The sequence below is a fragment of the Nocardia jinanensis genome, assembly GCF_014645735.1.
Taxonomy (GTDB): Bacteria; Actinomycetota; Actinomycetes; order Mycobacteriales; family Mycobacteriaceae; genus Nocardia; species Nocardia jinanensis.
Genome location: NZ_BMMH01000014.1, coordinates 56,635 through 114,305, shown reverse-complemented (window position 1 = coordinate 114,305; position 57,671 = coordinate 56,635). Strand labels below are relative to the sequence as shown.

At 67.7% G+C, this 57,671-nt stretch carries 52 protein-coding genes, 1 tRNA gene and 1 pseudogene (2 of these 54 only partly in view); 30 read left to right on the top strand and 24 right to left on the bottom strand.

Going from position 1 to position 57,671, the window contains the following annotated elements; translation table 11 throughout:
- Together IEY68_RS26835 and IEY68_RS26830 are read left to right on the top strand one after the other, a co-directional pair.
- Positions 1-426, top strand: the 3' end of a protein-coding gene (locus tag IEY68_RS26835; RefSeq protein ID WP_058855193.1) for a helix-turn-helix domain-containing protein. The gene continues 873 nt to the left of window position 1, outside the view; 426 of the gene's 1,299 nt are visible here — the last part of the coding sequence; its start codon lies off the left edge, out of view; the stop codon is at positions 424-426.
- 63 nt (positions 427-489) lie between these two features.
- Complete coding sequence (locus tag IEY68_RS26830; protein ID WP_058855192.1) at positions 490-1,029, top strand: NUDIX domain-containing protein; 540 nt, start codon at positions 490-492, stop codon at positions 1,027-1,029.
- 151 nt (positions 1,030-1,180) lie between these two features.
- Here the strand turns inward: IEY68_RS26830 and acpS are convergent, their stop codons facing one another.
- A complete protein-coding gene (acpS, locus tag IEY68_RS26825; RefSeq protein WP_058855191.1) occupies positions 1,181-1,618 on the bottom strand; it encodes a holo-ACP synthase AcpS in 438 nt (145 codons plus the stop codon).
- Between the two features lie 11 nt (positions 1,619-1,629).
- On the bottom strand, positions 1,630-10,968 hold the full coding sequence (locus IEY68_RS26820; RefSeq protein WP_189094509.1) for a type I polyketide synthase: 9,339 nt from the start codon (positions 10,966-10,968) through the stop codon (positions 1,630-1,632).
- A 388-nt stretch (positions 10,969-11,356) separates the two neighbouring features.
- On the opposite strand from IEY68_RS26820, the gene IEY68_RS26815 reads away from it, so the two are divergent.
- The 9 genes from IEY68_RS26815 to IEY68_RS26775 all read left to right on the top strand — a co-directional run bounded on the left by IEY68_RS26815 (position 11,357) and on the right by IEY68_RS26775 (position 20,873).
- Positions 11,357-11,441 (top strand) — tRNA-Leu (locus IEY68_RS26815).
- Positions 11,442-11,725: 284 nt separating this feature from the next.
- A complete protein-coding gene (locus IEY68_RS26810) occupies positions 11,726-12,598 on the top strand; it encodes an aldo/keto reductase (RefSeq protein WP_058855190.1) in 873 nt (290 codons plus the stop codon).
- A gap of 385 nt (positions 12,599-12,983) precedes the next feature.
- Positions 12,984-13,427: a putative copper homeostasis (lipo)protein LpqS gene (lpqS, locus tag IEY68_RS26805; protein WP_058855189.1), complete on the top strand. Its 444-nt coding sequence runs from the start codon at positions 12,984-12,986 to the stop codon at positions 13,425-13,427.
- A 111-nt stretch (positions 13,428-13,538) separates the two neighbouring features.
- A complete protein-coding gene (locus IEY68_RS26800) occupies positions 13,539-14,669 on the top strand; it encodes a PLP-dependent cysteine synthase family protein (protein ID WP_058855188.1) in 1,131 nt (376 codons plus the stop codon).
- Positions 14,666-15,985, top strand: coding sequence for an MFS transporter (locus tag IEY68_RS26795; RefSeq protein WP_082681387.1), 1,320 nt, complete (start codon positions 14,666-14,668; stop codon positions 15,983-15,985). Before IEY68_RS26800 ends, IEY68_RS26795 begins: the two co-directional genes overlap by 4 nt.
- Before the next feature lie 338 nt (positions 15,986-16,323).
- Entirely contained in the window at positions 16,324-16,749 is a 426-nt protein-coding gene (locus tag IEY68_RS26790) for a hypothetical protein (RefSeq protein ID WP_058855187.1), read from the top strand.
- A 245-nt stretch (positions 16,750-16,994) separates the two neighbouring features.
- A complete protein-coding gene (abc-f, locus tag IEY68_RS26785) occupies positions 16,995-18,635 on the top strand; it encodes a ribosomal protection-like ABC-F family protein (RefSeq protein WP_058855186.1) in 1,641 nt (546 codons plus the stop codon).
- A 142-nt stretch (positions 18,636-18,777) separates the two neighbouring features.
- Positions 18,778-20,244: a hypothetical protein gene (locus tag IEY68_RS26780; protein WP_058855185.1), complete on the top strand. Its 1,467-nt coding sequence runs from the start codon at positions 18,778-18,780 to the stop codon at positions 20,242-20,244.
- A gap of 38 nt (positions 20,245-20,282) precedes the next feature.
- On the top strand, positions 20,283-20,873 hold the full coding sequence (locus IEY68_RS26775; RefSeq protein ID WP_058855184.1) for a TetR/AcrR family transcriptional regulator: 591 nt from the start codon (positions 20,283-20,285) through the stop codon (positions 20,871-20,873).
- Positions 20,874-20,879: 6 nt separating this feature from the next.
- Here the strand turns inward: IEY68_RS26775 and yidC are convergent, their stop codons facing one another.
- The 4 genes from yidC to IEY68_RS26755 all read right to left on the bottom strand — a co-directional run bounded on the left by yidC (position 20,880) and on the right by IEY68_RS26755 (position 23,733).
- On the bottom strand, positions 20,880-21,821 hold the full coding sequence (gene yidC / locus IEY68_RS26770; RefSeq protein WP_082681386.1) for a membrane protein insertase YidC: 942 nt from the start codon (positions 21,819-21,821) through the stop codon (positions 20,880-20,882).
- A 117-nt stretch (positions 21,822-21,938) separates the two neighbouring features.
- A complete protein-coding gene (locus IEY68_RS26765; RefSeq protein WP_058855229.1) occupies positions 21,939-22,262 on the bottom strand; it encodes a DUF6412 domain-containing protein in 324 nt (107 codons plus the stop codon).
- Between the two features lie 54 nt (positions 22,263-22,316).
- A complete protein-coding gene (locus IEY68_RS26760) occupies positions 22,317-23,153 on the bottom strand; it encodes a Vgb family protein (protein WP_062999199.1) in 837 nt (278 codons plus the stop codon).
- A 100-nt stretch (positions 23,154-23,253) separates the two neighbouring features.
- A complete protein-coding gene (locus IEY68_RS26755; protein WP_058855183.1) occupies positions 23,254-23,733 on the bottom strand; it encodes a Dps family protein in 480 nt (159 codons plus the stop codon).
- Positions 23,734-23,912: 179 nt separating this feature from the next.
- On the opposite strand from IEY68_RS26755, the gene IEY68_RS26750 reads away from it, so the two are divergent.
- Positions 23,913-24,503, top strand: a complete 591-nt coding sequence (locus IEY68_RS26750; protein ID WP_058855182.1) for a type 1 glutamine amidotransferase domain-containing protein — start codon at positions 23,913-23,915, stop codon at positions 24,501-24,503.
- 38 nt (positions 24,504-24,541) lie between these two features.
- Here the strand turns inward: IEY68_RS26750 and IEY68_RS26745 are convergent, their stop codons facing one another.
- The 3 genes from IEY68_RS26745 to IEY68_RS26735 all read right to left on the bottom strand — a co-directional run bounded on the left by IEY68_RS26745 (position 24,542) and on the right by IEY68_RS26735 (position 28,759).
- Complete coding sequence (locus tag IEY68_RS26745; protein ID WP_058855181.1) at positions 24,542-25,756, bottom strand: SfnB family sulfur acquisition oxidoreductase; 1,215 nt, start codon at positions 25,754-25,756, stop codon at positions 24,542-24,544.
- Positions 25,753-26,868, bottom strand: a complete 1,116-nt coding sequence (gene sfnG, locus IEY68_RS26740) for a dimethylsulfone monooxygenase SfnG (RefSeq protein ID WP_058855180.1) — start codon at positions 26,866-26,868, stop codon at positions 25,753-25,755. Before sfnG ends, IEY68_RS26745 begins: the two co-directional genes overlap by 4 nt.
- Positions 26,869-27,382: 514 nt before the next feature.
- Positions 27,383-28,759 carry a styrene monooxygenase/indole monooxygenase family protein gene (locus IEY68_RS26735; RefSeq protein WP_058855179.1) on the bottom strand — a complete coding sequence of 459 codons (1,377 nt, stop codon included), beginning with the start codon at positions 28,757-28,759 and terminating at the stop codon, positions 27,383-27,385.
- Positions 28,760-28,908: 149 nt separating this feature from the next.
- On the opposite strand from IEY68_RS26735, the gene msrC reads away from it, so the two are divergent.
- Positions 28,909-29,400: a free L-methionine (R)-S-oxide reductase MsrC gene (gene msrC, locus IEY68_RS26730; protein ID WP_058855178.1), complete on the top strand. Its 492-nt coding sequence runs from the start codon at positions 28,909-28,911 to the stop codon at positions 29,398-29,400.
- A gap of 38 nt (positions 29,401-29,438) precedes the next feature.
- Here the strand turns inward: msrC and IEY68_RS26725 are convergent, their stop codons facing one another.
- Together IEY68_RS26725 and IEY68_RS26720 are read right to left on the bottom strand one after the other, a co-directional pair.
- On the bottom strand, positions 29,439-29,795 hold the full coding sequence (locus IEY68_RS26725) for a helix-turn-helix domain-containing protein (RefSeq protein WP_058855177.1): 357 nt from the start codon (positions 29,793-29,795) through the stop codon (positions 29,439-29,441).
- Positions 29,795-30,304, bottom strand: a complete 510-nt coding sequence (locus IEY68_RS26720) for a VOC family protein (protein ID WP_229719026.1) — start codon at positions 30,302-30,304, stop codon at positions 29,795-29,797. The genes IEY68_RS26725 and IEY68_RS26720 overlap by 1 nt, the downstream gene beginning before the upstream one ends.
- Positions 30,305-30,374: 70 nt before the next feature.
- Here IEY68_RS26720 and IEY68_RS36855 point away from each other — a divergent pair, with 70 nt between their 5' ends.
- Positions 30,375-30,509: a hypothetical protein gene (locus IEY68_RS36855; RefSeq protein WP_267886576.1), complete on the top strand. Its 135-nt coding sequence runs from the start codon at positions 30,375-30,377 to the stop codon at positions 30,507-30,509.
- 4 nt (positions 30,510-30,513) lie between these two features.
- Here the strand turns inward: IEY68_RS36855 and IEY68_RS26715 are convergent, their stop codons facing one another.
- Positions 30,514-31,944 carry an LLM class flavin-dependent oxidoreductase gene (locus IEY68_RS26715; RefSeq protein WP_058855176.1) on the bottom strand — a complete coding sequence of 477 codons (1,431 nt, stop codon included), beginning with the start codon at positions 31,942-31,944 and terminating at the stop codon, positions 30,514-30,516.
- Positions 31,944-33,161, bottom strand: coding sequence for an acyl-CoA dehydrogenase family protein (locus tag IEY68_RS26710; RefSeq protein ID WP_058855227.1), 1,218 nt, complete (start codon positions 33,159-33,161; stop codon positions 31,944-31,946). The genes IEY68_RS26715 and IEY68_RS26710 overlap by 1 nt, the downstream gene beginning before the upstream one ends.
- A 193-nt stretch (positions 33,162-33,354) precedes the next feature.
- On the opposite strand from IEY68_RS26710, the gene IEY68_RS26705 reads away from it, so the two are divergent.
- The 3 genes from IEY68_RS26705 (at position 33,355) to IEY68_RS36465 (ending at position 34,984) form a co-directional block, all read left to right on the top strand.
- Positions 33,355-34,500: an LLM class flavin-dependent oxidoreductase gene (locus IEY68_RS26705; RefSeq protein WP_058855175.1), complete on the top strand. Its 1,146-nt coding sequence runs from the start codon at positions 33,355-33,357 to the stop codon at positions 34,498-34,500.
- Positions 34,501-34,610: 110 nt separating this feature from the next.
- A complete protein-coding gene (locus IEY68_RS36470) occupies positions 34,611-34,775 on the top strand; it encodes a hypothetical protein (protein WP_229719024.1) in 165 nt (54 codons plus the stop codon).
- Positions 34,772-34,984, top strand: a complete 213-nt coding sequence (locus IEY68_RS36465; RefSeq protein WP_058855174.1) for a hypothetical protein — start codon at positions 34,772-34,774, stop codon at positions 34,982-34,984. Before IEY68_RS36470 ends, IEY68_RS36465 begins: the two co-directional genes overlap by 4 nt.
- Positions 34,985-35,264: 280 nt before the next feature.
- On the opposite strand, the gene IEY68_RS26695 is transcribed toward IEY68_RS36465, so the two are convergent.
- Positions 35,265-35,858 carry a TetR/AcrR family transcriptional regulator gene (locus IEY68_RS26695; RefSeq protein WP_189094508.1) on the bottom strand — a complete coding sequence of 198 codons (594 nt, stop codon included), beginning with the start codon at positions 35,856-35,858 and terminating at the stop codon, positions 35,265-35,267.
- Positions 35,859-36,221: 363 nt separating this feature from the next.
- Between IEY68_RS26695 and IEY68_RS26690 the strand changes: the two genes are divergently transcribed.
- Positions 36,222-37,802 (top strand): FAD-dependent monooxygenase, encoded by a 1,581-nt coding sequence (locus tag IEY68_RS26690; RefSeq protein WP_082681384.1) that lies wholly within the window; start codon positions 36,222-36,224, stop codon positions 37,800-37,802.
- Positions 37,803-38,076: 274 nt separating this feature from the next.
- The gene (locus tag IEY68_RS26685) at positions 38,077-38,457 is read left to right on the top strand and encodes a DoxX family protein (RefSeq protein ID WP_058855172.1); all 381 of its coding nucleotides are present in this window, start codon (positions 38,077-38,079) and stop codon (positions 38,455-38,457) included.
- A 384-nt stretch (positions 38,458-38,841) separates the two neighbouring features.
- Here the strand turns inward: IEY68_RS26685 and bla are convergent, their stop codons facing one another.
- Entirely contained in the window at positions 38,842-39,735 is an 894-nt protein-coding gene (gene bla / locus IEY68_RS26680; protein ID WP_063916357.1) for a class A beta-lactamase, read from the bottom strand.
- A 708-nt stretch (positions 39,736-40,443) separates the two neighbouring features.
- Here bla and IEY68_RS26675 point away from each other — a divergent pair.
- Together IEY68_RS26675 and IEY68_RS26670 are read left to right on the top strand one after the other, a co-directional pair.
- Positions 40,444-40,890: pseudogene (locus tag IEY68_RS26675) on the top strand (cytochrome P450 family protein); the annotation flags it as partial.
- 232 nt (positions 40,891-41,122) lie between these two features.
- On the top strand, positions 41,123-42,382 hold the full coding sequence (locus IEY68_RS26670) for a glutaminase (protein WP_058855224.1): 1,260 nt from the start codon (positions 41,123-41,125) through the stop codon (positions 42,380-42,382).
- A 36-nt stretch (positions 42,383-42,418) separates the two neighbouring features.
- Here IEY68_RS26670 and IEY68_RS26665 read toward each other — a convergent pair whose 3' ends face one another.
- The gene (locus IEY68_RS26665) at positions 42,419-42,742 is read right to left on the bottom strand and encodes a DUF4288 domain-containing protein (protein ID WP_058855170.1); all 324 of its coding nucleotides are present in this window, start codon (positions 42,740-42,742) and stop codon (positions 42,419-42,421) included.
- A 151-nt stretch (positions 42,743-42,893) separates the two neighbouring features.
- Between IEY68_RS26665 and IEY68_RS26660 the strand changes: the two genes are divergently transcribed.
- The 8 genes from IEY68_RS26660 (at position 42,894) to IEY68_RS26625 (ending at position 50,672) form a co-directional block, all read left to right on the top strand.
- A complete protein-coding gene (locus tag IEY68_RS26660; RefSeq protein WP_229719022.1) occupies positions 42,894-43,580 on the top strand; it encodes a GntR family transcriptional regulator in 687 nt (228 codons plus the stop codon).
- A 233-nt stretch (positions 43,581-43,813) separates the two neighbouring features.
- A complete protein-coding gene (locus tag IEY68_RS26655; RefSeq protein ID WP_058855168.1) occupies positions 43,814-45,145 on the top strand; it encodes a nucleobase:cation symporter-2 family protein in 1,332 nt (443 codons plus the stop codon).
- Positions 45,142-46,200, top strand: coding sequence for a cyanuric acid amidohydrolase (gene atzD, locus IEY68_RS26650; protein ID WP_058855167.1), 1,059 nt, complete (start codon positions 45,142-45,144; stop codon positions 46,198-46,200). The genes IEY68_RS26655 and atzD overlap by 4 nt, the downstream gene beginning before the upstream one ends.
- Positions 46,197-47,510, top strand: coding sequence for a cytosine permease (locus IEY68_RS26645; RefSeq protein WP_082681382.1), 1,314 nt, complete (start codon positions 46,197-46,199; stop codon positions 47,508-47,510). Before atzD ends, IEY68_RS26645 begins: the two co-directional genes overlap by 4 nt.
- A complete protein-coding gene (gene biuH / locus IEY68_RS26640; RefSeq protein WP_058855166.1) occupies positions 47,507-48,208 on the top strand; it encodes a biuret amidohydrolase in 702 nt (233 codons plus the stop codon). The genes IEY68_RS26645 and biuH overlap by 4 nt, the downstream gene beginning before the upstream one ends.
- Positions 48,205-48,861, top strand: a complete 657-nt coding sequence (locus tag IEY68_RS26635; protein WP_058855165.1) for an alpha/beta fold hydrolase — start codon at positions 48,205-48,207, stop codon at positions 48,859-48,861. Before biuH ends, IEY68_RS26635 begins: the two co-directional genes overlap by 4 nt.
- 483 nt (positions 48,862-49,344) lie before the next feature.
- On the top strand, positions 49,345-49,851 hold the full coding sequence (locus tag IEY68_RS26630) for a hypothetical protein (protein ID WP_156426210.1): 507 nt from the start codon (positions 49,345-49,347) through the stop codon (positions 49,849-49,851).
- Entirely contained in the window at positions 49,848-50,672 is an 825-nt protein-coding gene (locus IEY68_RS26625; RefSeq protein WP_267886575.1) for an alpha/beta fold hydrolase, read from the top strand. The genes IEY68_RS26630 and IEY68_RS26625 overlap by 4 nt, the downstream gene beginning before the upstream one ends.
- 27 nt (positions 50,673-50,699) lie before the next feature.
- On the opposite strand, the gene IEY68_RS26620 is transcribed toward IEY68_RS26625, so the two are convergent.
- Genes IEY68_RS26620 through IEY68_RS26610 form a run of 3 tightly spaced genes read right to left on the bottom strand, consistent with a single transcriptional unit; the run spans position 50,700 to position 52,385 of the window.
- Positions 50,700-51,557, bottom strand: a complete 858-nt coding sequence (locus tag IEY68_RS26620; protein WP_058855162.1) for a helix-turn-helix domain-containing protein — start codon at positions 51,555-51,557, stop codon at positions 50,700-50,702.
- Complete coding sequence (locus IEY68_RS26615) at positions 51,554-52,075, bottom strand: DUF6879 family protein (protein WP_229719021.1); 522 nt, start codon at positions 52,073-52,075, stop codon at positions 51,554-51,556. Before IEY68_RS26615 ends, IEY68_RS26620 begins: the two co-directional genes overlap by 4 nt.
- Entirely contained in the window at positions 52,056-52,385 is a 330-nt protein-coding gene (locus IEY68_RS26610) for a hypothetical protein (protein ID WP_058855161.1), read from the bottom strand. The genes IEY68_RS26615 and IEY68_RS26610 overlap by 20 nt, the downstream gene beginning before the upstream one ends.
- Before the next feature lie 212 nt (positions 52,386-52,597).
- On the opposite strand from IEY68_RS26610, the gene IEY68_RS26605 reads away from it, so the two are divergent.
- Positions 52,598-52,915, top strand: coding sequence for a hypothetical protein (locus tag IEY68_RS26605; RefSeq protein ID WP_156426209.1), 318 nt, complete (start codon positions 52,598-52,600; stop codon positions 52,913-52,915).
- Between the two features lie 72 nt (positions 52,916-52,987).
- Here the strand turns inward: IEY68_RS26605 and IEY68_RS26600 are convergent, their stop codons facing one another.
- The 5 genes from IEY68_RS26600 to IEY68_RS26580 all read right to left on the bottom strand — a co-directional run.
- Complete coding sequence (locus IEY68_RS26600) at positions 52,988-54,124, bottom strand: hypothetical protein (protein ID WP_062999201.1); 1,137 nt, start codon at positions 54,122-54,124, stop codon at positions 52,988-52,990.
- Between the two features lie 42 nt (positions 54,125-54,166).
- A complete protein-coding gene (locus tag IEY68_RS26595; protein WP_058855158.1) occupies positions 54,167-55,033 on the bottom strand; it encodes an ABC transporter permease in 867 nt (288 codons plus the stop codon).
- Positions 55,030-55,836, bottom strand: coding sequence for an ABC transporter ATP-binding protein (locus IEY68_RS26590; RefSeq protein ID WP_082681381.1), 807 nt, complete (start codon positions 55,834-55,836; stop codon positions 55,030-55,032). The genes IEY68_RS26595 and IEY68_RS26590 overlap by 4 nt, the downstream gene beginning before the upstream one ends.
- Positions 55,837-55,904: 68 nt before the next feature.
- Positions 55,905-57,101 (bottom strand): amidohydrolase, encoded by a 1,197-nt coding sequence (locus IEY68_RS26585; protein WP_082681380.1) that lies wholly within the window; start codon positions 57,099-57,101, stop codon positions 55,905-55,907.
- Between the two features lie 16 nt (positions 57,102-57,117).
- Positions 57,118-57,671 carry the 3' portion of a sulfite exporter TauE/SafE family protein gene (locus IEY68_RS26580; protein WP_058855157.1) on the bottom strand. It continues 190 nt past the right edge of the window, so the window shows 554 of its 744 coding nt (coding positions 191-744); its start codon lies beyond the right edge, outside the window — the gene reads right to left on this strand; it ends in the stop codon at positions 57,118-57,120.

Sequence of the window (57,671 nt, the reverse complement as noted above, 5' to 3'; positions counted from 1 at the left end):
CCATTGTCCCCGTGGGTCAGTGGATTCGATCATGGCAGCCTCGCCACCGAAGCCGCCCGATGTACCAGGCAACTCGGAGAGCTGACCCGCGCCGCTGTATACGCACAGCGCGCTATCGACCTCCGCCCACCCGAGCGGGCCCGCTCGCGAGCCTTGGCCCGACTGACGCTGGCGATGATCCTGGCCGAACAGGGCCAGCCGGAACAGGCATGCACTATCGCGACCGAGGTCATTGCCGACACCACCGACCTGGCTTCCCATATCGTCGTCCGCCATCTCAACGATCTACGAGGCCACCTCCAGCCTTACCGCACCAACCCGACCGTCAGCGCCTTCCTCGAATATCTGCGGGAAACCGTCCACGCCCGAACCTGGATCCCCGCCATGGTCGTCACCGAACGCGCGGATCGACTTGTGGGAGTGTGAAGACGAACTCAGCCGCGACATCCCAAACGATCGTTGAGCACCATCGACCAAGAAGGTGATGTCATGAATGCTGTGGAACAACCCCTGTACGAACGTGACCCCGACGCCTATGCAGCACACATCGCCGAGGGCAACGCCACCCTCCCACGCAAACTTGTCAGCGCCGACGTTCTCCTGTTCGACCAGCACGGACGGATCCTGCTCGTCGATCCGATTTACAAGCCTGGATGGGACCTGCCCGGCGGCAACGTCGGGGCCAACGAGCCGCCGGATATCGGAGCGCAACGCGAAGTACGGGAAGAGCTCGGGCTCGAGCTCTCCACAGATCAACTGGACCTGCTGTGTGTGGACTGGGTCTCGCCACACAGCAAGTGGGACGACTGGCTGAAGTTCATCTTCGGCGGACCCCAACTGACGGACGCCCAGGTCTCGGGGCTCCGAATCGGCGACGAAGAACTCACCGCATTCGAGTTCTGCTCGCCCGACCAGGCCCAGCAGCGGCTCAGTACCGCGCTGTGGCCACGGGTCAAGGCTGCGCTCCTCGCTCGGCAAACCAGTCGAGCCGTGTATCTACACGACGGCCGATCCGCACCGACCGAGTAGGCGATGATCTGACGATCGCAGCGACCCGCTGATCCTCGGACAGCGGACTCGTCTTCCTCACAGAACTGCTCCCCGAAAGTCGGAACTGAATGTCTCGGTCCAACTTCTGGGGAGCAGTTCAAATCGCGCTCCGGGCGCTTCCTTTTCTCACTCAGCTCTCCGGTGACCGTCCCTCGATCAGGTCGGCCAGTTCGCCCGGGTCTTCCAGTACCACCATCGCGGCCGCTGTATCGCCGTCGTGGGTGAGCGACAGATGCACCCGCACCCGCGGCAGGAACTCCGCGGCCAGGCCGTGCAGTTTGATGCTCGGCCGGCCCCAGGCGTCGTTGACGACCTCGATCAGCGGGTACGGGTTGTCCCCGATCTGCGGTCGGCGGGCGAAGCGCGACGATGCCCAGGCTTTGAGCACCGCCTCCTTCGCCGCCCACCGCGCCGCGTAACTACGAGCCGGATCGGTGGCCTTGCTCTGGCAGTACCGCCGCTCACCGGCGGTGAAACTCTCCCTGAGCATGGTCGTTCCGGCACGGTCCAGCTGTTCGGCGAACTCGGAGATGGTCACCAGGTCCAAGCCGATTCCGAGGATGGTCACAGTCGCGCAGCCTACGGTGTGCCGGCGTCGTCGGCATCGGAACCGCCACCGGCGAACTGTCCGGTCTCACAACCGGCTCCACCGACCTGGTAGACCCCGCCGGCACCGAGCCGGGCATCTTCGGACAGCAGCATATCGGCCTCGAGACCGCGTACCCGCGCCGCCGGAGTGCCGTCGCCGCCGAAGCGCCGGTCGGCCGGACGCTCGTAGAGCGCCGCGCCACCGCACATCGCCTCGACTATCCGCTGCCGGCCCGCGAGCAACCGCTCCTGCGCCCGGCGCTGGTACTCCGCACGCCGATCCGGTTCGATCGCCTGGACGAACGCCTCGGGATGCACGATCGCGAGCAGGCCGGAGACATGGCCGAAGCCGAGAGAGGTGACCAGACCGGCCTTGAGCGGGAACCGGTCGCCGAAGCGCAGCGCCTCGCGCACCCAGACCAGATGCGGGTACTCCGCCATCTTCTCGTCCACGCAGTCCAGGCTCCGGTTCGGCGGCACCACACCGTTTTCCAGCACCTGGCACAGGCCGATCAGCTGGAACGCGGCGGCACCACCCTTGGCATGCCCGGTGAGGCTCTTCTGCGAGACCACGAACAGCGGTGCGCCCGCCGACCGGCCGATGGCCGCGGCCAGTCGCTCGTGCAGTTCGGACTCGTTCGGATCGTTGGCCGCGGTGGAGGTGTCGTGCTTGGAGATCACCGCGATATCGTCCGCGCCGACACCGAGCTTGCGCAGTTCCGCGGCGAACCGGGATTCCCGGCCGCCCCGGCCCGCACCGAGGGCACCCAGGCCGGGGGCCGGGATGGAGGTGTGCACGCCGTCGGCGAAGGACTGCGCGTAGGCGACCACACCGAGCACCGGCAGACCCAGTTCCAGCGCCACGTCACCACGAGCCAGCAGCACGGTGCCACCGCCCTGCGATTCCACGAATCCGCCGCGACGGCGGTCGTTGGCCCGGGAGAAGTAGCGGTCGCCGATGCCCTTGGCGCTCATGGCCGCCGAATCCGCGGTGGCCGACATATCGCCGAAGCCGACGATGCCCTCGATACCCAGATCGTCGAAGCCACCGGCCACGACCACCTCGGCCTTACCGAGCTTGATCTTGTCGACGCCTTCTTCCACCGACACCGCGGCGGTGGCGCAGGCCGCGACCGGATGCACCATGGCGCCGTAGCTGCCGACGTAGGACTGCACGACATGGGCCAGCGCCACATTCGGCAGCGCTTCCTGCAGGATGTCGTTGGGCCGCGGTTCGCCGAGCAGATTGTCGACGTAGAGCGACCGCATCGACGACATCCCGCCCATACCGGTGCCCTGGGTGTTGGCCACCAGGCTCGGATGCACCCAGCTCATCAGCTCCGAAGGGCTGAAACCGGATCCGACGAACGCGTCCACGGTGCAGGCGATGTTCCACAGCGCGACCCGGTCGATCGAGGACGCCATATCCGCGGAGATACCCCAGACGGTGGGATCCCAGCCGGTCGGGATCTGACCACCGACCGTCCGCGACAGCGCCGCCCGGCGCGGCACCCGGATCTCGGTGCCGGCTTTACGGGTCACGGTCCAGTCGCCGGAATCGGCGACCGGGGTGATGACCGTGTGCTCCGGGCCCGCCGCGTAGAAGGCACGCGCCTCGGCTTCGCCGCCGACCGTGAACGACAGATCCTGGTCCAGGAACACCGAGGTCATCAGCGGGCTGGTGTTGTCGACCATGGCACCGTCGTCGGCGTAGCGGCGGATACCGCACCGCTCGACCACAGCGTCGTGGTATCGCTCGGCCAGTTCGTGTTCCGGTACCAGGTCACCGGATTCGGTGTCGTACCAGCCCGGCTTGGGATCGTTCTCCCAGGTCACCATGCCGGTGGTCCAGGCCAGTTCCAGCACGCCGCCGGCCGACAGTTCGTCGGAGACCTCCATCTCGAACCGGGTCCGCGCGGACCCGTACGGTCCGAGCTCACCGGCGCCGACGATCACGACCATATCGGTGAGATCGGCGGTCACCGCGCCCCATTCGGGTACAGGCAGTGCCGAGGTCAGGGCCGGTGGGGCGGGCAGCGCGGAGATCCGCGGCGCGCCCGACTCATCGGCCACCTCGGCTTCCGCGGCTTCCGCGGCCTCCTGGGTCTGCTTCGCCAGGGCGGCCAGATCCAGGTCGGCATCGGCCAGTCCGCCGGTGAGGTCGATCTGCGCCGGAGTGGTAGCAGTGGCCTCGCGGGCCTGCTCGGTCGCCCATTTCAGCAGTTCATCGGCGATCTCGTCGGTGGACCAGGTCTGCACACCGGCCTGTTCGACGGCGTCGACCATGGGATCGTTGTGGCCCATGAGCCCGGTGCCCCGGACCCAGCCGATCAGCGCGTGCACCAGGGTGACCCGGCTCGACCACGACTTCTCGGCCCGCCATTTGGCGACCACCGCGTCCAGCGCGGCCTTGGCCTCACCGTAGGCGCCGTCACCGCCGAACAGACCGCGGTTGGGCGAACCCGGCAGCACCACATGCAGTTTCGCGTCGACATCGTGGTCTGCGCCCAGGGTGGACAGGCCACCGATCAGCCGCTCGACCGACCACAGCAGCACCCGCATCTCCATCTCCGCGCGGGCACCCGCGTCGGAGAGGTAACCGGAGACCCGCGGCGCCGCGAACGGCAGCAGCAGGGTGGGGGTCAGCGCGTCCTTGGTCTTGATCTTGGCACCACCGGCATTGTCCACCTGCTCGGTACCGACCCAGTCGATCAGGGCGTCGATATCGGTGTAGGAGGCCATATTCGCCGGCACCACCCACAGCGCGGCACCGTGCCGGGCGTTCGCGCGGTAGAGGTCGCGGTAGAAGCCGAGCCGGGTGTCGTCCAGGCGTGAGGTGGTGACCACCACGGTCGCGCCGCCGCCGAGCAGCCGCCCGGCGAGCGCGGCGGCGATGGAACCCTTGCTCGCGCCGGTGATCACCGCGATCTCCGCGGACCATTCCCCGGCTTCGGCGCTGTCGCGCGCGGCCTCGGCGATCCGCTCGTAGTGACCGGCGAGCACCGAACGCGCTTCGTGCACCGCCCGCTGCCGCCACCAGTCGGCCTGCGCGGCGACCGCTGCACCGGCACCGGCGAAACCGGTGACCGGCAGCTGTGCGCTCACGGCGTCCTCGCCCAGCCACAGCCGGGCCAGATCCTCACGCGCGGTGGCCCACCGGTCGTCGATGAGCACCGCCTTGCGCGCGTCGAACGCCGGTGCGACCAGCCGCGGCCAGTCCGAGCCCAGCTCCGCGGACACCAGATCGACGAGACCGTCCTCGGTGGCCTCCGGGGCGGAGCTCTGCTCGCTCAATCCGAGCTGTTCCAGCACCAGGCGAGCAGCCGAAGCCAGCACACCGTCCTTACCGGTGATCTGCTCGGTGAACTCGCCGAGCGCCGCGGCGTCCACGGTGCCGCCGCCGGACCCACCGGCCGAGGGCAGCGATACCGCCACCCCGCGCCGTGCCGCCACCGCCTGTACGGCGGCGTCGATCGCGGCATCCACGGACGCACCGTCGGTGAGCGCACCGGAGACGAGACCGCCCAGGTCGCCGCCGCGCACGCTGGTGCCCTCGCGGGTACCGAGCGAGACCTCGGCGGTGATGTGGCTGGCCCAGCCCTCACCCAGTTCCCAGACCTTCTTCACGCGTTCGGCGATCGCGGCCGGCCGCTTCCCGGACGGTCCGAACACCTTGCGGAGATGGTCGTTGATCGCATCGCTGAGCACCGAACCGAACGGCTTGTAGGTCCGGGCGAGACGTTCCACGGTCGCCGAGAGGGCGCCCATATCGGCGTCCGCCGCTCCGTCGATCGCACCCAGCGACAGTTCCGAGCCGAGGTCGACCAGCAGCTGGTTACGCCGCGAGGACACCCCGTCGCAGAGACCCTCGATCGTGTCCACCGGACCGATCTGGTCGATCCGGAGTTTGGTCCACAGCGCGATCAGCACCCGGGTCGCGTCGGCCGCGGTGAAGGTGAGGTCATCGGGCCGCGGCCCGCCGGTCGCGACGGGAGCCGGAGCCGCGGATGCGGCGGCCGGAGCGGCCGCGGGCGCCGCGGCGACCTCCTCCTCGGGTTCGTCCACCGGAGCCGGATCGGTATCGGTGGAGTACACCACCGCCGCCTCGCGCTCGATATTGAGCACTTCCACCGTGGCGGTGGCGAAATCGGGCAACTTCAGGGTCTGGCTCGCCAGGTTCGCCACGGTCGGGGTGGCACCCAGACCGACCTCCACGAAACGTTCCACATCCAGATCGCCGAACAGCAGATCCTGGGTTTCGATCCAGCGCACCGGGCTGGCGAACTGCCAGGCCAGCAGTTCGATCAACACCACACGGCACAGTTCGCTCGGGCGCTGCGCCCAGGAGTCGAAATCGGCGAGTACGGCGGCCAGCGGTTCGGAGGGAACCAGATCGGCGATCTCGGCGACGAATTCGCGCTCCAGCGAGAACAGTCTCGGCACGAGGTTCGGGATATAGCGCCCGACCAGGACCTCCGGCTGCAGTTCCTCGGGCAGCAACTGCTCGAGTTTGCCCCGGAACTCCGGAACGCCCTTGCGCAGCACGGTCGAATGGAACGGGACATCGATACCCGGTACCAGAATGAAGGCCCGCTTACCGCCGAATTCCGCCCGGCGGCGCTCGATCTCGTCCTCCAGCGCTTCCAGACCGGCGACGGTGCCCGCGATGGCGTACTGCGAACCCCGCAGGTTCAGGTTCACCACTTCCAGGAATTCACCGGTCTGCGCGCCGACGCCGGAGACGAAACCGATCACCTCGTCGTCGGGCAGCCCGATCTGCGAGGGACGGATCGCGGCCATCCGGTAGTCGCTGCGGCCCTGCGCATCACGCGGGACCAGCTCGTGCATGGCCGAACCACGCTGGAAGACCACCTCGAGGACGGCCTCGAGCGGAAGTACCCCGGCCACGGCGGCCAGCGCGTTGTATTCACCGACCGAATGCCCGGCCAGCAGTGAACCCTCCACGAACGCACCGGCTTCGCGGAGCTCCGCGACCTGCGCGACACCGAGGGTCGCCATAGCGACCTGGGTGAACTGGGTCAGGTGCAGGACGCCGTCCGGGTGCCGGTGTTCGACCCCGCGCGCCTTCAGATAGGTCGGGTTGTCGCGCACCACGGCCAGGATGGAGAAGCCCAGGGCTTCCCGGGTGTGCTTATCGGCCCGATCCCAGATGGCCTTGGCCGCCTTGGACCGCGATCGCGCGTCCAGGCCCATACCCTTGCGCTGAATGCCCTGGCCCGGGAAGGCGTAGACAGTCTTCGGCGCGGCGGTACGACCGGTCGCGGTCATCACCAGATCACCACCGGCGCGGCAGGAGACCTCGATGATCTCGTCGCCCGCGTCGACAGCGACCCGTTCCACCCGCACATCGATATCGGCACCCGGCCGCACCATCCCGAGGAACCGGGTGGTCCACGCGGTCAGGGTGCGCGCCGGCACCGACGCCTGCGGGTCCACCGCCGACACCGCGTGCTGCGCGGCGGCCGACAGCCACATCCCGTGCACGATCGGACTGCCCAGGCCGGCGAGCTTCGCCGCGGCATCGCTGGTGTGGATGGGGTTGTGGTCACCGGAGACCGAGGCGAACGCGGCCATGCTCCGGGGGGCGACCATGGTGACGTCCCGGCGCCGGCGGCGCGGTGTCTCGGTGGCGTCCTCGCTCACGGTCCCCGCGGCCCGCGGCGGATCGGTCAACTCACCCGCGCCGGTGCGGCCGCGGATGGCGAACCGTTCGGCCAGCCGGGCCAGCGGCACCACGTCCAAGCCCTTGTCGCGCATCTCACCGACCGTGACCTCCACCTCGACCACCCGGCCGAGATCGGTATCGACCACGGAACCGGAAACGGCGCGCACCACGAGAATGCTGGTCTCGTCGGGGAGTTCGCGCAGCAGCTCGATCCGGTGGTCGAGATGCACCAGATCCAGCATGCCCTCGATCACGCTGGTGTCGGACTCCGTGCGCGCCGCGCCGAGTACCGCGAACACCGCGGGCCAGCAGGCGCCCACCAGCACATCCGGCACGGTACGGCCCAGGGTGCTCAGATTCGCGGGCAGCCCGGCACCGGTGACGCCGCCGTGATCGGCGACCAGATCCGGCGTCCAGGCCAGATTGAGGTGCGCGACAGCGCCCTTCACCTCGGGCAGCGCCTGTCCGGCGGCCACGCCCAGCAGTGCGGACATCGCCACATCGGCATCGGCTTCGGTCACTACCGGCGCGCCGCCGTTGTACACCGTCACCGGCACCGTGATGCGGATACGCACCGCCTGTCCCGCATACAGCGGCACGGTGAGTTCCACGTAGTTGTTCTCGGGCTCGGGCCCGTCGGTCTCGACGAGGGTGGCTCCGGTCGGCGGGTGCACCGCACCCTTCTCGTCCACCGTCCACTCGTGCAGGTCACCGAGACGGTGCACCGGGTTCACGGTGGCCCGGCCCGACCAGTTCACATCGGGCGCGGCCAGCACCACATCGATCGGGCCGCTGGTCACCGCGGCGACCCGGCGGGCGTCGACGGCCGTGGGCGTCACACCGTCGCGGACCAATTTGTAGGCGGTGTCCTGCTCGAAGCGGTCCAGCAGTTCGCCCACCGGCTCGTCCACCCGGGTGATCCCGGCGACCGCGACGGTGCCCGGGATGACGCAGACCTGGTCGGCGGAGTACCGCGGATCGTGGGCCTGCCACAGCGAATCCGAACGCCACCAGCGGCGCACGTCCTGATCCACCACCGGCACGAAGTTGACCGGCTTACCCGGGGTTTTGCACAGGGTGACGAAGAACGGCACATCCGCGGGGTGCAGCACCGTCTGCGCCGCCGAGGGGTAGCGCTCGCTCAGAGCGGCGAGTGCGGCGGCCGGATCTTCCAGATCCTCGTCGCGGAACAGCGATTCGATCTCACCGCGATCGGCCGGCGCGAGCCGGGCCTCGGCGCGGCGCAGCATCTCGGCGAACCGGTCCCGCCAGCTGATGTCCAGCCACACCGTCTGGGTGGCCGCGGCGATCGCGTCGCCGAGATCGGTACCGCAGTCGAAATCCTGGCGGCGTTCGTGTCCGACCGCGAGGTCCACATAGCGTTCGAGCCAGGCGAGGTAGGTCATGGTCGCGGCATCGCCGAAGTAGGGCTTGGCGGTCGCGTTCAGCGCGGCGATGATCTCGGTGCGGCGCTGGGCCACCGCGTCGGCGTCCCCGGCCACTTCGTCGAGCAGGCGACCGGTCCGCGAGGCGGCATTGTCGATCTCGTGGATATCGGCGCCCAGCTGGCTGCGGCCCGAGGCCATTCCGCCGTTCGCGGTACCCGCGCCCACCCAGTCCGGGGTGCCGGGGGTGTCGACCAGCAGCTGTTTCACCTCGGGTGCGGTCGTGGCCTCCAGCGTGGCCATGGCCGCGGTACCCACCAGCACACCGTCGAGCGGCATGGCCGGGTAACCGTGCGGCGCCGACCAGGCGCCGGTCAGGTATTCGGTGGCCCGCTCCGGGGTCCCGATCCCGCCACCGACGCAGACCACGACATTTCCGTGGGTGCGCAGTTCGGCATAGGTTTCGAGCAGGAGATCGTCCAGGTCCTCCCAGGAGTGGTGCCCGCCGGCCCTACCACCCTCGATGTGCACGATCACCGGGTAGTCGGGCACCTCGTCGGCGATCCGGAGCACCGCGCGGATCTGCGCGACCGTGCCCGGTTTGAACGCGACGTGGCTGATCCCCGCCTCGGTCAGTTCCTCGATCAGCGCGACGGCTTCCTCGAGCTCCGGGATACCGGCGGTGACGATCACACCGTCGAACGGAGCGCCCGCCGCGCGTGCTCGCTGAACCAGCCGCTTACCCCCCAGCTGCAGTTTCCACAGGTACGGGTCCAGGAACAGCGAATTGAACTGCACCTGCCGTCCCGGGTGCAGCAGTTCCTGCAGATCCGCCACGCGGTCGGCGAAGATCTGCTCGGTCACCTGGCCACCACCGGCCAATTCCGCCCAGTGGCCGGCATTGGCCGCGGCCGCGACGATCTTCGCGTCCACCGTGGTCGGGGTCATCCCCGCCAGCAGAACGGGCGAGCGCCCGGTGAGCTTGGTGAACGCGGTCTCCACCACGATCCGGCCGTTGGGCAGCCGCACCGGGCGCGGCGCGAACGCGGTCCACGGCCGCGCGACCTCCGGGGTGGCGCCAGGGGTCAGCAGATGGCGCTGACCGGCCCGGGTGGCCGCCGCAACGATGCCGACACCGGTGCCCTTCAGCGAATTACCGCTGACTCGGGAGAGCAGGTCGCCGGGGCCGAGGTCCAGAATCCATTCGGCACCGGTGGTCACCACGTCATCGACGGTCGCGACCCAGTCGACGGGCTCGACCAGGATGTCGCGTGCCAGCTGCCCGGCGAGTTCGGTATCGAGCCCGCACTGCCCGGCCCAGCCGGAGACCAGTTCGACGGTATCGGTGAGCGCCGGGTGGTGGAACGCGACGTCGACCTCGAGATCCTCGAAGACCGGCGCGAACACCGCCCCGCCGCGCTGTTTGGCCGAACGCTCCCGGTCCTGCTCGGCGTGCAGCTGCGCACAGCGCTGCTGCACGCGGCGCAGCTGGTCGGGAGTTCCGGACAGGACCATCCGGCGCCGGCCGTTGCGGATCGACAGCACCGCGGCCACCATCGGGTCCACGCCCGCCGAGACCTCGGCGAGCACGGCGCGCAGTTCCTCGGGATCGACGTTGGACACCGCGACCATCGACGACCGATCCCCGATCGGCATCAGCCCGCGTCGCCGCGCGACCAGTCCGGCAGCGGCGCCGACCAGCTGGGCGATCGCGAGAATCTCCGCGTCCTGCTCTCCGGCCGCCCGCACCGCGGCAGCCGCCAGCAGCCCCTGCGAATGGCCGACCACCGCGACCGGTGCGATCTCGGCCGGGTCCAGTCCCTGCAATCGCAGCGCGCGCAAGGCCGCCAGCTGGGTCAGCAGCACACCCGGCATCGATACTGCCGCCGAACGCAGCACCCGCTCCGGCGGCGCGTCCGAGGTTTCGGTCTCGTCGTCGGCGAGATCGTCCTCCAGCATCCAGGCGACGGGGTCGAATCCCACCGGACGCACCGTCAGCAGCTGATCCGCGACGGGTTCCAGCAGTGTGGCCGCCTGGTTCACGAGGGTGGTGAGTTCGGGCTCCAGGGCGGCGTCACGGCCGATCTCGGCCAGTTCGCCCAGCCAGCTGGCGCCTTGTCCGCCGAACGCGAGCGCGTACGGGGTTCCTTCCCGCAGCCGATCCAGCAACGGCGTGCGATTCGTCTCGGTCACGTTCCTGCCTGCGGCCACATCCACCTGGTGTCCGGCTCCGGACGCAGTGCTCTCGTTGATCGTCAAGACGCTTCGACTTTCTCTCGTGGCGACATGTCTTCGGAGACTTCCCCGGCTCCCAGTCCGCCCGCGGGCGGTCCACACCCGTCGGCCTGCTCCCAGCGAGAATGGCACAAAATCATGAGGGAATCCTCACGTTTCCCTGCCCGTGCGCCGCCTACCGGCGGGTATTCATGCACTCATGTACCAGAATCCGAAGAAACGTGAACCTCCCTCATGTTTGAACCCGCTGGTGAGGGGCGATCCTTACCTCCGCGAAACGTGAGCACTCCTCATATTGGTGGTTATCGAATCGTTATAACCGCAGGTGGGGTTACCGGCGAGTACGAAACACCCGCCCGCGTCTTCGCGATCCGGCGGGCGACCGGTAGAGTTTGGACGGTCGTACCACCAAGCGCGAGTGGCGAAATTGGCAGACGCGCCAGATTTAGGTTCTGGTGTCCACGGACGTGGGGGTTCAAGTCCCCCCTCGCGCACCACAAGGTGAACGCACCGCTCCGGCGAAAATGTGTTCGAGTGCCACTCGAACACGGCCTGGAGGATCTGCGTTCGCCCTTGCCCACCCTTCGTCTCTGCATTGTTGACCTGCGGCGACGTGCTGAGCGCACCCTACTCCCCGCGCGGGCGGCAGGGGTTGTTTTCACCACAACCGGCATCAGCGCCCCGCTGATCACGCCGCAGTAGAGTTGTTCGAGGACGGGCCTTTTCGGCCCACCGATGCGCGGCCCCCGTCCGGACCCCGACTCGAAGGGACGCATCCCACATGACCGATTCCACCCGCCCCGCCGACGCTTCCGGCACCTTCCGCCTCGGCGGCGACCTCGAGATCAACCGCCTCGGCTACGGCACGATGCAGCTGACCGGCCCCGGAGTCTGGGGCGAGCCGGCGAACCGCGACGAAGCCGTCCGGGTTCTCCGGCGCGCCGTCGAGCTCGGCGTGAACTTCTTCGATACCGCCGACAGCTACGGCCCCGCCGTAGCCGAACCCCTCCTGCGCGAGGCCCTGCACCCCTACAGCGACGGGATCGTCATCGCCACGAAGGCCGGGCTCACCCGCCAGGGCCCCGACCGCTGGACGCCCGTAGGCCGGCCCGCCTACCTGCGCCAGCAGGCCGAGATGAGCCTGCGCCACCTGGGCGTCGAGCGCATCGACCTCTTCCAACTCCATCGCATCGACCCCGACACCCCACTGGAAGACCAGATCGGCGAGCTGAAGAAGCTTCAGGACGAAGGCAAGGTCCGCCATATCGGCCTCAGCGAAGTCAGCGTGGCCCAGGCCGAAGCAGCCCGGCAGATCGCCCCGATCGCCTCCGTGCAGAATCTCTACAACCTCACCGACCGCTCCTCGGAAGAGCTCCTCGACTGGTCGGCCGACCAGGGCATCGGGTTCATCCCCTGGTTCCCGCTGGCCACCGGAAAGCTCTCCGGTGAGGGCAGCCCGCTCACCGAACTGGCGAAGCAACACGACGCCACCCCCGCGCAGCTCGCCCTCGCCTGGCTCCTCGCGCGCTCTCCCGTCCTGCTCCCCATCCCGGGAACGTCCAGCGTCGCGCACCTCGAGGACAACCTGGCCGGCGCGACGATCGAACTGACCGATGAGGAGTTCGATGTACTGACGAAGGCCGGCGCCGCATAGCGCGACCTCCCGGCCGGCATCTCACGGCCGACCGGCCCCCGGCACCTCGGGCCCCCGAGCGCGAACCGGCGCACCTGGAACCGCAGTCGTCCGGACCGATGCCACAATCGGCCGCAGGCCGTGGGTGGCGCCCGTGCCGTGCGAGGACTCGCCCCGCTGGATTCCCTGGGCCAGGAACATCCGCCCGTGCGGCACCGGGCACAATTCTCGACCGGCGGAAGTCACGTTCTCACAGCGGTCCGCCTTCCGGAAGCACTGCCACGGGACACATCCGGTGACCCACCTGCCACGACACCCACGCGATGCGAGTACCCAACGGGGGTAGAGTAGTGGCGACCGGCGTGGGGCCGGTCGCGGACGCGGCACTCGGGAACGGAGGTGGCGAATGACGGACACCGCGCACGCCCGGACCGCACCCGCCACCCCACCACGGCGGCGGCGCCGGTCCCGCACCGCGACGGTCGTGGTGGTACTGGCCGCGCTGGCCCTGCTGGCACCGCTGCTGCACTGTGACCTCGTCCCCGCGGCCACCGCGCACGCCCGAGCGCACGCGGCCGTCACCACGGCGGCCGGTCACCACGACCGTACCGGCGATCCGGCCGGGAGCCATTGCACGGCCCACGCCGTGCACTGCGTTTCCCAGGTTGTGCTACCCGCGCGGGTTCCCGACCCGTTCACTGTCGTCGTGCCGGTGGCACTCACCCTCGCCACCGCCGCTGGTCTTTCTCTCGCACCCGTCGCCGGCTGCTGGATCCGGGGACCCCCGGCCGCAGCGCTCGCCGCCGGTGGCCGCGAGATCCTCACCCGCTTCTGTATCGCCCGGCGCTGATCGGCCGGCGTCAGGCCGGTTCCCCTGGGACCGGCCGGAGTCCGCTGCCGTTCACCCACCTCCGGGTCCTGTGTGGCGTACCACGCGTACCCGATACAGAAAGCGACAGTCATGAACAACGTGGTACTGCCCGAACGGGTGGAGCCGACCGCCGCCGGAATCGTGCCGATGCCCGGCGCCGCCCTGACACCCCCGGCGCTGGTGGGCAATACGCCGGTGCTGTGGGTGGGCGCCCCGCTGGCACCGGCCGGGCGGGGATTCTGGGCCAAACTCGAAGGCAGCAATCCCGGGGGGATGAAAGACCGGCCCGCACTGCACATGGTGCGACGCGCGCGCGAACGCGGCGATCTCGCGCCGGGCACGCGGATCGTGGAATCCACCAGCGGCACCCTGGGTCTGGGTCTGGCACTGGCCGGAGTGGCCTACCACCACCCGGTCACGCTGGTCACCGACCCCGGTCTGGAGCCGATCGTGGAACAGTTGCTGACGGCATACGGCGCCACGGTCGATACGGTATCCGCGCCACATCCGGCGGGGGGATGGCAGCAGGCCCGCCGCGACCGCGTCGCGAGCCTGCTGTCCGACGATCCGTCCGCGTGGTGCCCCGATCAGTACAACAATCCCGACAACGTGGCCGCCTACGAGTCGCTGGGCATGGAGCTGATCGAACAACTGGGCGGCGTGGACGTGCTCGTCTGCGCCGTGGGCACCGGCGGACATTCCGCGGGCGTGGCACGGGTACTGCGCCGATTCGATCCCGCCTTGAAACTCATCGGCGTGGACACCGTGTCCTCCACCATCTTCGGCCAACCCGCCCGACCGCGGCTCATGCGCGGACTCGGGTCGAGCATCTATCCCGCCAACGTCGATTACGCGGCGTTCGACGAGGTCCACTGGATCGCCCCGGCCGAGGCGGTGTGGGCCTGCCGGACCCTGGCCACCACCCACCACGCCACCGGCGGCTGGAGCGTGGGCGCGGTGGCTCTGGTCGCGGGCTGGGCGGCCGGGCAGTTCGACTCGGACACCCAGGTCGCCGCGATCTTCCCCGACGGCCCACAGCGCTATTTCGACACAGTTTTCAGCGACGAGTACTGCCGCGCACACGATCTGCTCACCGCGGCCCCGCCTGCCGGGCCGGCCACGGTGTCGAGCCCGTTCGAGGCCGAGTTCCGGTCGTGGACCCGGTGCGCGACGGTGGTGGATCCGCGCGCGATCATCGCGATCGAAGGAGTTCGCCGATGAGCGCGATCGCCACCTTCCGCAGCTTCGACGCCCCGGCTCGGCTCCTGATGGTCAACCAGTTCGGAATCAACCTCGGTTTCTACATGCTCATGCCGTTCCTGGCCGGATACCTGGCCGGCCCGCTCGGGTTCGCCGCGTGGGCGGTGGGACTGGTGCTGGGTGTGCGCAACTTCTCCCAGCAGGGCATGTTCCTGATCGGCGGCACCCTGGCCGACCGGCTCGGTTACAAACCCCTGATCGTGGCCGGATGCCTGTTGCGCACGGGCGGTTTCGCGTTGCTGGTGTTCGCCACCGACCTGCCCGCACTGTTGATCGCTTCTGCTGCCACGGGATTCGCCGGTGCACTGTTCAATCCTGCGGTCCGTGCCTACCTCGCGGCTGAATCCGGCTCCCGGCGGGTGGAGGCCTTCGCGGTGTTCAACATCTTCTATCAGGCCGGAATCCTCGCGGGCCCGCTCGTCGGGGTGGCACTGCTGGCACTCGATTTCCGGGTGGTGGCGGCCGTGGCGGCGCTGGTGTTCGCCGTGCTGACGGTGGCCCAATTACTGGCGCTGCCCGCCCGGCGCGAACGCCCGGATCACGACCGCGTCCCGGTGCGGACGGCGTGGGCCGGGGTGCTGCGCAACCGGCGGTTCGTGGCGTTCTCGGTGGCGATGATCGGTTCCTATGTGCTGTCCTTCCAGATGTATCTGGCCCTTCCGCTGCAAGCGGAGACGATCACCCGGGACCGTGCCCAGCTACTCGTCTCCGCCCTGTTCGTGATCTCCGCGGTGATCGCGGTGGCCGGGCAACTGCGCATCACCGCCTGGTTCCGCGCACGCTGGGGTACCGGACGCGCCCTGGTCACCGGTCTGACGATTCTGGCGGTCGCGTTCCTGCCACTCGCGCTGGTGCCCGTACCCGCGCGGTTCGGCACCTGGGCGGCGGTGGCCGCCCTGCTGGTCTCGGGGGCACTGCTGGCCGTCGGCACGGCCGCGGTGTTCCCGTTCGAGATGGACACGGTGGTCACACTCGCCGGAGACCGCCTGGTGGGCACCTATTACGGCTTCTACAACAGTGTGGTCGGTATCGGCATCCTGATCGGCAATCTCGCCACCGGCGCCGTTTTCGGTGCTGCCCGGGCAGCGGAAGCCGAATGGGCGGTCTGGACCGGGCTGGCCCTGATCGGATTCGTCTCGGCGTTCGCATTGGCGCGCCTCGACCGAGCGGGGACCGGACACACCGGCGCGGCGGACCCCACCGCGGCCGCGGATGATGTGGCGATATCGGCCCGACCCCGCTCCCGGGTTTCCGGGACCACCCGTCACGTCGGCTGAGCATCCCGCCAGGCTTCGATCCCGCCGGGGGTTCCGTATTCATCGGCGCCGGGCCCATGTGCCCTAATCGAGATCTCGGCACAGGCACCGGGTGCACCACCGGTGCCCCCGGCAAGCCGATCACGGCGAAGCGGCTGTCACGGGCGGCGGCGAGCAGTCGCTACCGCACGGTGCGGTTACCCGAGTGCGGCGCCGGTTACGGTTGCGGCACGATCCCGACTCCGGCGCGTATCCGCACCGCCAGCCCGGCCTGGTCCAGCCGTTGCCTCCCACCTGCGGTGATAGCTACGATCGATCAGCTCGAACGGGTGGGGGACTCGACAGAACGGAATCGAACCATGAGGCCACAAGCGCGCACCTGTCGCGTCGGCCCCCGACTTCTCGGCGCGACCGTCGGGGCCGCCGCCCTCTTCTTCGCCGCCGCTCCCGCGGCCGCACTCCCCTGGACCCAGGTGACGCCGGTCGCCGCCGGGCCGAATCCGCAGGTGGAGCTGGACAGCTATTGCGAGGAGCCCGGCGAGGTCGGGCATCTCGCCGACGGCACCACCGTCTACTGCTCGGCAGTGCAGGGCTCCGACACCTTCGCGTGGTCGTACTACAGCGAACCCGTGGCGATGGATCCCAATCGCGATTACGCCTGTGACGAGGCCAGCTGCGAGTACGAGGACGGGTCCACGGTCCCCGACGAACATCGGTGCGGGATCCAGTGCGGCGAACCGCCTCTCGCCGGCGAAGTCGAACCCCACCTCACTCCCGGCTTCTGAGAATCCACCCTGCGGCCGGTCGGCCGAACCCGGTCCGCCGCCGGCCGGGCTGCTATCGTGAGCAGGGAATCTTCGTCCACAGAGAGATCGACCATGGTTGGTGAACTCGATATCTCCGGAGCCACCCGGCTCTGACGGCCACCAGTAGGGCGCACCGGGCGCCGCTGTAGTGGCCGTTTCGTCGTTCACTTTTCCTTCTTCGAGGCAGCTGCACGCGCCCGAACGACAATCGAGGTCTCTCCTACATGTCCGAAACTTTTATCGTCTGTTCGAATCTGTCTTTCTCCTGGCCGGACGACACCCCCGTGTTCGACGATCTGTCCTTCAGCGTGCCCGCCGGGCGGACCGGTCTGGTCGCGCCCAACGGCGCGGGCAAGAGCACACTGCTCAGGTTGATCGCGGGTGACCTGCGACCCCGCACCGGCAACGTATCGGTCGACGGCGTACTCGGCTACCTCCCGCAGACCCTGCCGCTCACCGGCGATATGACGGTCGCCGAAACTCTGGGTATCGCACCGGTCCTGGCCGCCTTGGACGCCGTGGAATCCGGTGACACCGCCGAAGAACATTTCACCACCATCGGCACGGACTGGGATATCGAGGAACGCACCCGCGCCCAGCTGGAACGCCTCGGCCTGGGTGATCTGCCGCTCACCCGGCGGTTGCGCACCCTCAGCGGGGGCCAGGTGGTGTCGCTGGGCCTGGCGGCCCAGCTGCTGCGACAACCCGAGGTGCTACTGCTCGACGAGCCCACCAACAACCTCGATCTCGAGGCCCGGCACCAGCTCTACGACCTCCTGGCCGATTGGAAGGGTTGCCTGCTGCTGGTGAGCCACGACCGGGCACTGCTGGATCGGATGGACCGGATCGCCGAACTGCACTCCGGTGAGATCCGCTTCTACGGAGGCAGTTTCACCGAGTACGAGGACACGGTGCGCGCCGAGCGCGAGGTCGCGCACAAGAACATCCGCAATGCCGAACAAGAGGTCAAACGGGAGAAGCGCGAACTCCAGCAGGCCCGGGAGCGCGCCGCGAAACGGGCGAGCAACGCGGCCCGGAATCTGGGCAACGCGGGCCTGCCCAAGATCTTCGCCGGGACCATGAAACGCAATGCCCAGGAATCGGCCGGGCGGGCGAACGAAACCCATGCGGCCCGGGTCGACGCCGCGAAAAATCGGCTCGACCGGGCCGAACGCGCCCTGCGCCCGGAGCAGCGGATCAGCCTGCAACTACCGGATACCGATGTGCCGGCCGGGCGCACCGTATTCGCCGGTGAGCAGATCCGCTACCGCTTCGGCGAACAGGAGATCTTCGACGGTGACGGCGCGGATCTGACGATCCGCGGGCCCGAGCGGATCGCCCTGACCGGACCCAACGGTGCGGGCAAATCCACCCTGCTGCGGATAGTCCACGGCGATCTGGCGCCGGACAGCGGTGCTGTCACCCGCGCCGAGGGCCGGGTCGCATATCTGTCCCAGCGACTGGATCTGCTCGACCTCGACCGCACCGTCGCCGAGAACTTGGCCGCGTTCGCCCCTGGCCTGCCCACTCCGCAACGGCTGAACCTGCTGGCACGCTTCCTGTTCCGTGGTTCCCGGGTCGATCTTCCGGTGGGTGCGCTCTCCGGCGGTGAACGGCTGCGCGCCACCCTGGCCTGCGTCCTGTTCGCCGAACCGGCGCCGCAGTTGCTGCTACTGGACGAGCCGACCAACAACCTCGACCTGGTGAGCGTGGGACAGCTCGAGAGCGCGCTCGACGCCTACCGGGGTGCGTTCATGGTGGTCAGCCATGACGAACGGTTCCTCACCGAAATCGGGGTCCGCCGCAGGCTGCGGCTTTCCGACGGTCGGCTGCGCGAGGTCGCCGGGCCCGTCGGCGACGCCTGAACCCGAACACGAGGCGGCTCCGCCCGGTTCCGGGCACTTCCCGGAATCGTGCGGAGCACCGAGTGGACCGCTCTCTAGATACGGTTGCATAGCTACAAATTTGTAGCTACGTTAGCGGAGTCATCTTCCGAGAGAGGCCACCATGACCGACGCCCTGCCCGTCACCGTCGACTGGACGACACCGACGATCACCTCCCGCACCACCCTGACCACCCACCTCTGGACCGCGCCGCCGCTACAGCGCAGCTCCCCCGTCCACGATCGGGCCTTCACCGCACTCCGCGATCTCGGGGCCGATTACGCACGCTTCCTGCCCTGGTGGTCCTCGCCGAAACTTTCCGTCCCGGAGCTCGATCCACCCACCGCCGGGCGGACCTCCTGGGACTTCCACCGGCTCGACGAATTCGTCGACGATTTCCTCGCGGCCGCCGAGGGCCGGCCGGTCGTCGCGAACTTCGCCACCATCCCCACCTGGATGTTCGAGACTCCGGAGCCGTATGCCCTGCAGGACGATCCGTCGGCCATCCACTGGGACTACGAACAAGGCACCGAATTCCGCGACCCCGGCCTCTCCGAGGTGGCCGAACATTTCGAACGGATCGGCCGGTGGTACATCGACGGCGGGTTCACCGACCAGTTCGGCATCCGGCACGAATCCGGCCGCGACCACCGGTTCGCCTTCTGGGAGGTGCTGTGCGAACCCGATGTGGGACATAAACTCTCACCCCAGGTCTACACCCGGCTCTACGACGCCGTGGTCGCGCGGTTGCGGCCGCTCGATGCGGAGATGAAGTTCGTCGGCCTGTCGCTGAGCCTGGTCGATTTCGACCCCGAATACTTCTGGTACTTCCTCGACCCGGCCAATCACACGGACGGTACCCCTGTCGACGCCTTCTCTTTCCACTTCTACGCGATGCCCGATATCCTCGACCCGGTCACGTTGCGGGGAAATCTCCCCTTCGAGAAATGGCACAGCGTGCTCTTCTCCCAGGCGGACGGATTCCTGCGCCAGGTGCAGCTGATCGAATCGATCAAACAGCGGCTCTCCCCCGAGACCGAAACCCATATCAACGAGATCGGCACGTTCACTCCGGACATCCTGAATCCGGAACCCGACGCGCCCGAGGAGTACTGGGCGCTGAGCGCGGCGGTGGTCACCTATCTCTGGTCACGGCTGACCGAACTCGGCATCGAGCTCGTAGGGGTGGCCGAGTTCCTCGGCTATCCCGGGATGGTCCACGGGGTATCACTGCTCGACTGGCGGACGGGCGAGCCCAACGCCCGTTATCGGGCGCTGGAACTGTTGCTGGCCAACTTCGGCCCGGGCGATACATTGCACCGGGCCGGATCGGCCCCCACCCTGGCGGCGCCGGACGCCCGGATCCACGGCCAGGCCTTCGCCTGCACGGACGGACAGCGGCGGATCCTACTGGTCAACAAGTACCCCGAGCCCGTGCGCGTACGTTTCACCGACCCCGTGGCGAGCATTCGCACCGTCGACACCTCGACCGGGGCCGGACCGGCTGTTACGCGGCCGGTCGACAACGGTGAGGTCGAACTCGGCCCGTTCGCCACCGCGGTCGCGTTCGTGGAGCCGGCCGCCGACTAGTCTGCACGGGTCAGTCCCGCGCGATACCGGAGGGTCCTATGCCCGGAACACGTGGCCGCCGCAGCGATGCCGAAGTGGTGGCGGCCGTGCATACCGCCGTGGTCGAGGAGGTCATCGACGTGGGGATGGGCAAACTCACGATGGACGGGATCGCGCAGCGCGCCGGTATCGCGAAAACCTCGCTGTACCGGCGCTGGGACACCCCGCAGGCAATCCTGCTGGATGCCCTGGAAGCGGAGTTCCCGCAGGAGAGCCCGACCGCGGCACCCACCGGCGAGCTGCGCGGCGATCTGGTCGAGGCGCTACGGCTCATGGTGACCTGGCTGGCCACTCCCACGGCGCGGGCCACGGGCGCGATCCTCGCCGAGCGCGAGCGCTATCCGGAACTGGCCGAGTCCATCTACACCCGAGTGTTCGAGCCCAAGGGCGGCCGGTTCACCGGCACTGTCCTGCGGCACTACGCGGACACAGGCGATATCGACCCCGCACTGCTCACACCCGTGGTCCTCGATATCGGCGAGGCGCTCGTCCTGAAGTGCTCCTTGGACTCCGGCGCGCTACCCGGCGAGCAGACCCTCACCGATATCGTCGACCAGGCGATCCTGCCGGCGGTGGGTCACCGCCGCTGAGCCGGTTCAGCGGGCGCGGCCCCGGCGACGCCCGGATTTCGGCCGGGAAGCCGGTCGCGCACCCGGCTGTGGCGCATTCGCCTCCGACGATTCGACGGCTTCCGATTCCTTTTGCGCTTCTCGGTCCATCCGGGCGAACACCAGATGCTGCTGTCCGTAGGTCCACAGGTTGTTCGCCACCCAATAGAGGAGGATCGCGATCATCAGTAGCGGGCCACCCAGCAGCGCACCGAGCGGGAACACCCACAGCATCAGCGTGTTCATGAGCGCCATCTGCGGGTTCGCGGCCGCCGCCGGATCCTGCCGTGCTACCGACGCACGCGCGTTGAGATGAGTGGCCAGGCTCGCCACCACCATCAGCGGGACCGCCACGATCGCGATACCGGCCATCGTCGGTACGGACCCGTGCGCGGCGAAGGACTCCAGGGCACTGTCGGGGCTGGCGATCGCCGCGGAGATCGGCGTGCCGAAGAGCCGGGCACCGAGAAAGGACTGGACATCGGCGACGTCGAAGAAATAGTTGGGGGTGGCGGCGTTGGCCTCCGGGGTCATACCGAGCTTGCCGAACCCCGTTCCGGTGCGGTCGAACGATTGCAGTACGTGATAGAGACCCAGGAACACCGGCAGCTGCACCAGCGCGGGCAGGCAGCCCATCAGCGGGTTGAAACCGTGTTCCTGCTGCAATTTCTGCATCGCCGCCGCCTGTGCGCCGCGATCACCGGCGTGCTCCTTGCGCAGCTTGTCCAGCTGTGGCCGCAGTTCCTGCATCCGGCGGGCGGTGCGGATCTGTTCGATCGCGGGTTTCAGCAGGAGCAGGCGGATGGTGAAAACCAGGAACACCACGGACAACGCCCAGGCGAAGCCGCTGCCGGGACCCAGTACGGCCCCGAAAACCGTATGCCACAACCAGAGAATCGCGGATACGGGGTAATAGATGAAATCGAGCACGAGAGCACCTCTTCGCTGCACCGCGCGGAAGTCCGCGGCGGGTGCGGATCGGGCACCGCTCCCACTGCGGGGCGGCGCCGAAGGACAGGCCGACTGGGCCGACGTAACGCTGAAGCGTTACGCGGCGGCCGGAACCTGTCCGGGTGCTCGGGGCAGGCGGGGACGACCGGGAGTATCGGGCGCGCTCTGCCTGCGGAACGCGCCGCGTAGTCGCCGCTCATCGCGGGAGGGGCCGGTGGCGGGCTCGGCCGGGCCGTGGAGCCCGGGGCGCAGACCATGGTCGGCGAGGCCGAGCAGCACGGCGACCGCGACCGCGGCGCCGACAACGGCGGTGGGACCGTCGCTCAACAGCGATACGGTCATGGCGAGGGCCAGCACGGCGACCCACGTGAGCTGAACGAGGTTCACCCCATGTGCGACCACCGACCAGATCCGTGCCATATTCGGCAGCATACCCAGCGGCCCCGCGGATCCGGCGGTGTCACGCCGCGGAACTCAGACCGCGATGCGTTCCAGGCTGCCCGATTCCATAGCCACCCACAGCGCACCGTCCGGTCCGACCGTGACCCCGTGTGGTTCGGATCCGGGCAGATCGGTTTCGGTGATCGTGCCCTCGGTGGTTATCCGGCCGAGCCGGGTCGTCGCCCATTCGGTGAACCAGAGGGCACCATCCGGGCCCGTGACGATGGCGTGTGGCTTGGATTCGCGGTCGGGTAGCGGGAACTCGGTGATCGTGCCGTCGACCCCGATCCGCCCGACCTGCCCCGCACCGATCTCCACGAACCACAGCGCGTCATCGGGGCCCGCGGTGATACCGACCGGCATCGCATGTCCGGTCGGTAACGGGTATACGGCCGTGGTGCCGTCGGCCGGGTCGATCCGGCCTATCGCATTGCCCTGATTGAGCGTGTACCAGAGCGCGCCGTCGGACCCGGTGGTGATCATCGACGGCATGCCCGCCGCGTCGAACCGGGTCAACTCACCGTCCACGGTCAGCCGGCCGATTCTGTCGGCCTGGAGCTCGGTGAACCACACAGCGCCGTCCGGGCCCGCGGTGATGCCGTACGGAGATCGTGCCGGGAACCAGGTCGCATCGCCTTCCCCAGCGATGCGGCCGATCCGGTCCCCGCGGAACTCGGTGAACCACATGGCCCGGTCGGGTCCCGGCACGATCACCGTCGGCTGTCCCGCGGAGGGTTCGAGTGCGAAGGTCCGGACCTCGCCGTCCAGATACCTGCCGACGGCGCCCTCGGTCGCCATGGTGAACCACAGGGCGCCGTCCGGGCCCGCACTCAGCCCATAAGGCGATCCGGAAATCCGAACCACTCTCACACCTCCTCGTACCCCGGCCCGATCGCAGCGCTGCCGACATGTGTGGTCGACTCGACTCGGCGCTGTGCCCGCCGAGCCGCGCGAGCGCGGGACGACGTGATCAGGCGGAGGAGAGCTGAGCCTGCCACATCCAGTGCAACTGTTCGAGTCGGGCCGCGATCGTGATGAGCAGATCCTGGCTCACCGGATCCGCCTTCTCGGTGACCTCGATGCGCTCCCGCAGGCGGACGATAACCGTGCTGAGGTTCTTGACGATGGCCTCGATGACATCGGTGTCCTGCTGCCAGCCGTCGGGAAACGCCAGACCGGCGGCCTCCTTGGCGACGGTGGCGGCACGGCCGTCCGGGCTGACACCGATGGAGGTCGCGCGTTCGGCGGCGTCGTCGGTGAACTCACGGGCCGCGGTCACCAGCTCGTCCAAGGCGAGATGGACAGAGCGGAAATTACGGCCGAGGACATTCCAGTGGGCCTGTTTGGCGATCAGCGACAGATCGATGAGGTCGATGACCGTGGCACGTAACGCCTCGCCGGTGATGTGCTGCTGCTCCGGGTCGAGGGTGCTCTTGATAGGGACGTTCATCGTCGAATGCCTTTCTTCTCGTTCGCCGGACACCGGGCGACTACCCGGACATCCGCGGTCGAATCAGCGACCGGACCGGCTGTGCGCGACACCACTGCGCGCCGCCGGACCCAGGTTTCGCCGCCATGAGCACGGGTAGGCCGCCAGGCAGACCGAATCCGCGACGGAAGGAGCACGATATGGCGCAGCAGCACAACCTGACCGGACGGCGAATCGCGGTTCTCGCGACCGACGGCGTGGAGCAGGCAGAACTCGTCCAGCCCCGGTCGGCCGTCGAAGACGCCGGTGCGAGCACCGCGCTGGTCTCGCTGCGGCCCGGCCGTATCCAGGCCATGAACCACGATGTGGAGAAAGGTGACACCTTCGCGGTGGACCGGGTCGTCGGCGAATGCAGCCCCGGCGAATTCGATGCCCTGTTGTTACCGGGCGGCACCACGAACCCGGACAAACTTCGCCAGGACGAATCGGCCGTGGCCTTCGTCCGGGACTTCTTCGCCACCGGTAAACCGGTCGGCGTGATCTGCCACGGCCCGTGGACCCTGGTGGAAGCGGACGTGGTACGCGGCCGCACCCTTACCTCCTACCCCAGCGTGCGAACCGATATCCGCAACGCCGGTGGCACCGTCGTCGACGAGGAAGTGGTGAACGACCGCGGGCTGGTGTCCAGCCGCAACCCCCGCGACCTGCCCGCGTTCTGCGCGAAGATCGTCGAGGAATTCGCCGAGGGGAGACATCCGGTACATCCGGAGGGTGCGACGGCGTCCCGCTGACCGATCGGCACAGCCCGCCGGGCCGGCCGTCGTCCGGGTCAGATCACGCCGTGCAATGGCGGTGGACTGCCGTGCAGCAGGGTTCGGCCGATGTGCTGGTATTTCCACCGGACCGGGTCGTGCAGGGTGTGGGTCCGGGCATTGCGCCAGAAGTGGTGCAGGTTGAGATCGTCGGCCGCACTACGCGTCCCGCTGACCTCGAACAGTGCGCTGGACACCTCGGTCGCGGCCCGATCGGCCAGTATCTTGGCGGTGGCGACGGCGATCGAGGCGTCGGCCACCTGATCCGGAGCGCCGAGTGCGGCGTCCACTGCCGCGCCGGCGACCGCCAGCGTGGCCTCGGCCGCCGATACGGTCACGGCCAGTTCGCCGAAACGCTGGATGAGCAGCGGATCGTCGATCGCCCGGTGCACCTGCGCCTCGAACCACGGCCGGCTCTTGTTCCGGGCGAATCCGGCGGCGGTGGTGAGCGCGCCGCGGGCGATTCCGGCGTCTATCGCGGCGTGCAGCAGTTGCGCGGAGGCACCGTAGGCGGTGGGCTCGTCCACGGCGGCGGAGCGGGCGACGAGCTGATCGCGCTCGACCACGACGCTGTCGAACGACACCGTCCCACTACCGGTGGTGCGCTGACCGAACCCGTTCCAGTCGTCCACGATCCGGACCCCCGGTGTATCGGCCGGGAGGAACGCGACGTACTGGCCGGACGGAAGCCCGGATACGCCGCCGGGGTCGTCCAGTTTCGTGAGTACGGCCAGGACGTCGGCGAACAGTGAACCGGTGCAGTAGTACTTGACCCCGTCGATCCGGAACTGCTGCCCGCCCGCGAGTGGCCGGACCGTGGTGGCGATATCGGCGACCGTCGCGCCGCCGCGCTCGGACTGCGCGTTCGCGATCTGCGCGCCGTCCAGTACACCGGTCAGATAGCGGCGCTGCTGTTCGGTGGAACCGGCCAGTTTCAGCAGGTTCACGTAGACGAAGTGGCTGTGCGGGATCTGCGCGATATTCGGATCGGCGATCGCCAGCAGCCGCACCACCTCGGCGACCGCACTGGGTGGTAGCTCGGCCCCACCGTGGATCGCCGGCACCGTCACGGCCAGCAGACCACTGGCCGCCAGTTTGCGCACCTCGGCGAAGGGCAGCGCGCGCTCCCGGTCGCGGTGGGCGGCGTCCACCGCGAATTCCGCCGCGAGTTCCGCGGCGACCGTGCGGGCCTGCTGCGCCGAGGCGATGCGCGCGGCCCCGACGGCGGTCATCGCCCCACCGCGGCGGGACGCCGCGCCGCCTCCAGTTCGCGCACCAGCGGCAGCACCTTGGCGCCGAAGTACTCGATCTCCTCCTGGAAGTGCAGGAAACCGCCCAGGATCAGGTCCACGCCGAGTTCGCGGTAGGCGACGATCCGCTCGGCGACCTGCTCGGGCGTGCCGATCAACTGTGTCCGGAAACCGTCGTTGTACTGAACCAGATCCTCGAAACTCGAGTCCGCCCACATCCCTTTACCGTCGCGGGTCGAGGCACCGGCCTGCTGCACCGCGTCCCGGAAACCCTCGACCGCGGGCTTGTTCGCCTTCTCGATGATCTCGCGCAGGGTGTCGCGGGCTTCGCGCTCGGTATCCCGGGCGATGATGAAGCCGTTGAGCCCGAAATTCACTTCGCGGTCGTGAGCACGGGCCACCGCGCGTAGATCGTCGAGTTGTTCGGTGACGCCGTCGAAATCTTTGCCGTTGGAGAAATACCAGTCGGCGTAGCGTCCGCCGTTGCGGCGGGCCGCGCTGGAGTTACCGCCCTGGAACAGTTCGGGATTCGGGCGTTCCGGGGTGTTCAGCGGTTTGGGCTTGAGGGTGAAATCGCGGATACGGTAGAAATCGCCGCCGTAATTCACTTCGTCCTCGGTCCAGATCTTGCGGATCACCTCGAGGAACTCCGCGCTGCGCCGGTACCGCTCGTCGTGTTCGAGCCACGGCTCACCGAGCGCGGTGAACTCCCCGGCGAACCAGCCGGAGACCACGTTGATGGCGAACCGGCCGCCGGACAGATGGTCGGCGGTGGCGCCGAACTTGGCGAGCACGGCGGGATGCCACAGACCCGGATGGACAGCGGCGATCACCTTCAGCCGTTCGGTGGCGCCGAGCAGCGCCAGGCTGAACGACGTGGATTCGTGCTGGAACTCGGCACCATAGGACGCGGTGTAGCGGACCTGGGAGAGCGCGTAGTCGAACCCGTTACGTTCGGCGGTCTGCGCGAGCTTCTTGTTGTACTCGAAATCCCAGCCGGTGCGCTGTTCGATCTCGCTGGTCACCAGACCGCCGCTCACATTGGGCACCCAGTATGCGAACCGGATCTGGTCGGTGGTCTTCTCAGTACTCATCGAGCCTCCCTAATTGTGGAACATGCGGTCGCGGAGGCCACAGCGAAAGCAGAGGTATCGCATCATCGGCCTCCTCGAGCTGCTGGATACGGCCCGCGGAGACCGCAGCGAAGGCGGAGGTATCGCATCATCGAGCCTCCCTGATGCCGGTACATACGGTCCGCGGAGGCCGCAGCGAAGGCGGAGGTATCGCAGTATCGCAGTATCGCAGTATCGCATCACTGTTCCCGCTGCTCACCGTGGGCGTTCGTCGTTCGGACGCCGGGCACGACAACCCTTGTACCCGGCGCGAGACCAGTTCACCAGCGAGGTGCTGGTGGTACGAGGTTTTGAATCTGCGGGATCGCATCCCGTAGGGGCCCGCGGTGCGGGCGGCGCCATCCGCCCGCGGATATCGGCCCGCCGGGCCCGCGAACCGCACCCGAGTACCGGCGACCCGTGTCCGGTACTCGGGCTCGCGGCCGGTGCCCCGGCGGCCGACAGGCCGCCGAGTCCCCGGGGTCTCCGGCGCCGGTCAGGCGGTGGTCGTGGCGGCTCCGTTGTACTGCGACCTGCTGAAACGCCCGGCGGGCTGGAAGCGGCCCAGCACTGTGGCCGCATCCTCCCCGGTGACCTGCGCGATGAGTTCGTGCGCATCCGCCACCGAGTTCACCGAACGTGCCGCCTGCGGGCGGTGCAGTGTGCCCACGAGCGCCGAAGCGAACCGCGGATCGGCCGCCGCCGCACTGAAGAACTGGCCGCCGATCTCGGCGAATTCGGGGTCGCTGAGGAACAGCCTGGTGACCTTGGCGGCGTCCTCGGCCCGAGCGTCCAGGAACGACTCGTACTGCGTGGTGATCCAGGCGTCGTCGAACGCGCCCTCGTGCGCCGCGGCCGCGGCGACCAGGCGCTGCGCCTGAACCAGCCCGCTCTGCGCGCCCTGCCCGGCGATCGGGTCGTAGGCCACGGCGGTATCCCCGAGTGCCGCTACCGGGTGACCACTCGTGGTGTGCCCGACACCACGCCGGAACAACGGCCGAACGGCGCCCCTGAGCCAGGAATGCGGATCCTCGGCGATCACCTTCGTGGCGAGCACCTCCGGCAGATCCCAGTCGAGATAGTCGCGGTAGAGCTCGGTCACGATCCGGTGCGCCGATTCCGCCGAATCGGCGGCCGCGAACCGCTTCTCCCATTCACCGCCCGGCCGCGCCCAGCCGAGAAACGCCCAGGTCGGCCCCGCGTCCTTGTGCAGATACGGTCCCCACCAGGCTTCACCTTCCTCGGCGACGATGGAGAAACCGCTGCGGCCGCCGCCGGCCGGGCTGCGATGGGCGAACACCGACTCGTCGTGCGGCAGACCCGTGACGGTGACGGTCAGCAGACTGCGCTGCGGTGCGTCGTAGACGGTGCGCGTCTCATCGATAGCGAACAGTTGCGAGAGACCGCCGCGGCCGGTGGCGACCAGGGTGAGGTCGTTGTCGGCGGCGATCGGGTCGAGCAGATCGGGCGTCACCGAATCCACGACGAACCGGCCGCCGCGCTCGAGAAAAGTGGTGAGCCGTTCGTCGGCCTTGAGCCGGGTATCGACGGCGAGACCGTGGAAACCGTCGAAGGCGCCGTCGAAGTCGATCAATTCCTCGCCGCCACCGGCTACGCGGACGGTGAGACCGCTGTGCAGCGGTGCGCGGTCGAGATAGGTAGGCAGGCCGAGCGCTTCTTCGGCGGCCTGGGCCTCACCGAAGATGAGCGCGGTACCGGTGGCAGGCACCTTGTCACGCAGATCGCGCTGGTCCTTGTCGCTGTAGACGGTGACGGTGAACCCGGCGTCGAGCAGGCCGAGCGCCGCGGTGACGCCGGTCTGCCCCGCACCGATCACGGCGGCCTTACGGTGGGAAGTGTGCTGAGTTGTCATAGCGCCATGGTCACGATCCGAGGCGCCGGGCTGCACCTTTACACTCACCGCGAGTTGATGCCCAACAGCACCGCACCGCAGCTGTTTTCGTGGCACCATCGACATTTTCCGCCGAACCGGGACCGGGCCGTCCGCTCTACCATCCGTACATGACGTTCGACCTCGTCCCGCTGACCGGCGACCGCGCCGAAGGCTACCGCCGACTCACCGCCCAGGCGGCCGCTCTGCTCGCCGGCGAATCCGACCGGACCGCGAACGCCGCCAATCTGAGCTCCCTGGTGTACCACAGTCTCGCGGAGGTCAACTGGGCCGGTTTCTACTTCTACGACGGCCGGGAACTCGTCGTCGGCCCCTTCCAGGGCAGGCCGGCCTGCGTACGGATCGCACTCGGCGCGGGTGTGTGCGGCACCGCCGCGCGTACCCGCCGGACCCAGCTGGTTCCGGATGTCCACGCTTTCCCCGGGCATATCGCCTGCGACGCCGACAGTCGTTCGGAGATCGTGATACCGCTGGTCCACGACAGTGAACTGCTCGGCGTCCTCGATCTCGACAGTCCGCGCCCCGGCCGGTTCGACGAGACCGACCGTCTCGGGCTCGAATCGATCGCCGAGGTCTTCCTGGAGTCGCTGGCACGAATCTGAGGGCCCGTAGCGGTTGAACGCGACGGGCCCGGCCGGCCTCAGGTCCGGGCGCGGTGGTGCCGCGTCCGCCGGGGCGCTCTGCGCCCGGCCTCCCGCCGCACCTGGGCGAGGAGCTCGGCGGGGACGAGACCGACGATCTCACGCCGCGAGGCGATCACGAGTTTGCGCAGTACTGCCGCCAATTGCGCTTCGGTGGTACGCACCGAGGTACCCCGGCGGGCCGCGATGGCGACATTGGTCCATCCGGCGGCGGCGAGGACGGCGACCGCGCGCTCGGCACCGGACAGATAGTTCCACGGATCGCGGAGGGCGGTTCGGGTCGGTACGGACGCGCCGGCCGCGTGCCGGTCGCAACCGCCTATCGCCACCGCCCGGGGACCACGCAGCGCCGGCATCACAGCGGAGCCGTGAGTTCGAGGTGGATCCCGTCCGGGTCGTCGAACGACAGGATCGCGATGCCGAACTGGTCCATCTCGATGACCTCGCCGTGACCGATACCCGCTGCTCCCAAGCGTTCGGCGGCGGTGAACAGATCCTGCTTCGAATCCACCGAGAAGCTCAGGTGGTCCAGACCGACCCGTTCCGAGTCGAACGAGTCACCGGCCGGGGCGACCGGGCGCAAGCCCAGCAGCATCGCTCCGGCCCGGAAAACGCATCCTCCGTAGAGCCGGAACGGATCGGTGCGGACCTCCGGGTCGTCCGGGCGGCCCGGCGATTGCGCGACGATCTCGAATCCCAGGACGTCACGGTAGAAATCGCGGGACCGGTCTATATCGGTCACCGTCAGGCGGATGTGGTGGGGGCCGTATGTAGCGAGGACGGGCATATGCACTCCGGAAAGGGTGTTGTGCTGGACGTCGACGTGGGAGACAACCGACCGGTCGGACCGGTGAGGTACCTCCATCGCGTGAGCCTATGGCCGATCCGCTCCGGACAGGAGTGTCGGAAGCGACATCTTTCGTACAACTCCCGACATGAACACCACCATCTTCGTCGTGGACGGTGTCGCCGAGTCCGGTTTCACCGCGCTGCTCGAAACCCTCGCCACCGCGAACGCGCTGCGCGAGATATCCGTGGCGGAGTTCCGCGCCACCGGCCCGGTGTGGTGATTCGTCAGGTGACCAGTTCCCCGGAGATATTGCGTGATACCTCGTCCGGTAGCACCGTGGACCCGGAGCCGCCCACGCGGTAGCGCGCGCCGCGATGTTCCGGCGGCAACCGGTCGCCGCGCTCGAACAACGCGTTGCGCAGAGTCCCCGGCACGTACTCCGTGGAATAGGCACCGCGTGCGGTGAGCACGGGGATCACATACTCGACGATATCCTCGAAGGTCCCCGGCGTGATCGCGTAGGCGAGATTGAACCCGTCCACATCGGTGTCCTGCGCCCATTCCTGCAGCCGGTCGGCCACCGTCTCACCGGAACCCACGAATACCGGACCGATCCCGCCGATCCCGGCCCACCGCCCGATATCGCGGACCGTCCATTCCCGGCCGTCGTCGTCGAATTCCTGGAACGCGGCCACCGCCGAGCGGATCGCATTGCTCTGGACCTCACCGATCGGGTCGTCGAGGTCGTAGCGGGACAGATCGATTCCCATCCAGCCCGACATGAACACCAGCCCGCCCTCGACGCTGGCGTAGGACAGGTACTCCTCGTGTTTGTGGCGGGCGTCCTCGTCGGTGGCATCGGTGACGATGGTGGCCAGGGCATAGATCCGCGCGGCATATCGGTCGCGGCCGGCTGCCGCGAGCGCGTCACGGATACCGGACACCGTCTGGGTGAGCACTCGTTTCGACGGCGCGGCGACGAAGATCGCCTCGGCGTTCTCGGCGGCGAACCGCACCCCGCGCGGCGAGGCGCCCGCCTGGAAGATCACCGGTGTGCGCTGCGGCGACGGCTCGGACAGGTGTACACCCGGAACCGTGTAATGCTTTCCGCTGTGGCCGATATGGTGCACCTTGGCGGGGTCCACGTAGATATTGCGCACCGGGTCACGGACGACCGCGTCGTCCTCCCACGAGCCTTCCCACAGTTTGTAGAGCACTTCCAGGTACTCGTCGGCCTGGTCGTAGCGGTCGTCGTGGTCGAGTTGATCGTCCGCGCCGAAATTCCTTGCCGCCGAGGGCAGGTAGCCGGTGACGACGTTCCAGCCGACCCGGCCACCGGTCAGGTGATCCAGCGTCGACAACCGCCGGGCGAACGGATACGGATGCTCGAAACCTGTTCCGGTGGTGATCCCGAACCCGAGATGCTCGGTCACCGCCGCCATGGCCGACACCAGCAACAGCGGGTCGGCCACCGGGATCTGCGCGCCCTGGCGCAGGGCGGCCCGGTCGTCGCCGCCGTAGACGTCGTAGGTACCGAGTACATCGGCGATGAAGAGCCCGTCGAACCGGCCGCGTTCCAGCAGCGTAGCCAGCTCGGTCCAGTAGCCCAGCTCCTTGTACCGGTGCGACCGGTCGTCGGGATGCCGCCACAGTCCCGGAGACTGGTGGGCGACACAGTTCATATCGAAGGCGTTGAACCGGATCCGCCGGGTCATCAGCGCGCCTCGTCCGCGGGCTTGCGCTCCCCCGCGCTCCAGGCGAACGGCAGCTGGGTACCGTTCAGCAGGTGGTCACCGATGGCCCGCGCTTTCTGGATGGCCGGGTTGTGCACCGAGATGGTGCGCGCGTTGCGCCAGTGCCGGTCCAGCCGCAGCCCCTCCGAGGTGATGGACGCCCCACCCACCTCGAACAGCTGGGTCGTGGCGGCCAGGACAGTATCGATCACACCGAGTTGGGCCTGCGCCGCGGCCAGTTCGGCCTCGATCAGGCCCTGTTCCTCGGTGGCCCCGGCGGCGAGTACCTCGTCGAGCACATCGGCGACGGCCAGCACGCTGGCGCGGGCACCGAACGACGCGGCCGACAACCGGCCGATCACCTGCTGCACCAGCGGATCGTGGCGGGGCAGATCGGCCGCGGAGTGGGTGTAGCCGCGGCGGCGCGCGGCCACCCACTCGCGGGTATCGCGTTCGGCGCGCTGCGCGATTCCGGCCAATACCGCGAGCTGGAAAAGCTGCAGGTAGGAGGTCGAATAGGTCGCGCCCGCATCACCGTAGCCGGGACCGAGGATCCGGTCCTGCGGGACCGCTACCCCGGTGAATTCGGTGGTGCCGCTGGCGGTCAGCCGCTGACCGAAACCGTCCCAGTCGTCGTGCTGGCGCACTCCCTCGGCGTCGGCGTCCACCAGCACACTGACCCGCTCGCCGTCCCGGTCGGCGGCCACCAGGATGTGGTCGGCGTAGAGCGATCCGGTGCTGTAGTACTTCGTCCCGTCGAGCACCCAGCCGTCCTCGGCCTGCGTCAGCCGGGTCTGGTACCGGCCCACCGCCCCGACCCCGGGTTCGGTGATCGCATTGCCGACGAGCGTCCCCTCGGAGATCTTGCGCAGCCACTGTTCGCGCGCGGGTCCCGCCTCGGCGAGGAGCTGATCCTCCACGAACACGAAATGCACACGCAGCGCCTGCGGCAGATTCGATTCGGCGGCGGCCAGTTCGATCAGCTGCCGGAACAGCTGCCGCACACTCGCGCCGTACCCGCCGTATTCGACGGGCACCCGCAGCGCGCCGAACCGCGCCGCGCGCAATCGGCGTACTTCGTCGTGGGCGAGCCGGCGGTCGACCTCGCGTTCGACGGCGCCGACCGCGATATCGGCGTAGATCGGCGCGAACACCGCGTCCAGATCGGTATCGGAGACAGGTTGTGCGGTGGAAGTCATCACCCCACGATCACCGACGCCGCGAGCCCGCTCACCGGTTACACGCAGCCAGATCGCAACATCGGCGGGCAAAAAATCCCGCCGATTCCAACCGGTGACAAGGCGCGCGGAACCGGTCAGGATCACAGATCGGCCCGGCGAGGAGCTCGGCCACCGCACTATCCGTTCCAGAGCCCCTCGAAGGAGAATTTCGGTGAGTCTGTCGTTCCACTGGTTCCTACCCACCTACGGCGATTCGCGCGGCCTGATGGCCGGTGGTCACGGTACGTCGATGTCCGGCGACCGTCCCGCCTCCCTGCGCTACCTGAACCAGATCGCGGGCGCGGCCGAGGAGAACGGATTCGAGGCGGTACTCACCCCGACCGGGGCCTGGTGCGAGGACGCCTGGCTGGCCACCGCCATGCTGGTGGAGACCACCGAAACCCTGAAGTTCCTGGTGGCCTTCCGCCCCGGACTGGTGAGCCCGACCCTGGCCGCCCAGATGGCCGGCACCTACCAGCGGCATTCGCGAGGCCGGCTTCTGCTGAACGTGGTCACCGGTGGCGAACCGCACGAACAGCAGGCGTTCGGCGATTTCCTGGACAAGGAGCAGCGCTACGAGCGCACCGGCGAATTCCTGCACATCGTGCGCGAACTGTGGGAATCGCGGGAACCGATCAGCTTCGAGGGCAAACACCTCCAAGTGCGCAACGCACTGCTCAACAACCACCCGGACCCGGTGCCGCCGGTCTTCTTCGGTGGCTCCTCCGCCGCCGCCGGCCCGGTCGCCGCGAATTACGCCGACACCTACCTCACCTGGGGCGAACCGCTGGTCGCGGTCGGCAAGAAACTGGAGTGGATCCGCGGCCTGGCCGCCGAACGCGGCCGCATCCTGGACTACGGCATCCGCCTGCACGTCATCACCCGCGATACCTCCGAAGCCGCCTGGGCCGAAGCCGACCGGCTGCTCCAGGGCATCGATCCGGCGGATATCGCACGGGTGCAATCCAATCTGGCGCAGAGCGAATCCGAGGGCCAGCGGCGCATGCTCGAACTGCACGGCGGCCGCACCGACCGCCTGGAGATCGCACCCAACCTGTGGGCGGGCGTGGGCCTGGTCCGCGGCGGGGCGGGGACCGCGCTCGTCGGTTCGCACGAAGAGGTCGCCGAACGGCTGGTCGAATACTCGCGGCTCGGTATCAAGCACTTCATCCTCTCCGGCTACCCGCACGTCGAGGAGGCGTACTGGTTCGGCGAGGGCGTCCTGCCGATCCTGGAGAAGAAGGGGCTGTGGCGCCGCCCGATCGAGCGCCCCACCGCGGCGACCGGAACACCGTTCGCCACCGCTTCCACCAGCTGAATCATGGCGTCACCCACCCGCCGGACGTAGCCCACCGTTTTCGCCGGAACCGGGCTACCGTGAGCGGGTGGGTGAGACGGGTATCGCTCGGTGAGGTTCAGGAGCCCCTCTTGATTCCCCTGTACGGTCGCGCGCAGGACGCCGGGACAGCATCCTGCGACACCGAGGCCATCGAACTGGTCGCGGCGATCGACTACGACTTCTCCGAGTTCCGCGGCCCGTCGCTGTCCGGCGCGGTGCTGCGGGCCTCCATTTTCGACGAGTTGCCCGGATGAAATGGATCTGTGAAGACCCGAATTCGCTCGAGGACCGCGGCCTGCACCTGGTGGAATCCTGGACCTACGCCTCGCCTCAGCCGACTGTCGCACAGCAGTGGCCGATGCGCTACCGCGTGGGAATGAGACTTCTGCGCGCGATTCTTCCGGCGCCGGTGGAGACCTACAAGCTGAACCTCTTCGAAACGGTGCGAGCTCGGAACGCGTGACCGGGCATAGCTCATCCCCGCGTGCGCGGGGAGCACTCGGGGATTCCGTTGACACCCATACCGATACACCTGTTGTCGGACCGTTTTCAGCGAGTGCCCCCGCGGCGAACGACAGCCCGATCCGGCGATCGGCGAGAACCGGCCGAAAACCTGCCGACCTGCGATAGAAGCTCTAGATCGCGCAGTAACCGGTCGACGATACGGGGGCCGCAGACAAGTAGGTAAGGGCACACCGTCCGCCCGTCTCATTGCCGAGGTCAGGATTCGAGACCACTCGAGATCACCCATCACCAAGGCGGGCGGCCAGGAGACCTTCGATTCCCGCTGCAAGACCGGCCGCGTCGATATCGTCGAGGATGGCACTCTGGGCGAGAAATGCAGGGCCGACCGCAGCGAGGATCGCTGCTATCTCCCGGATCGGCGCCGCAGGCGAGATTGCACCCTGCGTGGCGTAGTGCTCGAGCAATCGGTCGAAGTCATGCCGGATACGTCGGTGATCATCGGCTAGCCGCGCACGCAACGTTTCGTTGCGCTGAGCTTCCGCCCAGACCTGCACTGCCAATCCAGGAAGGTCAGCTGTCAGCGACGACTGCAGGGCCTGAAGGAACTTGCCCAACACGAGGGGCAGTGGCTCAGGCGGACGTTCGCGTGTCACCTGTACCAGGATGTTCGAAATCTCCTCAACCACTTGGTCGATGATCGCAGAGACGAGTTCGTCCTTGCCGGTGAAGTAGCCGTACACCGCCCCCGCGGACATGCCGGACTCAGCGAACACATCGGACATCGACGTACCGGCGAAACCCTCACGCGCGAAGCAGCGCCGGGCCGCCTGGAGTACCTCGCGGCGGCGCGCTTCCCGGTAGCGGTCTGACACAGGCGGCATCGTCACTTCCTCCAAACAATATGAACTGTTCTGTTTGCGGGTCCCAAAGGTAGCTGTTAATCTAAAAGAGAACAATCATTCTGTTTGGAGGACGACCTACAGAGGCAGCCGATCCGGCGGGCATCGGCACACCAGGCGCGTCGGCGCAACCGCGCTCGACGTGACCCGACCGCGAACACTTCAGGAATCGGCAACTCAACTGATTCCCGACTGCTGCGCCGAAGCGATCCATAGGCCTACGGCTCATGGCCGCGCAACTCCCGACAGGGTCGCGAGAGTCGAATCCAGCCCTCCCCGGACTCACTCGTGATCGGACAGCCGCTCAGCACAATCGAAGACAAGGTGGCACATTCAATGAACGCAAGCACGGCCCAGCGAGCACTTGACACGCCGGTCGTCATCTCCGGCGCAGGCCCTGTTGGACTCTCACTCGCATTGGGTCTGGCACGAGCCGGCGTGCACTGCACCGTCCTCGAGAAGAAGGAGAAGCTCGACCCGCACTCTCGGGCCACACTGATCCTGGCCCGGACCCTCGAGATATTCGACCAGTGGGGCGTGCTGGACCGGTTCATCGCAGCTGGGAACGTCGTGCCACACGCCCGGCTACGGGAGCCGACCAGCGAGCAGAACATCCTCCACGTCAACTTCACCAAGCTCAATGACATCAGTGCGACGGCATACGCCCTCGCTCTTCCGCAGAACGAGACCGAACGAATCTTGCTCGACGCGGTCCGTGGGACAGGATCGGTCGACATCCGATTCTCCACCGAACTCGTCGGTTTCACGCAACTCGACGACGGCGGAATCCGGTACCGGGCTCGTGACGAGCACGGCATCGAGACAGACGGAACCGCAACGTATCTTGTCGGTGCAGACGGCGCACACAGTACGGTCCGCCGACAATTGGGGATCGAACTGAAGGGCAAAACCTACCCCACCCAAGCGCGCCTGATCGATGTGCGTGTCGCACCCGAACACGACCCTGCCGGCGAATGGCCCGTTCTCCTCGATCGACGTGGAATCGTCGTAGGCATCCGATTCGGCAACCGGGTATGGCGGATCATCGAACAGGCCGTCGATCCGAACCTCGACGCCGCCGCACTCGAGACCCATATCGTCGAGCTGACCTCCGAACTCTTCGGTGGGCCGCCCGAAGAGATTATCTGGCAGAGTACATATCGCAAGCACGAACGCTGCGCAACGCGATACCGCAGCGGCAACATACTTTTGGTTGGTGACGCGGCCCATCTCAACAGCCCCGCAGGCGGCCAGGGTATGAACTCCGGCGTACAGGACGCCCACAATCTCGCTTGGAAACTCGCACGCTGCGTCCTCACCCACGTCGTCGACAGCGACGCGTTGCTCGACTCCTACGCAGAGGAGCGCCGGTCGCTCATACGACGTAGAGTTCTCCCGGCCACCGATGTCGCTGAACGGTTCCAGGCGGCACGCCCGCACCGGCGGATCACGATAGTCAGAACGCTCGATAAACTCTTCGACTTCGCGCATGCCTCAGGGGCCATCACAAAACGGTTCGCGATGATCGACGTCCCCTACTTGGAGTCACCGATCCTACGGAGATCCCGATCCCGAATCGGACAACGCCTCCCCAACACAATCGACTCCTTCGGACAACGCATCTTCGATCGAATCAACCACGGCGCACTGCTCTGGGCAGGTGAAGAACATGAAACTCCCCGCGAACTCGCGGATCAATTGAACATCCCGATCCTCAACGGTGATATGGCCGAACTGACCCGGTTCTTCGACCGCGACCGGTACCTTGCTCTGATCCGACCCGATCATATTGTGGGTGCAATCGCGGACCCCCATGCCGTCGACCACTCCCAATTCCATCGTGCACTGGGACTCATCCCGCCGCCGTCTCGGACATCGGCCGATAGAGCCGAAAAGCCTTCGGCGTTCTCCGGCTGAACCGCACAATGTTTCTGAAGGCTCATCAACGGGCAAGCCGGCACAGGGCGTGCCCCTCGGTTCCAAGCCGCACGCCACTGCCGGCCTGAACCTCGTCACGCACGGATGAGTTGTGAAACGCCAATTCATTGTCTGCGCACGGCCGGGGGTATCGATCCCGGCGATAGTTCGTGCCAAACAAAAAAATCTCGGACCATCGGCGCTATCTGAAAGCCAACGGCTGCTGGGTATCCCTGATCGACATCAATTGGCCAGAAATAAGCAAAGGAAGACCATGAACACCGTTCTCTGGATCGGGCAAGCCGTCCTCTCGGTCGCCTTCCTCGCCGCCGGCTCGATGAAGATGGCCCGCAACCGTCAGCAACTCATGAGCACCAGCGCCAGCATGGCGTGGGCCGGAGACCTGCCAGGAGGAGCGATCAAAGCCATCGGCACTCTCGAGGTCCTGGGCGCCATAGGACTGATCCTGCCGATGGCACTGGGGATCGAGCCGTGGTTGGCCCCTATGTCCGCCACCGGACTTGCTCTACTCATGTGTGGTGCCGGGTGGGTCCACCTCCGCCGAGGCGAAAAGAGCGCGGTCGGCGCTCCTCTTGTGCTCGGGACTCTCGCACTTTTCATCGCCGTCCTGCGCTTCGGACCATACGCAGCCTGACCACAATCGTCACTGTCCTCAGCGAACAGTTCGATCACTCCGCAAGGCCCGGCCCGATGCGAACCCGAGAGCCCACACCGCCGCGCGAGGATGTAGAGGGTCGGTCTGGGACTCATCCCCGCGTGCGCGGGGAGCACACTTCCTGATCAGGTACTTTCCACGCGGAATCCCTCATTTTCATTCACTTTTCGCACTCCCGTCGCGCCTTCGATCGACCGGCTATGCCATGGACCCTCAGGAGAAGGGCAGCACCGTAGTGCACCAGGGTACGACTCGGTTCCCCGTCCAGCGATGCGATCGAAGTCCAGCGATGCGATCGAACCGGCGCCGGGATCACCCTCACCACGTGACCACCTCCCAGCCCACCGACCGCCCGCGACCGCGTCAGCCGGTCTGGCCGATCCCGAGCGCTTCCACCGCGGCACGGGTGGCGGCGGCCACAAGAGCATTGTCGGGCTCGGCATCCTGCTCGGATTTGGTGGTGAGTACCGCGAGGACGATCGGGGCCCGTCCCGGCGGCCATGCTATGGCGACGTCGAGGGCGGAACCGTAGGCCGGGGACCCGGTCTTGTTGCCGACGGTCCAGCCGGCGGGCAGCCCCGCTCGGATGCGATTACCGCCGGTCGCGCTGGCGACGAGCCACGCGGACAATTGCGCGCGTTCGGGTTCCGCGAGGCTGTCGCCGACGACGAGTGCGCGATAATCGGCGGCCAGCGCCGCCGCAGTGGTGGTGTCACGTTCGTCGCCGGGGATCGCGGTGTTCAGCTCGGTTTCCCAGCGGTCCAGTCGCGAGGTGTTGTCACCGAGGGTGCGGAGGAACGCGGTGAAGCCCGCGGGTCCGTCGAGTAGTTTCAGAATCTGATTGCCGGCCGTGTTGTCGGACACCGTGATGGCGGCCTCGCACAGGGCGGCGACCGTCATCCCGGTGTCGACATGCTGCTCGGTCACCGGCGAGTTGGCGACGAGATCGGTGCGCGGATACTGGATCACTCGGTCGAAGAACCCCGAGGACAGCGGGTGCTCGCGCAGCAGGGCACCGCAGGCGAGGCCTTTGAATGTGGAAGCCATCGGGAACCGCTCGCCGTCACGATAGGAAACGCTGCGGCCGTCGGTGGTGTCGAGCACGAACACCCCCAGCCGCGCGCCGTGTGCCGCTTCCAAATCGGCGAACTGCTGAGTCGTCACTACTTGCGTGGTCGTACCTATCGGCGCGGCGGCGCCCGGGGTACCGGGACCGGCATCGCATGCGGTAGCCGCCGAGAGCGCCGACACCGCCAACGCAGCGACAGCGAACCGGCGGCGATCGAACGAGATGAGCTGAACGAGCGCGGAGAATCTCACCGCCACAGCACATCACCACTTCAGCGGACGTGACCAATACTCAGCCACCCCGCGAACGAGTCGGACTCGGTATCGTCGCAGTTCACCCGGGACAAACACGTCTGAAAGCACTACCGGCCGCCGATTTTCATTCACTTTCGCTCCCAGCGCGAGTCGCTCGATCAGTCTTCCATCGTCTGTAAAGAATCTCAGCCCTCATGGAGCGGGAATCGGAGGAGGCGTGCACGTCATTCCGCCGGATTTCGGAGCGGTTGATGAAACAGGTCGTCGACGTTCAACGGATCCGGTTCTGAATTCGATCGTTGCTTGAGTCTCGCATTCAAGACGGGAATCGATGCGATTCGATCCTGCTGCAGCTCCTCCCAGACCAGGCGACGGAGGCGGCCACCATGCTCGACGCCGCCTCGGCAAACGGCACTCTCAGTGTCCTCGGATCCAAGAGGTAAAAGGGCTGCGGCTCGGCCAGGTCAGGCACCGCCATGTAGACGAGTTTGCCCTCAGCCAGGGCTCGGGCCCGGACTGGGAGTTGCGCTGTGTCCGGCACCGCCTTCACTACTCGCGCCCGCTTCCAGACGGGTAACTCGGCCAAGCGGTCCGCAGCGGCCTCGGCACCGAAAAAGGTCGGCATGTAGCCGTGCACGCCCGCTGATCAGCGGCAGCCTCTCCACCCGCGACGCACTCGACGAGGTGCTGTTCAACGACCCGCCGATGGCCAATTTCTGCACCACCTACCCGCGGACCCCGGTACTCATCGGCGATACTTGGCTACCGGCACACCAACCCGTACTCATCAGTCTCGCCGCCGCCAACACCGACCCCGGAACAGTTGGCGGAGACGCCACCGGCAATCGCTCGCACCTGGCCTGGAGCGCCGGACGACACGCGTGCCCGGCCCGGACCATCGCCTACTTGATCGTCCAGGATGCGATCGACCAGCTCTTGGACGCGTTGCCCGACATGCGACTCGCAGTCGCATCCACCGATCTGATGTGGCGACCCGGACCCTTCCACCGGGCCCTGTTCTCGCTCCCGGTCACCTTTCCTCTGTCACCCGTCGATCTCTCCGACCGCGGCTCGGTGCGCTGGAAATGATCATGAATTCGCTGGCCATCCATCAACTCACGACACTCGATCGAGCAGGCAACCAGCATCGAGACCCCGTTCCGACTACCGCACCACGAGGCGCACCGCACCGGTATCCGCTGCCTCGCCGGTAGGCTGAACCGCGCTGTCGATCGCATTTCGGTTGGGACAATCCCGAATACCGATAGCCGTCGGATCCCGACCGGTCGCCGTGGCCGTACTTCCCGGAAAGGTGGACACCGTGCACTCGCCGATTGCCGACTATCTGCAGGAAGTGCTCGACACCGTCCGCGACGACACCGGCGGGGAGGTCGCCGGTTACATACCCGAACTCGCCGCCGCGGACCCGGATGTGCTCGGTATGGCGGTGTGCACGGTCGACGGGCGGGTCTATACCGCCGGCGACGCCGATATCGAATTCTCCATTCAGTCCATCTCCAAACCGTTCGCCTACGCGGCAGCCCTGACCGATCGCGGCTTCGCTACGGTCCGCGCGGCGGTCGGCGTCGAACCGTCGGGTGAGGCGTTCAACGAGTTGTCGCTGGAAGCCGAATCGCGACGGCCCAAGAATCCGATGATCAATGCCGGCGCGATCGCCACCCATCAGCTCCTGGTCGGCCCCCACGCGACTGTCGCGGAACGGTTCGAGCGGGCCCGGAGTTTCTTCTCGACGCTGGCCGACCGCACCCTCGAACTGGACGAACGCGTCTGCACCTCCGAGCTGGCGACCGCGGACCGCAACCTGTCGATCGCGCATATGCTGCGCAACTACGGGATCATCGACGACGACCCGCACGAGGTCGTCGAAGGCTACACACGACAATGCTCGATCAAGGTGACCGTGCGGGATCTCGCCACGATGGGTGCGGCTCTGGTCAACGGCGGTGTGCATCCGCAGACCGGTGCACAGGTTGTCACGCCGGCCGTTGCGCGCGAAACACTGGCGGTGATGGCCGCCGCCGGTATGTACGACTCGGCCGGCGAATGGTTCACCCGTGTCGGGATTCCCGCCAAGAGCGGGGTGGCCGGCGGTCTGCTGGGCGCGCTGCCCGGTCAGTGCGGGATCGGGGTCGTCTCGCCCCGCCTCGACCGGCACGGCAACAGTGTGCGGGGAATCAAAGCCTTCCATCGGCTCTCCGACGATATGGGTATGCATCTGATGGAGTCCGAACCCCACGGATCCACTGTGCTGCGGTCCACCACGGTCCGAGACGGCGAAACATGGTTCGCCCTACAGGGCGCCGTTCAGTTCATCGGCGCCGAATCCGTACTCGCCGCCTTCCAGGACGACACCACCGCCACCGGCACCCTCGTTCTCGATCTGAGCCGGGTCGATCGGATCACCGATGTCGGCCGCCGGATGGTGCTGGAGGGACTCCGCCGGTTCGTACTCGACGGCCGGGAAGTGGTTCTCGTCGACCCCGACGGCAAACTCCCGAACCCCGATCTGGGCGACGGCACTTTCCCCACCGTCCGTGCCGGGACGGCCCGCGGCCGGTAGCGCACGACCGATGATCGGCACGTGATTGCCGGCGGCTCAGTCGTCGAGCAGTGTCTCCCACTTCGAGTAGGCCTCGAAATCACGGAAGTGGCGTGAATACAGGTCACCGCCCTCGGACAGGTCCGAGGTCAGCGATGCCGTGACGTCGATGATCGCTGTGGGGGTGACGGTGATGCTGTCGCCCGCTTCGTTTTTGTAGCTCCCCTCGTCGCTCCGGAAGTTCACTTCCGCGAGTTCACGCGCTTCCTCTTCGGATTCCGCGTAGACGAGAGTTGTGTCTTCCCGGTACAGGGGTACATGGTCCGGGGCGTCGGAGGTGAACTTGAACAGTGTGATGGCGATGTACGGGCTCTTGGCCACTGACCGACTCCTTGTTTCTACATATCGAACCTCGACGGCACTGGCGCGGGCGAGATTGTCGCGGGAGAGCAGGGTACCGGGGAGCTTGTTCGCGCCGTGAGGGTTGCGTAGCGGCTGCCTCGGCGATCGACTCCGGGATTACCCTCACCTCGTGACCACCTCCCAGCCCACCGGCCGCACCGCCCCCGGCGCCGCGGTCGCCGATGCCGTCCGCGAGGACATCCTCGCCGGACGAATGGCTCCCGGCGACCGGCTGCGCGAAGTGGACCTGGCGGAGCGGTTCGGGGTGTCCCGGGTACCGGTCCGCGAGGCGCTGTCGCAGTTGCAGAGCGAGGGGTTCGTGACGCTGGTGCGGTATCGCGGGGCCACGGTGTCGGCGCCGTCGGGGCCGGCGGCGCTGGAGCTGGTGCAGATCCGGCGGGGGCTGGAGGTGCTGGCCGCACAGCTTGCGGCGCGGTCCAGAGGTGGCGCGGTGGCCGCGGAGCTGGCGCGGGTGGTGGAGCTGGGCCGGTCGGCCGATCTCACGCATGCCCATGACGAGTTGCCGCCGCTGATCCTGCGGTTCCACACGCTGGTCGCCGAGGCGTCCGGGAACCAGCAGCTGGGGGCCATGCTGGAGCAGATTCTGGAGCGGGTGTCCTGGATCTTCGGGCAGCGGCTGGAGAGCCGCACGCATATCTCCTGGAGTGACCACGCGGCCATCGCGCAGGCGATCCTCAACGGGTCGCCGGTGCAGGCGGGGTATCTGATGGACGAGCACATCGCGCGGGACGAGGAACTGCTCGCCGATATGGACGCCGAGGCGACGCCGGATCGGACCGGGCCGTCAGGGGCATAGGCGTGGCCGGGCCCGCCGAGCAGGCCGACCCGGTCGATGGTCGCGGCGCCCTGCGCGAGCGCGCCGACAAGCAGACTGATCGGTACGAAAAGCCAGGTTTGTATACAAGATTTCAAACCTTCCCTCGCTCTCTTGCATAGTTCACACCCCTGGAACCTCTAGCAACACCAGCGAAACAGTATTTGTATACAAATTCGGGTGTTGATTATTTCTTCTGCCCGAGGCCAGGTCCCATGTCCACAGACGCTGCCCCGACCCAGTCGCCGCCGCTGACTCCATCCGCTCCCCTACCCTTCTGGCGCACAACACTGTTCGGTATCCAGCACGTGCTGGTCATGTACACCGGTTGCGTCGCGGTCCCGCTGGTCTTCGGTGCGGCTCTCGGGCTGGACACCTCCACCATCGCCACCCTGGTGAACGCCGACCTGCTGGTCGCCGGTGTCATCACCCTCGTGCAGGCCCTCGGTATCGGGAAACTGCTCGGGGCCCGGATGCCGGTGGTGGCGGGCGCCTCGTTCACCGCGGTGACGCCGATGATCCTGATCGGCGAGGAGTACGGCCTGTCCGCCGTCTACGGCGCCATGATCGCGGCGGGTATCTTCGGCATGCTGGTCGCGGTCCCGTTCTCGAAACTGGTGCGGTTCTTCCCGCCGATGGTGCGCGGCGCGGCGGTCACCATGATCGGACTGTCGCTCATCGGCAAGGCCGTATCCATGACCTTCGGCGACGAACCGGCGGGTGGCGCCCCGCTGGCTCTGGCCGCCGGGGTGGTCGTGCTGATCATCGTGCTGATGCGCTACGGCCGCGGCATCGTCGCGCAATCCGCGGTCCTGATCGCGCTGGTGCTGGGCACCCTCGCCGCCGCCGCGCTCTCGCTCACCGATTTCAGCGCCGTCGGTACCGCCGCCTGGTTCGGTCTGCCCGACCCGTTCCTGTTCGGCACCCCCACCTTCCCGATCGCCGGGATCATCTCTATGTGCCTGGTGATGCTCGTGATCTTCACCGAATCCACCGCGTACCTGATGGCCACCGCCGATCACCTCGGCCGCCCCCTGGAACCGAACCGGCTCGCCCGCGCGCTCGGTGCCGACGGCGCCTCGGCGGTCCTGGGCGGATTCCTGACCTCGTTCCCGGACACGATCTTCGCCCAGAACGTCAGCCTGGTGCGGATGACCGGGGTGTCGAGCCGGCGCGCGGTCGCCGTCGCGGGCGGACTGCTGGTGGCGCTCGGACTGGTGCCGAAGATGGGCGAAGTGGTCGCCAATCTCCCGGGCGCGGTGATCGGCTCGGTGAGCCTGGTCATGTTCGCCACCGTCGCCGGAGTCGGTATCGCCACACTCGCCCGGGTCGACTACTCCCGCAACGACAACCTGCTCGTGGTGTCGCTGGCCATGGGCATCGGCATGATCCCGGTGGTCGCGCCGGAGGTCTACGAAGGGCTCCCGTCGTCGGTCCGGATCATCGCCGGCGGCGCGATCACCAGCACCGTCATCGTGGCGTTCGTCCTCAACCTCGTCTTCAACCACCTCACCCCGGCCCGCACCCCGAAGGAGAGCGCCGCATGACCGGTATCGCCCTGTTGACCGTGCCCACCACCGACCCCGGCGATACCCGGCCCTTCGAGGTGCTCACCGAAACCGGCTACCGCACCGACGATCTCGTCTCGGTGATCGGCAAGACCGAGGGCAACGGCTGCGTGAACGATTTCAGCCGCACTTTGGCCACCGCCGTCTGGGAGCCGCGGATCCCGGAAGCCGCGGTCACCGTGTTCTCCGGCGGCACCGAGGGGGTGCTCAGTCCGCATGTGAACATGTTCGTCCGCGACGATCGCCACCATCCCGGTTTCGATCGCGGCCTGGTCGCGGCGGCCCGCCGCAGCCGGGTACTGGATCCCGGGGAGATCGGCCGCGCGAACCAGGTCGATACGGTCGCCGACACCGTGGGCAAATTGCTGGCCGAACTCGGTGTCACACCCGCCGATGTCCATCTGGTGCTGGTGAAATGCCCGCTGCTGACCTCGGACAAGATCACCGCACTGCACGCCGCGGGCCAGGTGCCCGTCGCCACCGACACCTATGCGTCGATGGGTTGGTCGCGGGCGGCGAGTTCGCTGGGTATCGCCGTCGCGCTGGGTGAATGCGACCGGGCGACCGCGCTGCGCGCCCTGGCCGGTGCAGCCGATGTCTGGTCGGCCCGCGCCTCGGCCAGCGCGGGCGCCGAACTCGACGACTGCCACGTATTGGTGGTGGCCGAGAGCCCCACGGCGGCCAATCCGCTGCGCGCCCTGCACGGCCATATGGCCGATGCGATCGACCTGGCCTCGGTACAGGAGCTGCTGTCGCAGGTGGCGGCGGCGGGGGGCACGGTGCGGCAGATCTTCGCCAAAGCCGAGGCCGACCCCCGCGGCTCGGTGCGGGGCCTGCGGCACACCATGCTCACCGACTCCGATATCAACGCCACCCGGCATGCGCGCGGCGCCGTGGGCGGTCTGCTGTCGGCGCTCAAGGGCGACGGCGCCGTGTATGTCTCCGGCGGCGCCGAGCACCAGGGCCCACCGGGCGGCGGCAGCCTCACCGTGATCTACGAACTCCCCACCCCCGAAGGGACCGATGCGCCATGAGTACCACGACGCTGACCGAACCCGAGAAAGTCTGGGAGACCGACGAATTCGAGAACGTACCGGTCCCCGCCGACCGCCGGCGCGGCCTGGCCTCGGTCTCCGCGGTCTGGTTCGGTTTCCCGATGGTGCTGACCTGCGCCATCTTCGGCGGGCTCATCGTCTATTCGCTGGGCTTCCGGCTCGGGCTGCTCGCCATCGCCGTGGGCAATATCTGCATGATGCTCTATGTCGGCGCGCTGAGCGTGATCGCCGGGCGGACCGGTAAGAACTTCGCGCTGTCCGCCGCCGAAACCTTCGGTAAGGCAGGAGCCTTCATCCCCTCCGCCTTCCTGGCGACCGTGGTGATCGGCTGGTTCGCTTTCCAGACCGGTATGGCCGGCGCGATCCTGCACGACACCCTGGGCTGGCACGAACAGGTCACCGCGCTCGCCGCCGGGCTCGGTTTCATCGCGGTGACCCTGCTCGGTATCCGGGCGCTGTCGGCGATCGGCATGATCGCGGCACCGGTCTATATCGTGCTGGGGCTGGTCGCGATCGGTCTCGCCGTGGGCGACGGCGGCGATTCGCCCACGTCGTACCAGGGGCAGGCCGGCGCAGCCGCGATGAGTTTCGGTGCGGCGGTCACCCTGGTCATCGCCTCCTTCATCGACTCGGGCACCATGACCGCCGATTTCACCCGCTGGTCCCGTAACGGCCGCGAAGCCTTCCTCGCCGCGGCCTCGGCCTTCCCGGTGGGCAATTCGATCGCGCTGGTGATCGGTGGACTCGTGGTCGCGCTGGGCGGTAGCGCCGACCCCGCCGCCGACGGCGGCAACTTCCTCGGGCTCCTGGTCGACCACGGCGGCGTGCTGGTTCCGCTGGCCGTGGCGTTCGTCTTCATCAACCTGGGTTCGGTCTGCGCGCATTGCCTCTACAACGGCGCCGTGGGCTGGAGTCAGCTCTCCGGCGGCCGGATGCGGCGGCTCACCCTCGTCCTCGGCGCCGCCGGGGTGGTGCTGGCGGTCGCGGGTATCTGGTCGTATTTCGAACAGTGGCTGAACCTGCTGGGCGTGATCGTGCCACCGATCGGCGCCGTGGTCATCCTCGACCAGCTGGTACTCCCCCGGTTCGGTCTCGGCCCGCGGGACCGGCGGGCCCGCTGGCACTGGCCCGCGTTCACCGCCTGGGCCGGCGGCGCGGTCGCCGCCCTGCTCACCCACCATTTCGCCCCCTGGCTATCGGACGCCGTCATCGGTTTCGCCGCCGGCGCCATTGTCTTCACCCTCTGCGCGACCGTCACCGCGCGACGCGACAAGGAGCTCACCGCATGACCCCCACCACCGTGGACGCCACCCCCTACACCTGGCCGTTCGACGGCCCGATCGATCCCGCCCGCACCGCGCTGCTGCTGATCGACTGGCAGACCGATTTCTGCGGACCGGGCGGCTACGTGGATCAGATGGGCTACGACCTGTCCCTCACCCGCGCCGGCCTGGAACCCACCGCACGGGTCCTCGCCGCCGCCCGCGAACTCGGCCTCACGGTGATCCACACCCGTGAAGGCCATCGCCCCGACCTCGCCGACCTCCCCGCGAACAAGCGCTGGCGTTCGGCGCAGGTCGGCGCGGAGATCGGCAGCGTCGGCCCGTGCGGACGCATCCTGGTGCGCGGCGAACCCGGCTGGGAGATCGTGCCAGAGGTCGCGCCGATCCCCGGCGAACCGGTCGTCGACAAACCGGGCAAGGGCGCCTTCTACGCCACCGACCTCGACCTGCTGCTGCGCGGCGCGGGCATCACCCACCTCATCCTCACCGGTATCACCACCGATGTCTGCGTGCACACCACCATGCGCGAAGCCAACGACCGTGGCTACGAATGCCTGATCCTGTCCGACTGCACCGGTGCCACCGAGAAGGAGCATCACGAAGCGGCACTCAGCATGGTCACCATGCAGGGCGGGATCTTCGGTGCGGTCGCCACATCCGAGCAGCTGCTGGCCGCCCTCGGAAAGCGGTCCGTCACGGTATGAGAGTCGTCCTGATCCACGGCGTGGCCACCGACAGCCGAGTGTGGGCGGCGACGATCGCCGCACTCGGCCCGGCCGTCGAGGTCCACGCCCCCGACCGGCCGCAGTCGGGCGATATGGACACCGAGATCGCCGCCCTCGCACCGCTGTGTGAGGGGGCGTTCGCGGTGGGAGTCAGTGGTGGCGCGACACTCGGCCTGGAGATGGCCGCGCGCGGAGTCGGATTCGCGGGCGCGCTACTGCACGAACCGGCGGCCGGATCGCTCGCGCCGGGATTGCTCGACGATGTCGCGCGGGCGTTCCGGTCGGAGGGTGTGGCGGGGTTCGGCCGCACGCTCTACGGCCCGAGCTGGACAACCGATCTCACGGCCGCCGCGCACGAAACCGTGGCCGGGGAGTTCGCGATGTTCCGCGGGTTCGAACCGCGCCCAGTGGGCCCCCTGGCGGATCGGATCACCCTGACCGTGGGGCAGCATTCGCCGCCGGCCCGGCACCGATCGGTCCGGGATCTCGGCGCCGCCCTGGGTCTCGAGTGGCGCGTACTCGCCGGAACCGGGCACGCGGCTCACCTCGAGGCCCCGGACCGGCTGGCACGATGGGTCCGGCGCCGGAGCGGCGCCGATCTGGGGTCGTACTGCCTACCGCCCTTCCCGTGATATAACGCCAGGTCGAATACCTGACGCCGGCCCCCCGGCATCGACTTGACGTAGTGCGTTCGGCCCCGATTTGTGCGCGGAGCACGAGAGCGAGCGGATGTTTCATTACGCGGGCCCATATGCGTGGCGACCGGGGCGCCCTACGATGACTTTGCCCGGTCCTATCGGGCACGCAACGAAACTCCTCGGTCGTGCGGTACCGCGACGAGGAATTCGGCACCGATCGGAGTTCGAAATGCCAGGCGGTAGAGAGATGCGATGCCGGTGACGGCCCCCGGGCCCACCACTGATTTCTCCGTCGAAACCGAGCGGTTCATTCCACAGAGATCCCTCGCGAAAGTACGACTGACGAATGCCTGTTCAGCTGTATCGCGCGCCGGAAAATGGATGTTCGTCGGTCCACGGCTGCGCGGAAGATCCCGGAACCCCGGTGCGGAGCGCGATACGCACGGATCGGCGCGACGCACCGAGAGGGGTGTGACCGTGCGACGGACACGGCCCGGCCCCGGCGCATCGTCGCTGCCCAGCCCCACCGAATTGCTGTACGCGGTCGGCGGCCGGAAGGCCGAGGGACCGGTGTGCAGTCTCGCCTCGGCGCTGTCGGAGTCCTACCGGCTCGAATCGGGGTCCTCCGGAAATCCGGCGCAATCGCGGCGGCGGATTCTCATCGCCGAGATCAATTCCTGGAGTTCGGAGTATCTCCCCGCCCCGAGAGCGGGTATCCGCGTATACGAGCGCACCCTCGGCGAACTCATCGATGTGATCGCCGAGGGTGCCGCCCGCGCGTTCCATCTGCTGCGGAACGACGACCCGGCCGGCGAACTCATGCACGCGGAATGGACTCGCCTCGCGGAGTTACAGATCGCCTACCGCGATCTGGTGCACGATATCGAGACCGGACGATGCTGTCTCCCGGGTGAAAAGCATCGCTGGGCGGAGCCGGCGCAGACGCGTTCTCGGTCGCCTATCGATACGGGAGAACGATTGTGAGCGGGACAGATCGAGATGTTCCCACCGAGTTGGGCACGCTTCGTATCCGGGTGACCGGAACGGGACCGGCGATGGTGCTGTGGCCGAGCCTGCTGATGGATCACACGCTCTGGGACGGTCAGGTCGCCCATTTCTCGACGCGGTTCACCACCATCGCCGTAGACCCGCCGGGCCACGGCGCGAGCACCCCACTCGACCGGCCGTTCACCTTCGGTGAATGCGCGCGATGTATCGGCCGGATTCTCGACACACTCGGTATCGACCGGGCACATATCGTGGGGAATTCCTGGGGCGCGATGATCGGAGCCACCTTCGCCGCGCTCTACCCCGAGCGCGTGCTGACCGCCGTCCTCATGAACGGGACCGCGTCGCCGGCCGGGATGCGCCAACGTCTCGAATACGGTGCCCTGCTGGCGCTCGCGCAGATTATCGGCGGCTTCCGCGGCCCGCTCACTCGTTCCTCGCTCTCCGCCTTCCTCGGTCCGACGACTATGCGGACCCGGCCGGATGTCGTCGAGCGAGTGCGGCGCGCAGTGCGCGCCAACGATATCGGTTCGGCGCGGTACGCGGTGCGCAGTGTGGTCGTCCGCCGGCCGGACCAGCGGCAGCTGCTCGCGCAGATCCATACGCCGACACTGGTCGTCGGCGGCCGGCAGGATGCGACCTTCCCGCCCGCCGAGGTCGAGGATATGGCGCGTGCCGTCCCCGGTGCCGAGTTGTCGTTCGTGGAGGACGCCGCCCATCTGCTCGCGATCGAGGTACCGGACGCGGTGAACGCCCTGATCGACGACTTCCTCCGCCGGCACGAACCGCACCGGTGATTCCCGGGCTGTCGACCAGTGGTCCGATCACGACCGGTCGATGGTCCCGGTGTTCGCGACACGCCCGCGCTGCGCTCCGAGAATCAGGCTCCGCGCACCCTCACCCGTCACCGATTGCCCGGCCAGGGCATCGAACGCCCGGCCGTACACATCGATCTCCCTGGGCTGGGTGATGGTGAGTTCGGCGGCCGTCCCCTCCACCATCACCAGCCGGTTGTCGAACATGGCGAAATTGGTGGATACCACCAGCGCCTCGGCGGTGGACGGCACGATACCGATGGTCACTCGCGGCATTCCGATGATGGACGACAGCCGGTCGAGCTGCCCGAGCATGACCGTATCGTCGCCGACCGTGGTGTAGAGCGCCTGTTCGGCGATCAGGAAGTGGAACAGATGATCGCGCTGGTACAGGATGCGCTGGCGTTCCATACGCTTCGATACGGCGTTGTCGACATCGTCGGGGATGCGATGGAATTCGATACCGCGGCGCAGTTTGGCGGCGGCGTATTCCGCGGTCTGGAGTAGACCGGGAACGATCTGCGGCTGGAAATCCCGGATATGGGCGGACACCGCTTCGAGTTTCAGCGATTTCTGCTGCCGGCGGCCGAGGCCGGTGCCGAGGATCTTGCGCCATTCGAGGTAGGCGACCTCGATGGTGTTCGAAGTGGCCAGCAGGTCCGGTAGCTGGTCTTCGGCGCCGCAGTGGCGGCAGTAGGCGCGGATATCGTCGTCGGAGGGTCTGATCCGCGCGAACTCGATCTTGCTCACCTTCGACTCGTGCCAGCCCGCGAGCTGGGCGAGTCGCCGGTTGGTGAGTCCGGCCTGGCGCCGGAGCTCCCGGAGCCGGGCCCCGAGAGCTTCTCGCGCGTCGTGCACTTCGTTCATCTGTCGACATATTCCGTGTAGGGCGTTGCCATGTCCCAGAGCCGGTGCTTCACGCAGCGGGCGTACTGGATGATCCCCGAATCCGTCGTCACCGCCAGACCGGAGGGTTTGCCGTGGTCGTCGATCAGGTTGTAGACGACCCGCTCGTCGTCGATCAACCACCAGTCGTCCGACGGCACGTCGCCGGCCAGATGCCGGGGTACGTACCGGATGTCCTCACCGGCGTCGGTGTTGGTAACGGTCACCGACAGCAGCCAGCGGTGGTAATCGGTATGCGGCACCGTCACCACACGGACCCGGCGTACGGTGACGCCGCGGCCGGTCGTTTCCCGGACCAGCGAGTTCCAGTGGTTCTTCTGCTCGTCCGATACCGCGGGCCGGCCTTCCAGGAACCGGTCGAGCCGACCGGTTTCGGCGGGCACCACATAGCGGTCCCGGACTTCCAGGTGGAACGCCTCGGACACACACTCGCGCAAGAGCGCCGCCCAGTCCGGCGGTTCATGCGGAAGATAGAGCACCGTAGAACGTCCTTCGGGTCTTCGGGACTTCGATCGCTACTTCGTCGGACGCCAGATCGAGCTGCTCCAAGATCTCACGCTCGGCGACCGGCCGGCCGGCGAGGGTGAACGTACCTCGGCCGGTATCCTTCATCGGCGCGCCGATGAAGGTGTCGGGCTCGGCGTAACCCAGTAGCAGATGCGGGATTTCGACGGTCGCCGGTCTGTCCGTCTCCCATCCCTGGACCAGATAACTTCCGTGATCGGTCGTGTACAGACTGGGGCATCCACCGAGATCCGAGCCCCCCTTACCGAGAAACCGCAGACGCATACTTCAACCCCTGTTCGATGGTTAGCACGAGTTTTCCCGCACTTCGTACATGATGCACTTCTGCGCTGCGATGCGGGAAACAGCGGAACCCATTTGTGCAAACTCGTGCTCACTGCTCGCCATGACCGGTCCGCACTCCTTAACGTCGATTCAACCGTCCCGCCGAATATCTGTGCCGGGCAACAGGTGACGGGCGGACCACGGACCAAGGGGTGAGCATGCGATTCGAGGTGAAGGTGAGCAGTTACGGGGGCCGGTGGCTGATCTCCGCACCTGCGTTCGGGGTCCGGAAGATCGTGGAGGACGAATCCGCCGTCCGGCAAGAGGCGTACCGGATGATCGCCCGATGCGGAACCGCTCCGGCCGTCTTCGAGATCGACCTCGTCCCGGGTGTGCCGCCTCCGGAGAACGACCGGCCCGCGCCGGTGGAAGTACACGGCCAAGGGCGTTCTCCGCGGTGGGCGTCGGTAACCGAACTCCGGGCCGGCAGGCGGAGTACGGACGAACCGGCGATCGACGACGGTTTCTGATCCGGCCGCCGATCACCCTGCCGCCGAGACGGACTGCGCCGGTCCTTGGACAGCGCTTCGGAGCACCAGGATTCAGGGTTTCGGCACCGCCGGCAGGCCGATGGCGGGGTCGATGAATTCGTTGGTCACCAGATCGGCGGCGGTGAGTCCGTCGGCGATCCGGTCGCCGCGTTCCCGCAGGATCGGGGTCACCGCGGCGATCACCCGGTTCACCCGCGTCTCCTCGAAATTGCCGAGAGTGCTGTCCGGGCCGTTGCCGACGATCTTCTCCGCTACCTGCACCTTCACCGAATCCGCGTTACCGGCGCCGGTCATCGGCGGACCGTCGGGGATGGTCTCGGCGATCCGCAACAGCGCCTGGTTCACCGGTTCGGGGTCGGCGACGTAATCGACCTGGGCCTGCTGCAGCATCGGGACCAGTTTCGTCAGGCAGGGCCGCAGGGCGTCGAGTTCGCCGGCCCGCACCGACCAGGCGTGCGGATAGATCTCGTAGCCGGATTCGTGGACCAGCAGATAGTCGGTGGGTTTGCGCCAGCCCTCGACATCGTGTTCCCAGCGATAGGGTTCGTTGGATACATAACCCTGCTGCATGACGCGGCCGCGCTCGGCGACGAAACGGCTCGGGGTGCCGTCGAACGAGGCATCGGCCTGGTCCGGGCGTACATAGCCGTTGGCGGTCAGATAGTCCATGAAGATCTTGCCCTCGCTGTACACCACGGGGGCACCGGTGCCGGGTATGTCCTTCCACGATTCGACCCGGTAGGTCGCCGGATCCCACATCACGATCTGCGGATTCACATCGAGCGAGGCGAACACCCCGGTTACCGGGAATTCGGCCTGCGCGCGGACGGCGTCGTCGGTGGGGACGAAGCCCAGGGTGATCGAGGTGTCCTGGTACATCTGCGCGGGCACGGGCTGACCGCCCAGGAACGGGCCGCCGAGCCGGACTTCGACATTGATACCGGTATCACCCAGCGGCCCCGCGTAGGAGCCCTTGTTGACGTCCACCGTGCCGTCGGGTCCGACGAGCTGGAACGCCGCGGCCCGCTCCGGGGTGGCGTACCAGTCCGTCTGGATCACGACCGTCGACGGGCAGACCCCGGCCAGCGGCCCCGCGCCGGTGGGTTCCGGGACCGAACTCGTACCACCGCATGCGGTGAGCAGCGCGGTGCCCGCGAGAGCAGTGAGGGCGGAAAGTGGTTTCTTCATGGCGCTTCCTGAGGTGAACAGTGGATGGGCGGAGGAGAGATATCAGTGGCCGCGGCGGTGGCCGTGTGCCCGCTCCACGCGGACGGCCAGGAAATCGAAGAACCAGAACAGGATCAGTCCGGCCAGCGAGGACAGCAGCAGCGCGGTGAGCAGTTCCTCGGTGGCCAGCCGCTGCCGGTAGACGTCGATCATCCGGCCGATACCGGGTTCGCCCTGGCGGAAGAAGAAATCGGCGACGATCGAGCCGATGATCGCCATTCCGCCGGAGATCTTGAAACCGGAGATCATCGCGGGAAGCGCGGTGGGCAACTGGAGTTTCAGCAGCCGCTGCCACCGGCTCGCGCCGTGCAGTGTGAACAGATCGTGTTCGGCCGGTGCGACCGCCTTCAAGCCGAGCAGGGTGTTGGTAACCACCGGGAACAGCGCCACCATCACACAGACGATCACCCGACTGCCGAATTCGTAACCGAACCAGAAACCGAAGAGCGGGACCACGGCGAGGATCGGAATGGTCTGCAGGATCACCGCGTACGGGTACAGCGAGTACTCGGCCCAGCGCGCCTGGCTCATCACCACCGCGAATCCGACGCCCAGCACCATGGCGATGGCCAGCCCGCTCAATGCGACCAGCACAGTGGAACCCAAGGCGGACAGAATCTCCGAGCGCACCGCCGTATCGAGCAGCCCTTCGGTGATCACCTGGTCGGGGCCGGGGAGCAGGAACCGCGACTCGGCGGCGATCAGGTGGTGACTGGCGAAGAACCAGACACCCATCACGAGAACGAACACCACGACGGGCGCGATGATCCGCACGGGTGCCGATCGGCGGCGAGATATCCGCGCGGCCGGTTTCGGCCGATCCTGTGTGGCGACCTTCTGAGCGGCGGTATCCGCCGTGACCGTGGTCATGCCGCGACCTCCTGTTCGGCGGCGTGCAGTGTGGCCGAGACCGCGCCGGCGATCTCGGCGAACTCCTGGGTGTAGCGCAGTCCCGGTTCCCGCGGAAAGTCCAGCGGCACCGGGATATCGGCGGCCACCCGGCCCGGACGCCCGGTGAGCACGACGACGCGGGTCGACATGAACACCGCTTCCGGTACCGAATGGGTGACGAATACGCCCGCGAAGGCGTCGCGGCGGAAGAGACTGCCCACTTCCTCGTTGAGGCGCTGGCGGGTGATCTCGTCGAGCGCGCCGAACGGCTCGTCGAACAGGAAGAGTTCCGGCCGCAGGGTGAGCGCGCGGGCGATGGAGGCCCGCATCCGCATACCGCCGGAGAGCTGGGCGGGTTTGTGTTTCTCGAACCCGCCCAGCCCCACCCGTTCGATGGCGTCCAGTGCCGCCGCCCGGCGTTCGGCTCGATCCACTCCGGCCAGTTCCGCGGGGAGTTCCACATTGCGCAGCACCGTGCGCCACGGCAGGAGTGTCGCCTCCTGGAAGACGTAGCCGAGGTGTTCGGTGGCGACCGCGACCTCGCCGGAGCTGACTTCCTCGAATCCGGCTGCCAGCCGGAGCAGCGTCGATTTACCGCAGCCGGAGGGCCCGACCAGGGAGACGAATTCGCCCGGTCGGACGGCGATATCGATATCGCGCAACGCGGCGGTCCCGTTCTCGAAGACCATCGACACATTCCGGAATGCGAGGGCCGGATCCGGCCCGGTCGTATACGTTGCCTCCCGTGGAAGGGTCGGCGCCGGGATAGCCTTTGTGCTCATGGAACAGTTCTATCGGCTGCTCGTTGCCGATCGCGGTCCGCCGGATTACACCCCTGTTTCGTATACGATCACAACACCAATTGCCCGGCGCGAGCCACCACCCGGCCACCCTTGAGGACCAGCTTCCGGGTCGGCACGCCGACCACGGCCGCGGCCGGCGTCGCGGCGTCGACCATGACGAGATCGGCGCGGCCCCCGGCCCGGATCCCGTGGTCCGGCAGCCCGAGAACCGCCGCTCCGCCCAGAGTTCCGGCGGCCAGCGCCAATTCGATCTCTTCGTCGGAGAGCAGCCGGTCGCGGAAAGCCACCGTACTGATCCGGCGCAACATATCGCCGTCACCGTAGGGAGTCCACAGATCCCGGATACCGTCGTTGCCGAGCGCGAGAGTCGCACCGGCGGCGTCCATCACGCGCAGCGGGACCACCGGTGCGTCGCCGACCGCGCAGGTCACCATGGCGACACCGGCTTCGGCCAGGCGATCGGCGATCCGCCGCTGCTCGTCGGGCGGCAACGCACCCATCGCGTAGGCATGGCTGATGGTGACCCGCCCGGCCAGCCCGGTGGCCTTCGTCCGCTCGATGATGAGCTCGAATTCCCAGGCGCCGAGGGTGCCACCGTCGTGCAGATGGATATCGATCTTCGCGCCGTACCGTTCGGCCAGCCCGAAGATGATGTTCAACTGACCGGTCGGGTCGCCGTCGAATCCGGCGGGATCGATGCCGCCCACCGCTTCGACACCGCCGGCCAGCGCCTCGTCCAGCAGTTCCGCGGTACCGGGCCGCCGGATCAGCCCGCCCTGCGGGAAGGCGACCAGTTCGACGTCCACCCGGTCGCGGTGCCGGGCGGCGGCGGTCCGCACCGCTTCCACCCCGGCCAGCCCGATCGAGGGATCGATATCGATATGGCTGCGCACATGCGCGGTTCCCCCCGCGATCATGGTCGCGAGGAGATCGGCGGAATAGTCGGCACTCGGGATACCGAATTCGGCCCGGCGGTTCTCGCCGTTGGCTATCCGGCCCGCCAGCGAACGCCCACCGGTATTCGGCACCCAGGGGCCGCCCCACAGAGTTTTGTCGAGGTGACAGTGGGTATCGACGAACCCCGGTAGCACCAGCGCGCCGTCGAGCTCGAGAATCTCGGCACCGGACACGGCCGGATCTGCGCCGATCTGTTCGATCCGCCCGTCCCGGATCAGGAGGTCGGCGGTTTCCAGCGGTTGTCCGGGCATCCACGGGCGCCCGCCTCGCAGCAACAGGTCGGTCATGATTCCTTCTTTCGGTTCAGGTGAACAACATGGCGATGCCCGCACCGGCACCGAAGACGATCACCACGGCACGGAACGCGCCGGGACGCAGCCGGTCGGAGATCCTGCCGCCCACCACACCGCCGAGCAGGCAGGCCGGGGCCAGTACCAGCACCGACCACCAGTCGACCGGCCCGAACAGTGCCACCGCGACGGTGGCGGTGGTGGAGACGGCCAGGGTGAGCACACTTTTCAGGCCGTTGAGCAGGTTGACCGAGGCGTCGATACCGAGCGCGAGCGCGGTGAGCAGCACAATCCCCATACCTCCGTTGAAGTACGCCCCGTACACACCACCCAGGAAGACCCCGGCGAAAAGGGTGAACCGGGAATCGCCGCCCTTCTCGGAGAGCTTCCGGGAGATCAGCGGCTGCGCGGCGAACAGCGCGGTCGCCGCCAGGATCAGGTAGGGAACCAGGGCGGTGAACACCTCCGGCGGCGCCGCGAGCAGGGCCACCACCCCGCCGATCGCACCGGCGGTGCCGACGACGATCAGCCGGGGCAGCAGGCTGCGATGTTCCACCAGCCGGGAGC

What these genes read in the sequence shown, in the direction of transcription:
- IEY68_RS26720 (WP_229719026.1), bottom strand. Translation starts at nt 30,304, where the DNA reads ATGGAGGTACCTCACCGGTCCGACCGGTCGGTTGTCTCCCACGTCGAC.
- biuH (WP_058855166.1), top strand. Translation starts at nt 47,507, where the DNA reads ATGACCCCCACCACCGTGGACGCCACCCCCTACACCTGGCCGTTCGAC.
- lpqS (WP_058855189.1), top strand. Translation starts at nt 12,984, where the DNA reads ATGACGGACACCGCGCACGCCCGGACCGCACCCGCCACCCCACCACGG.
- IEY68_RS26715 (WP_058855176.1), bottom strand. Translation starts at nt 31,944, where the DNA reads ATGACCCGGCGGATCCGGTTCAACGCCTTCGATATGAACTGTGTCGCC.
- IEY68_RS26790 (WP_058855187.1), top strand. Translation starts at nt 16,324, where the DNA reads ATGAGGCCACAAGCGCGCACCTGTCGCGTCGGCCCCCGACTTCTCGGC.
- IEY68_RS26795 (WP_082681387.1), top strand. Translation starts at nt 14,666, where the DNA reads ATGAGCGCGATCGCCACCTTCCGCAGCTTCGACGCCCCGGCTCGGCTC.
- IEY68_RS26780 (WP_058855185.1), top strand. Translation starts at nt 18,778, where the DNA reads ATGACCGACGCCCTGCCCGTCACCGTCGACTGGACGACACCGACGATC.
- IEY68_RS26620 (WP_058855162.1), bottom strand. Translation starts at nt 51,557, where the DNA reads ATGAACGAAGTGCACGACGCGCGAGAAGCTCTCGGGGCCCGGCTCCGG.
- IEY68_RS26610 (WP_058855161.1), bottom strand. Translation starts at nt 52,385, where the DNA reads ATGCGTCTGCGGTTTCTCGGTAAGGGGGGCTCGGATCTCGGTGGATGC.
- abc-f (WP_058855186.1), top strand. Translation starts at nt 16,995, where the DNA reads ATGTCCGAAACTTTTATCGTCTGTTCGAATCTGTCTTTCTCCTGGCCG.
- IEY68_RS26755 (WP_058855183.1), bottom strand. Translation starts at nt 23,733, where the DNA reads ATGAACGTCCCTATCAAGAGCACCCTCGACCCGGAGCAGCAGCACATC.
- msrC (WP_058855178.1), top strand. Translation starts at nt 28,909, where the DNA reads ATGACGTTCGACCTCGTCCCGCTGACCGGCGACCGCGCCGAAGGCTAC.
- IEY68_RS36465 (WP_058855174.1), top strand. Translation starts at nt 34,772, where the DNA reads ATGAAATGGATCTGTGAAGACCCGAATTCGCTCGAGGACCGCGGCCTG.
- IEY68_RS26745 (WP_058855181.1), bottom strand. Translation starts at nt 25,756, where the DNA reads ATGACCGCCGTCGGGGCCGCGCGCATCGCCTCGGCGCAGCAGGCCCGC.
- IEY68_RS26810 (WP_058855190.1), top strand. Translation starts at nt 11,726, where the DNA reads ATGACCGATTCCACCCGCCCCGCCGACGCTTCCGGCACCTTCCGCCTC.
- sfnG (WP_058855180.1), bottom strand. Translation starts at nt 26,868, where the DNA reads ATGAGTACTGAGAAGACCACCGACCAGATCCGGTTCGCATACTGGGTG.
- IEY68_RS26690 (WP_082681384.1), top strand. Translation starts at nt 36,222, where the DNA reads ATGAACGCAAGCACGGCCCAGCGAGCACTTGACACGCCGGTCGTCATC.
- IEY68_RS26590 (WP_082681381.1), bottom strand. Translation starts at nt 55,836, where the DNA reads ATGAGCACAAAGGCTATCCCGGCGCCGACCCTTCCACGGGAGGCAACG.
- IEY68_RS26775 (WP_058855184.1), top strand. Translation starts at nt 20,283, where the DNA reads ATGCCCGGAACACGTGGCCGCCGCAGCGATGCCGAAGTGGTGGCGGCC.
- IEY68_RS26600 (WP_062999201.1), bottom strand. Translation starts at nt 54,124, where the DNA reads ATGAAGAAACCACTTTCCGCCCTCACTGCTCTCGCGGGCACCGCGCTG.
- IEY68_RS26585 (WP_082681380.1), bottom strand. Translation starts at nt 57,101, where the DNA reads ATGACCGACCTGTTGCTGCGAGGCGGGCGCCCGTGGATGCCCGGACAA.
- IEY68_RS26685 (WP_058855172.1), top strand. Translation starts at nt 38,077, where the DNA reads ATGAACACCGTTCTCTGGATCGGGCAAGCCGTCCTCTCGGTCGCCTTC.
- IEY68_RS26765 (WP_058855229.1), bottom strand. Translation starts at nt 22,262, where the DNA reads ATGGCACGGATCTGGTCGGTGGTCGCACATGGGGTGAACCTCGTTCAG.
- IEY68_RS26750 (WP_058855182.1), top strand. Translation starts at nt 23,913, where the DNA reads ATGGCGCAGCAGCACAACCTGACCGGACGGCGAATCGCGGTTCTCGCG.
- IEY68_RS26830 (WP_058855192.1), top strand. Translation starts at nt 490, where the DNA reads ATGAATGCTGTGGAACAACCCCTGTACGAACGTGACCCCGACGCCTAT.
- IEY68_RS26725 (WP_058855177.1), bottom strand. Translation starts at nt 29,795, where the DNA reads ATGCCGGCGCTGCGTGGTCCCCGGGCGGTGGCGATAGGCGGTTGCGAC.
- IEY68_RS26645 (WP_082681382.1), top strand. Translation starts at nt 46,197, where the DNA reads ATGAGTACCACGACGCTGACCGAACCCGAGAAAGTCTGGGAGACCGAC.
- IEY68_RS26800 (WP_058855188.1), top strand. Translation starts at nt 13,539, where the DNA reads ATGAACAACGTGGTACTGCCCGAACGGGTGGAGCCGACCGCCGCCGGA.
- IEY68_RS26635 (WP_058855165.1), top strand. Translation starts at nt 48,205, where the DNA reads ATGAGAGTCGTCCTGATCCACGGCGTGGCCACCGACAGCCGAGTGTGG.
- atzD (WP_058855167.1), top strand. Translation starts at nt 45,142, where the DNA reads ATGACCGGTATCGCCCTGTTGACCGTGCCCACCACCGACCCCGGCGAT.
- IEY68_RS36855 (WP_267886576.1), top strand. Translation starts at nt 30,375, where the DNA reads ATGAACACCACCATCTTCGTCGTGGACGGTGTCGCCGAGTCCGGTTTC.
- IEY68_RS26710 (WP_058855227.1), bottom strand. Translation starts at nt 33,161, where the DNA reads ATGACTTCCACCGCACAACCTGTCTCCGATACCGATCTGGACGCGGTG.
- IEY68_RS26595 (WP_058855158.1), bottom strand. Translation starts at nt 55,033, where the DNA reads ATGACCACGGTCACGGCGGATACCGCCGCTCAGAAGGTCGCCACACAG.
- IEY68_RS26655 (WP_058855168.1), top strand. Translation starts at nt 43,814, where the DNA reads ATGTCCACAGACGCTGCCCCGACCCAGTCGCCGCCGCTGACTCCATCC.
- IEY68_RS26735 (WP_058855179.1), bottom strand. Translation starts at nt 28,759, where the DNA reads ATGACAACTCAGCACACTTCCCACCGTAAGGCCGCCGTGATCGGTGCG.